The sequence below is a fragment of the Lactiplantibacillus sp. B652 genome (genome assembly GCF_023806745.1).
Classification (GTDB): domain Bacteria; phylum Bacillota; class Bacilli; order Lactobacillales; family Lactobacillaceae; genus Lactiplantibacillus; species Lactiplantibacillus pentosus.
In genome coordinates this window covers 1-57671 of sequence record NZ_JAMSKY010000001.1, presented here as the reverse complement: position 1 = coordinate 57671, position 57671 = coordinate 1, and the positions used below count along the sequence as shown (strand labels likewise).

42 protein-coding genes, 1 riboswitch and 1 other annotated feature are annotated in these 57671 nt (G+C 48.2%); of the genes, 36 read left to right on the top strand and 6 right to left on the bottom strand.

Annotated elements, in window-relative coordinates:
• The first annotated feature begins 323 nt into the window (after nt 1–323).
• The 4 genes from MZO40_RS00205 to MZO40_RS00190 all read left to right on the top strand — a co-directional run bounded on the left by MZO40_RS00205 (nt 324) and on the right by MZO40_RS00190 (nt 5043).
• Nucleotides 324–518 (top strand): hypothetical protein, encoded by a 195-nt coding sequence (locus MZO40_RS00205; RefSeq protein WP_050337725.1) that lies wholly within the window; start codon nt 324–326, stop codon nt 516–518.
• Between the two features lie 1559 nt (nt 519–2077).
• Nucleotides 2078–3358 (top strand): UDP-N-acetylglucosamine 1-carboxyvinyltransferase, encoded by a 1281-nt coding sequence (locus MZO40_RS00200; RefSeq protein WP_050337724.1) that lies wholly within the window; start codon nt 2078–2080, stop codon nt 3356–3358.
• Between the two features lie 29 nt (nt 3359–3387).
• Nucleotides 3388–4680 carry a transcription termination factor Rho gene (gene rho, locus MZO40_RS00195; RefSeq protein ID WP_050337723.1) on the top strand — a complete coding sequence of 431 codons (1293 nt, stop codon included), beginning with the start codon at nt 3388–3390 and terminating at the stop codon, nt 4678–4680.
• A 117-nt stretch (nt 4681–4797) separates the two neighbouring features.
• Nucleotides 4798–5043 carry a type B 50S ribosomal protein L31 gene (locus MZO40_RS00190; RefSeq protein WP_003637671.1) on the top strand — a complete coding sequence of 82 codons (246 nt, stop codon included), beginning with the start codon at nt 4798–4800 and terminating at the stop codon, nt 5041–5043.
• A gap of 1297 nt (nt 5044–6340) precedes the next feature.
• On the opposite strand, the gene MZO40_RS00185 is transcribed toward MZO40_RS00190, so the two are convergent.
• Nucleotides 6341–7477 carry a hypothetical protein gene (locus tag MZO40_RS00185; protein ID WP_050337720.1) on the bottom strand — a complete coding sequence of 379 codons (1137 nt, stop codon included), beginning with the start codon at nt 7475–7477 and terminating at the stop codon, nt 6341–6343.
• A gap of 428 nt (nt 7478–7905) precedes the next feature.
• Between MZO40_RS00185 and MZO40_RS00180 the strand changes: the two genes are divergently transcribed.
• The 14 genes from MZO40_RS00180 to MZO40_RS00120 all read left to right on the top strand — a co-directional run bounded on the left by MZO40_RS00180 (nt 7906) and on the right by MZO40_RS00120 (nt 23740).
• Nucleotides 7906–8610, top strand: coding sequence for a class A sortase (locus MZO40_RS00180; protein WP_003637673.1), 705 nt, complete (start codon nt 7906–7908; stop codon nt 8608–8610).
• 107 nt (nt 8611–8717) lie between these two features.
• Entirely contained in the window at nt 8718–9278 is a 561-nt protein-coding gene (locus tag MZO40_RS00175) for a LemA family protein (protein ID WP_003637674.1), read from the top strand.
• Between the two features lie 11 nt (nt 9279–9289).
• Nucleotides 9290–10189: a zinc metalloprotease HtpX gene (gene htpX / locus MZO40_RS00170; protein ID WP_003637675.1), complete on the top strand. Its 900-nt coding sequence runs from the start codon at nt 9290–9292 to the stop codon at nt 10187–10189.
• 60 nt (nt 10190–10249) lie between these two features.
• On the top strand, nt 10250–11038 hold the full coding sequence (locus MZO40_RS00165; RefSeq protein ID WP_050337716.1) for a hypothetical protein: 789 nt from the start codon (nt 10250–10252) through the stop codon (nt 11036–11038).
• A gap of 446 nt (nt 11039–11484) precedes the next feature.
• The gene (gene murF / locus MZO40_RS00160; RefSeq protein WP_101874079.1) at nt 11485–12873 is read left to right on the top strand and encodes a UDP-N-acetylmuramoyl-tripeptide--D-alanyl-D-alanine ligase; all 1389 of its coding nucleotides are present in this window, start codon (nt 11485–11487) and stop codon (nt 12871–12873) included.
• A 253-nt stretch (nt 12874–13126) separates the two neighbouring features.
• Nucleotides 13127–14707 carry a DEAD/DEAH box helicase gene (locus MZO40_RS00155; protein ID WP_003637678.1) on the top strand — a complete coding sequence of 527 codons (1581 nt, stop codon included), beginning with the start codon at nt 13127–13129 and terminating at the stop codon, nt 14705–14707.
• A gap of 529 nt (nt 14708–15236) precedes the next feature.
• Nucleotides 15237–15371 carry a hypothetical protein gene (locus MZO40_RS17330; RefSeq protein WP_260197764.1) on the top strand — a complete coding sequence of 45 codons (135 nt, stop codon included), beginning with the start codon at nt 15237–15239 and terminating at the stop codon, nt 15369–15371.
• 116 nt (nt 15372–15487) lie between these two features.
• Nucleotides 15488–15850 carry a holo-ACP synthase gene (gene acpS / locus MZO40_RS00150; RefSeq protein ID WP_003637679.1) on the top strand — a complete coding sequence of 121 codons (363 nt, stop codon included), beginning with the start codon at nt 15488–15490 and terminating at the stop codon, nt 15848–15850.
• The gene (gene alr, locus MZO40_RS00145) at nt 15850–16977 is read left to right on the top strand and encodes an alanine racemase (RefSeq protein ID WP_252133031.1); all 1128 of its coding nucleotides are present in this window, start codon (nt 15850–15852) and stop codon (nt 16975–16977) included. Before acpS ends, alr begins: the two co-directional genes overlap by 1 nt.
• Nucleotides 16978–17417: 440 nt before the next feature.
• Nucleotides 17418–17810, top strand: coding sequence for a type II toxin-antitoxin system PemK/MazF family toxin (locus MZO40_RS00140; RefSeq protein WP_003637688.1), 393 nt, complete (start codon nt 17418–17420; stop codon nt 17808–17810).
• 579 nt (nt 17811–18389) lie between these two features.
• Nucleotides 18390–20372 carry a KUP/HAK/KT family potassium transporter gene (locus MZO40_RS00135; protein ID WP_252133030.1) on the top strand — a complete coding sequence of 661 codons (1983 nt, stop codon included), beginning with the start codon at nt 18390–18392 and terminating at the stop codon, nt 20370–20372.
• Nucleotides 20373–20563: 191 nt separating this feature from the next.
• Nucleotides 20564–20810, top strand: a binding site (T-box leader).
• A 55-nt stretch (nt 20811–20865) separates the two neighbouring features.
• Nucleotides 20866–21918 (top strand): ABC transporter substrate-binding protein, encoded by a 1053-nt coding sequence (locus MZO40_RS00130; RefSeq protein ID WP_003637690.1) that lies wholly within the window; start codon nt 20866–20868, stop codon nt 21916–21918.
• A 20-nt stretch (nt 21919–21938) separates the two neighbouring features.
• On the top strand, nt 21939–22952 hold the full coding sequence (locus tag MZO40_RS00125) for an ABC transporter permease (protein WP_252133029.1): 1014 nt from the start codon (nt 21939–21941) through the stop codon (nt 22950–22952).
• Between the two features lie 17 nt (nt 22953–22969).
• Nucleotides 22970–23740 (top strand): ABC transporter ATP-binding protein, encoded by a 771-nt coding sequence (locus tag MZO40_RS00120; RefSeq protein ID WP_050337711.1) that lies wholly within the window; start codon nt 22970–22972, stop codon nt 23738–23740.
• Nucleotides 23741–24524: 784 nt separating this feature from the next.
• Here the strand turns inward: MZO40_RS00120 and carB are convergent.
• Nucleotides 24525–27587, bottom strand: a complete 3063-nt coding sequence (gene carB / locus MZO40_RS00115; protein ID WP_105961267.1) for a carbamoyl-phosphate synthase large subunit — start codon at nt 27585–27587, stop codon at nt 24525–24527.
• Nucleotides 27580–28650 (bottom strand): carbamoyl phosphate synthase small subunit, encoded by a 1071-nt coding sequence (locus MZO40_RS00110; RefSeq protein WP_056953130.1) that lies wholly within the window; start codon nt 28648–28650, stop codon nt 27580–27582. Before MZO40_RS00110 ends, carB begins: the two co-directional genes overlap by 8 nt.
• A gap of 268 nt (nt 28651–28918) precedes the next feature.
• Between MZO40_RS00110 and argC the strand changes: the two genes are divergently transcribed.
• The 6 genes from argC to MZO40_RS00080 all read left to right on the top strand — a co-directional run bounded on the left by argC (nt 28919) and on the right by MZO40_RS00080 (nt 34837).
• On the top strand, nt 28919–29944 hold the full coding sequence (argC, locus tag MZO40_RS00105; RefSeq protein WP_105961268.1) for an N-acetyl-gamma-glutamyl-phosphate reductase: 1026 nt from the start codon (nt 28919–28921) through the stop codon (nt 29942–29944).
• 122 nt (nt 29945–30066) lie between these two features.
• Nucleotides 30067–31275, top strand: a complete 1209-nt coding sequence (gene argJ / locus MZO40_RS00100) for a bifunctional glutamate N-acetyltransferase/amino-acid acetyltransferase ArgJ (protein WP_105961269.1) — start codon at nt 30067–30069, stop codon at nt 31273–31275.
• A gap of 18 nt (nt 31276–31293) precedes the next feature.
• Nucleotides 31294–32040 carry an acetylglutamate kinase gene (gene argB / locus MZO40_RS00095; RefSeq protein WP_050338336.1) on the top strand — a complete coding sequence of 249 codons (747 nt, stop codon included), beginning with the start codon at nt 31294–31296 and terminating at the stop codon, nt 32038–32040.
• On the top strand, nt 32037–33194 hold the full coding sequence (locus MZO40_RS00090; protein WP_105919893.1) for an acetylornithine transaminase: 1158 nt from the start codon (nt 32037–32039) through the stop codon (nt 33192–33194). The genes argB and MZO40_RS00090 overlap by 4 nt, the downstream gene beginning before the upstream one ends.
• A gap of 4 nt (nt 33195–33198) precedes the next feature.
• A complete protein-coding gene (gene argF / locus MZO40_RS00085; protein WP_105961270.1) occupies nt 33199–34221 on the top strand; it encodes an ornithine carbamoyltransferase in 1023 nt (340 codons plus the stop codon).
• Nucleotides 34222–34277: 56 nt separating this feature from the next.
• Nucleotides 34278–34322, top strand: a riboswitch (PreQ1 riboswitch).
• A gap of 8 nt (nt 34323–34330) precedes the next feature.
• Nucleotides 34331–34837 (top strand): QueT transporter family protein, encoded by a 507-nt coding sequence (locus tag MZO40_RS00080; RefSeq protein ID WP_003637700.1) that lies wholly within the window; start codon nt 34331–34333, stop codon nt 34835–34837.
• A gap of 1040 nt (nt 34838–35877) precedes the next feature.
• On the opposite strand, the gene cbpA is transcribed toward MZO40_RS00080, so the two are convergent.
• From cbpA to MZO40_RS00065, 3 genes are all read right to left on the bottom strand, one after another.
• The gene (gene cbpA, locus MZO40_RS00075; protein ID WP_003637701.1) at nt 35878–36516 is read right to left on the bottom strand and encodes a cyclic di-AMP binding protein CbpA; all 639 of its coding nucleotides are present in this window, start codon (nt 36514–36516) and stop codon (nt 35878–35880) included.
• A 154-nt stretch (nt 36517–36670) separates the two neighbouring features.
• A complete protein-coding gene (locus tag MZO40_RS00070) occupies nt 36671–38065 on the bottom strand; it encodes a L,D-transpeptidase family protein (protein ID WP_050337702.1) in 1395 nt (464 codons plus the stop codon).
• A 1232-nt stretch (nt 38066–39297) separates the two neighbouring features.
• On the bottom strand, nt 39298–40260 hold the full coding sequence (locus tag MZO40_RS00065) for an L-lactate dehydrogenase (protein WP_252133028.1): 963 nt from the start codon (nt 40258–40260) through the stop codon (nt 39298–39300).
• Nucleotides 40261–40574: 314 nt separating this feature from the next.
• Here MZO40_RS00065 and pth point away from each other — a divergent pair, with 314 nt between their 5' ends.
• The 12 genes from pth (at nt 40575) to lysS (ending at nt 57064) form a co-directional block, all read left to right on the top strand.
• Complete coding sequence (gene pth, locus MZO40_RS00060; RefSeq protein WP_003637705.1) at nt 40575–41132, top strand: aminoacyl-tRNA hydrolase; 558 nt, start codon at nt 40575–40577, stop codon at nt 41130–41132.
• Nucleotides 41133–41150: 18 nt separating this feature from the next.
• Nucleotides 41151–44678, top strand: a complete 3528-nt coding sequence (gene mfd / locus MZO40_RS00055; RefSeq protein WP_105961271.1) for a transcription-repair coupling factor — start codon at nt 41151–41153, stop codon at nt 44676–44678.
• Nucleotides 44679–44891: 213 nt separating this feature from the next.
• Nucleotides 44892–46496: a polysaccharide biosynthesis protein gene (locus MZO40_RS00050; RefSeq protein ID WP_050337697.1), complete on the top strand. Its 1605-nt coding sequence runs from the start codon at nt 44892–44894 to the stop codon at nt 46494–46496.
• A gap of 2 nt (nt 46497–46498) precedes the next feature.
• Complete coding sequence (locus tag MZO40_RS00045) at nt 46499–46780, top strand: RNA-binding S4 domain-containing protein (protein ID WP_031267632.1); 282 nt, start codon at nt 46499–46501, stop codon at nt 46778–46780.
• A gap of 120 nt (nt 46781–46900) precedes the next feature.
• Nucleotides 46901–47299 carry a septum formation initiator family protein gene (locus MZO40_RS00040; RefSeq protein WP_003637709.1) on the top strand — a complete coding sequence of 133 codons (399 nt, stop codon included), beginning with the start codon at nt 46901–46903 and terminating at the stop codon, nt 47297–47299.
• Between the two features lie 124 nt (nt 47300–47423).
• Complete coding sequence (locus MZO40_RS00035) at nt 47424–47966, top strand: S1 domain-containing RNA-binding protein (protein ID WP_050337695.1); 543 nt, start codon at nt 47424–47426, stop codon at nt 47964–47966.
• A gap of 1194 nt (nt 47967–49160) precedes the next feature.
• Nucleotides 49161–50507, top strand: a complete 1347-nt coding sequence (gene tilS, locus MZO40_RS00030; RefSeq protein WP_105961272.1) for a tRNA lysidine(34) synthetase TilS — start codon at nt 49161–49163, stop codon at nt 50505–50507.
• A gap of 19 nt (nt 50508–50526) precedes the next feature.
• Nucleotides 50527–51069, top strand: a complete 543-nt coding sequence (gene hpt / locus MZO40_RS00025) for a hypoxanthine phosphoribosyltransferase (RefSeq protein ID WP_003637712.1) — start codon at nt 50527–50529, stop codon at nt 51067–51069.
• An 80-nt stretch (nt 51070–51149) separates the two neighbouring features.
• Nucleotides 51150–53387 carry an ATP-dependent zinc metalloprotease FtsH gene (gene ftsH, locus MZO40_RS00020; RefSeq protein WP_105961273.1) on the top strand — a complete coding sequence of 746 codons (2238 nt, stop codon included), beginning with the start codon at nt 51150–51152 and terminating at the stop codon, nt 53385–53387.
• Nucleotides 53388–53567: 180 nt separating this feature from the next.
• Nucleotides 53568–54455 carry an Hsp33 family molecular chaperone HslO gene (gene hslO, locus MZO40_RS00015; protein ID WP_050337688.1) on the top strand — a complete coding sequence of 296 codons (888 nt, stop codon included), beginning with the start codon at nt 53568–53570 and terminating at the stop codon, nt 54453–54455.
• Entirely contained in the window at nt 54455–55462 is a 1008-nt protein-coding gene (gene dusB, locus MZO40_RS00010) for a tRNA dihydrouridine synthase DusB (RefSeq protein ID WP_105922529.1), read from the top strand. The genes hslO and dusB overlap by 1 nt, the downstream gene beginning before the upstream one ends.
• A 102-nt stretch (nt 55463–55564) precedes the next feature.
• On the top strand, nt 55565–57064 hold the full coding sequence (lysS, locus tag MZO40_RS00005; protein WP_082230173.1) for a lysine--tRNA ligase: 1500 nt from the start codon (nt 55565–55567) through the stop codon (nt 57062–57064).
• The last annotated feature ends 607 nt before the right edge of the window (nt 57065–57671 follow it).

The window sequence follows — 57671 nt, the reverse complement described above, 5'->3', positions numbered from 1 at the left end:
AAAATGCATCAGCTAACACGTTATATGTGGTATTGGTTGATGCATTTTAACTGATTTTTTTGAGTGGTGCTAGTTCATTTGGCATGAGCGATGACTAGAGCGTCTCAATTGTTTGGATTACGAGTCATCAGCTTGGTTATCAACTGATTATTATGATAATAAATCTCATGCATTTCTCATTAGTTGAAATCGAGTTGAAAGGCTGATGTATCGGGAACTAAGCCGATTTTTGGTCAGTTATAAAAGATTATCAAATTGTATCAGACGTCCTTAGCCAGCGTATTATGTGGTATTATGATGAATAAATAAATGGAGGTGATTCGATGCTGACACCGAACGAAATTCGACGCCGTTTACGACGTGATTTATTTACAATTGCCGAAGCTTATCAGATTGGTTTTGAGGATCGCTTGTATACGGAGACCGAGTATGAGCACTTAAAGCAGACGTTATTGCAATTGCGGGAACTGAATATGGCGCCGCAACATGTTGAACAGCTGCTCGCGATTAACGGCTAACATTGTGTAACTAATTAAATAAGGAAGTGATTTGACATGAATGCTGATAGTCCATCAGGTTCAATCCAGTCCAGAACGTGCTAATGCCAGTGAAACCCATCACCAGCATTAGCACTTTTTTAGTGTCTGTAACTCAGCATTCGGTAGTCAATGTTGAAGTGTGGGCAATGCCAGTCAACTACTAAATTGCAGCATGATACGCGTTGGGCTAGTTATTCTTAAGCATTAAGGATGATTAAATCATGCCAGTTGGAGGATTCCTGTTCGTCAGCCGATGCGCGCCTTATTCCGACTTCCAGGGCCGGCTGACAACGCTGGAACAGGGCGGACATCGATTTGAACTCACGCAGAAGCCCACTGCGCGATTTCAAATACGAGTCTTCTTCTAGCCCGGGAACCGCACCCGGACAAGAAGAACTTCGCCCTTGAGCATTGTCAGCCGGCCCCTCCAGTCGGGGAGCCGTTCGAATGGCAGATGAACGGCCACCTATCTTAGTGAAATTGACCAATGGATATTTAATTGCAGTGACTTCGAGCAAACTTTGAATCAGCATTACACTGATTTGTCGCGTTTAAATATTGCCCGACCATTTAGATGTTGGTAAAATGCCATGAAATTAATCGATAGTTCTGGCTTTCGCTTAGCATAAAGGCTTTGTCATCTCAAGCGAGTAGACAAAATCTATACAACCTTCAGTAATGCTGAAGGTTTGCAGAATTGAAATACAGCAAGATAACCTGGAAACTTGCCAGTCTTACAGCCGAATGTCAACATGGCGTGTACCAAATATCAACGACTAGTTCATTTAAAGTTGGGTCCGCAAATATCCGCCTTTCGAATAGGATCCCGGTTGGAAGGTATTCGGGGCAAGGCCAAGTGGTGAAAGACCAGCATTTAAGACGTGGGCTTCGGCTTAAATCTGTGTCCACCACGTCACGGCCATTGCCCAGAATGCCTGGAAGCCGGTGTAGGACGACGCCACGACTGCAAGTTTACGCTAAGTCGCACTTTTTCCAGCGGGTCTCAGCTGGCAGCACTTGAACATAGAAATTGTCATGATTTAACCATCTTTAAGGCTAAATCATAACTAGCACAACGCGTAAACAATCACTAAATTGCAGCATGAGGAATGCGAGCCAGCCGTTTGAATGAAACGGAAACATGTCAGTTGGGACTGGAATCAGGCCTGGTACGGTCATCTGGCGAGCTGTAGGATAATTGCATGTTATCGATCACAATACGACATAACGGCTCGTACAAGCGATTCTAAGCAGTAATACATAGACAGTCGCAGGGCACTAACGCTGTACTGGCAGAGTCTATCATAGACTAAACGGTGACCTAATGTTAGCAATCAAGTGCCAATCACAGTCTAAATGTGACTTAATTATGTATCCAAATCATCAATGAAAGCGTTTGAATTAGTTGTTCAGATGATTTTATTGCGTAAAAAGATTACAGTTTCCTGATATTGGTTGTATTTTGGGCGGACATTCTTTATTATGGTTAATGATTGTATGATACAGTGTGACACTTATTTAGCGAGGAAAGTTATGTTATGAAAAAAATGATTATCCATGGCGGAAAACGACTTTCTGGGGAATTAACGATCGGTGGCGCAAAAAATAGTACCGTCGCACTGATTCCTGCTGCGATTCTTGCAGACACTCCGGTCCAATTCGATACGGTTCCGCACATTTTAGACGTTCACAATTTACGACTGATTTTAGAGTCAATGAACGTCCATTCCACTTTTGAAAATGATGTTCTAACAATTGATCCAACAAATATTGAAGAATCTGAATTACCAAGTCATGCCATTAAAAGCTTGCGGGCGTCCTACTACTTTATGGGCGCTTTGCTAGGACGGTTCAACCGCGCAACGGTGACCTTCCCAGGTGGTGACAATATCGGGCCACGGCCAATTGACCAGCATATTAAGGGGTTCAAGGCCCTGGGTGCTAATGTGGTTGAAGAAAATGATTCTGTATTCATCTCGACGGGTACGGAAGGTCTTCACGGCGCGCGCATCTTTTTAGATGTGGTTTCGGTTGGTGCGACCATCAATATTATTTTGGCTGCGGTCAAAGCACATGGGACGACCACAATTGAAAATGCCGCCAAAGAACCTGAGATTATTGATTTAGCAACCTTCTTGAATAATATGGGTGCCAAGATTCGCGGCGCTGGTACGGATGTCATTCGGATTGAAGGCGTTCCAGCGTTACATTCGCGGGCGACCCACACGATTATTCCGGACCGCATCGAGACGGGGACTTATTTATCACTCGCCGCTTCGATTGGGGATGGCATCTTACTGAAGAATGTGATTCCAGAACATATGGAATCATTTACTGCTAAGCTGGTCGAGATGGGCGTTGATCTCCAAATCAATGAAGATAGTATTTACGTGCCACGTGCACAGGATCTAGATCCAATTCGGGTCAAAACGATGACCTATCCAGGCTTCGCAACTGACCTGCAGCAACCCATTACGCCGCTATTATTACGGGCGAACGGGAGTAGTGTGGTCATCGATACGATTTACCCACAACGGACTCAACACGTCGCCCAATTACGCAAAATGGGTGCGGATATTCGTGTTCAGGATAACCTGATCGTTGTCGGACATTCCGCACATTTACAGGGTGCACACGTTGAGGCTGGCGAGATTCGGTCTGGCGCAGCACTAATGATTGCTGGTTTGGCCGCAAGTGGCGTTACCGAAATCAGCCGTGCAGACAACATTCTGCGGGGGTATGACCGCGTCATTGATAAGTTGCATACCTTGGGTGCGGATGTTGAAATCGCTGCCGATGAAGAGGTTCCTGAAAAATAACGATAGTCAGTTAAGAAAGAACAGTGGTTATGGAAAAAATTTTAACAATGCACGATCTCGAGCAAATGACGTTAAAAGAAATTTATAATTATGCCCGTGAATACAAAATTTCTTATTATTCGCAGATGAATAAGAAGGAACTCTCACTAGCCGTTCTCCGTGAACAGGACAAAAAGCGCGGATTTGTGCAGATGGAAGGCGTCTTGGAAATTATCAGCCAAGAGGGCTATGGCTTTTTGCGGCCAATTAACTATGGGCCATCGCAGGAAGATATCTATATTTCCCAATCACAAATCCATCGTTTTGGCTTGCGTAATGGGGACTATGTGGCTGGTCAAGCTCGTCCACCACGCCCTAATGAACGTTATTATGGGTTGATGCGAGTGGGAAGTGTGAATGGTAAGGATCCAAATGAGGCCAAGCAACGGCCTCATTTTCCGGCTTTAACGCCCCTTTATCCAGAGACGCAAATCAAATTATCGACAACGGCGTCCGTACTGGCGACTCGGTTGATCGATACCTTTGTGCCAATTGGTTTTGGTCAACGGGGCTTGATCGTTGCACCGCCTAAAGCGGGGAAGACGACGTTACTGAAGAATATCGCCAATGGTATCGTGGCCAATTACCCCGACGCCAAGTTGATCATGTTGCTAATCGATGAACGGCCCGAAGAAGTGACCGATTTGGAACGGTCGATTAAAGGCGAGGTCGTCAGTTCGACGTTTGACCAACAGCCTCAAAACCACGTCCGAGTCGCAGAACTTGTCCTAGAACGGGCACGCCGACTAGTTGAGGATAAGCAGGATGTGATTATCCTACTTGATTCGATTACGCGGCTGACGCGGGCTTATAACTTGGTCATTCCATCGAGCGGGCGGACCTTATCGGGTGGGGTCGATCCCACGGCGTTCTATAAACCGAAACGTTTCTTTGGCTCTGCACGGAACATCGAAGAAGGCGGTAGTCTCACGATTTTAGGGACGGCCTTGGTCGATACCGGTAGCCGGATGGACGATATGATTTATGAAGAATTCAAAGGGACCGGGAACTCAGAATTACAATTATCCCGTGAACTCGCTGAACGGCGGGTCTTCCCAGCGCTAGATTTGAAACAATCTAGCACCCGGAAGGAAGAATTGCTCGTGAGTCGGAAGAATTTGGAACCAGTCTGGCAGATTCGGCGTTCAATGACCGGCAATGCGCTTGAATACACCGAACAACTCTTACAATTCTTGAAGAATACGAAGACGAATGCTGAATTTTTACGCGATTTATCGGGTTTGAAATTCACAGGGCAGTCAACCCGGCGGCCACGGCGCTAGTCCAGTCCTTTTAGTGGTTGACGGGGCCTAGTCATTCGTGATAACATGTTTATCGTTGGTTAAAACTATGATAATCTCTGTTTCAGCAAATGATTCAGGGCAAAGGAGCGAAATATAATGCAAAAAGGAATTCATCCAGATTACCACTTAGTTGTGTTCCAAGACTCAACTACTGGTTTTAAGTTCATCTCTGGTTCAACAGCTACTTCAGCAGAAACTGTTGAATGGGAAGATGGTAACACTTACCCATTGATCCGTGTTGAAATTACATCAGATTCACATCCATTCTACACTGGTAAGCAAAAGTTTACCAAGGCCGATGGTGCGGTCGATCGTTTCAACAAGAAATACGGTCTCAAATAAGCAAACAATTAATTGGCGTTCTGACTTCGGTTGGGGCGTCTTTTTTTGTTGCCTGAAATGGTTGGGGCTGGATAATATGACGATAAAGTGTCACAGAAAGTTAGCTGTTAGGTCGTGGCCCAATAATTGGTGTAGATACTCAGAGATATGGGAGAGCTGTTATGAACGCATTGTGCTGGTTATTCTTCAGCATTATAGATGATTAAATCGTGCTAGTTGGTGGATTCCTGTTCGTCAGCCGATGCGCGTCTTAGTCCGACTTCCGGGGCCGGCTGACAACGCTGGAACAGGGCGGACATCGATTTGAACTCACGCAGAAAATCACTGCGCAATTTCAAATACGAGTCTTCTTCTAGCCCGGGAAATTCACCCGGACAAGAAGAATTTCGCCCTTGAGCATTGTCAGCCAGCCCCTACAGTCGGGAAACCGCTCGAATGGCAGATGAACGACCACCTATCTTGGTGCAATTGACCACTGAATATTTAAGTGTCTGGTCCTTCAGACAAAGGCTTAATTTGTATCGTTGATGCCTGACGACGTTTTAGTACTGAGAAGATTACTGAATATGATTCACTAATTTCAATGACACTAAATTCAACGGACACTAGTCTTGAATTTAGACGATAAAATTACTTGCGTTGATAATTTGACATTCCACTATCTTAAATGGCTAGGGAAAGTTCTAACACATTCAGTGCAGCTACTAGTCAGAAGCTTTGAAGCATGAGAAAAAAGTTTGGCTATTGTTAGAACCAGTCTGACAGTTGAATATCAAAATGTCCGTGTATCAAGCAACCAACGACTAATCCAACAAAAAGTTGGGTCCACCCATGTCTGCCTTTCGAATGCATCCCGGCTGGAAGGTATTCGGGGCAAGGCCCAGTGGTGAAATTCCACTTAGCAAGCGTTTTGTGCTTGGTTAGTGGAAGACCAGTATTTAAGACGTGGGTGGTCGACTTAAATCTGTGTCCACCACGTCACGGCCATTGCCCAGAATGCCTGGAAGCCAGTGTAGGACGCGCCTACCACAGAAAGTTTACAGTAACTCGCCTTGTTTTCCAGCGATTCTAAGCTGGCTGTTTTTGAACTTGGAATAGCATGATTCATGACAAATTAACTATCACAATGAGCATTATGAAGATCAAAGTAAGATTGGTGGGTGATTCCGCAGTCCTAACCATTCCTAAAGTATTCAATATTGAAAAGGATGCAGAATTTGAAGCTGAATAACTCCAAATAACCCGCCCAAGTTCTCACAAACTTGGGCGGGTTATTTCAGCTTAATCGAACGTCAATTCAGTACCGCATGATGGCGAGAGCGGCAGTTTCGACGGGCATCCGGTCAGCTGGGATGATGCGAATCTGGCCATTCATTGCCATCACCACATCGACGAGGTCATCGATTAGATTATCCGGTGCGGCGACGGGGTCGGGCTGTTCGACGGTGGTTGTTGGCAGGCCACCAGCGACATTCGCGTCAGCTGCAACGATCAAGGTGTCGATGCGACCGCTGAGTGCGGGTTTGATCATGTCGAAGGGATCGTCAATGGCGAGTTGCCGTGATTGGGCCTGGTCGTAGCGCTCCATCATGATGTCGGCGAGCTGCGTATGCCACTTAGTCTGAACTGGTTCAGTGGCCGTTTGCATGGCACCTAACGTTAAGTTGCTTGGCGATTTATCAATCATCAAGTGTTGCGACAAGTACGGGTTCTTGTTGATTGCCCGAAAGACAGCTTGATTATGCGGCAAGCCCATCAAAATCAATGGTCGTTGTGTCCGTTGTGAGTAGGCTTGGACGTAGGTTGCAACTTGTTGGTAATAGTTGCGCTGGTCAATATCGCGCTCTTCGGCTTTGGCGTTGTGGCCGTGATAGTTCGCGCCGTGGACCGGACTCGCGTTGAAATTCAGGTCACCGCCGCGCTTTTCAGTACCCAGTGCTTCTGTCAAAGTTCGAGGGGCATCTGCGGGCAGCTCGATTTCAATGAAGCGACCGTCACGTTGTGCATAGAGTGCCATGCTATCTTCGTTAAGCGCTAACAAATCAAAATCGAATTGATGTTGACGGTCGGCGAGCACCGGACGAATCGCAGGCATACTATTGACGATAACTTGATTTTCGGTTGGGTATTGCAGGTCAAAGACGTGTAAATCGCGGCCGTTGGTAATAATCCCCGTTTGAGGCCCCGTATGTTGAAGCCAAAAGGCGTTATCATCGATCAGTTGGGTCAACTGTTGCTGATAAGGCGCAAAGTCTGTCTTGGGAAAGTGGTGGGCCATCTGGGTTTCAGCGTCGTTAATTAATTGTTTGAATTGTAAGCGGCGGCGGTTCAGGTCGTTCATGACAACGGCCGTATTGCCATAGATTGCAATGAAGGGGCCGTCGTCGCGCTGTTGCATCAGTTGTGTGAGATCGTTTTTAACCATCGTTTCCATAGGTCCAACCTGCTTTCTGTATTTGATAAGCCTAGCATACCAAGGATTGGATTATTAACGCAAATATTATGATTATAATAAGTTGAAACGCGAAATAAGGCGGCTCAGGTTGCATTGTCAGCTAACGGTTGGTCAACCAGTGTTCAACTACTTGCGATGAAGGTAGTTAGTGCACTGATGTCATTGCCGTTTAGCTGATTTCAGATTGATGGGTGGATTGTGTGCACAAGCGCGTACGGATAGGTGAATCGCACTGATTTAAGTGCAGTTTTGACCACGCGACCTAGTCTGATAACCCTGACGGAGGTGCAATTCCGTTTAAGTTGACGTAACTTAACGAATTCGGGGCTTTATTCTGTGCGGCAATTAAGGTATATTTACCCTAAGGCCTTTGATAAAGGGCGTAAACAAATTAGGAGGCGGGATTAATGAAGTCCAAGCAACATCCCGGGTTAAAGTGGTTAGGTCGGGGCGTCTTTGTCCTGCTAGTGTTAGTGTCGTTGGCGCTGATTTTTAATGAGCAGATCAAGAGTTGGTTGGTCAGTTCATATTCACCAACGGTCACGACTAAAACGGTCAAACAGAATGCCAAGAAAAAGAGTGATTTCAATTTTTCAAAAGTTAAATCGTTGGACTTTCAAACGGTCGCGAAAGCCCGCATGAATAAGAACGCCATCCACGTGATTGGCTCGATTGCGATTCCGTCCATTGATTTATACTTACCGATTGGAAATGGTGTCAGCAACGAGACGCTCGCCTTAGCCGCGGGAACGATGAAGGCTGATCAAAAGATGGGACAGGGGAACTACGCACTGGCCGGTCACCATATGATCAAGCACGGCGCTCTATTTAGCCCACTCTATTACAAGAGTAAGGTCGGTCAAATGATTTATGTCAGTGATGCGAAGAAAATTTACGCTTATAAGACGAGTCAACGGACCTTCATTAAGGCGACGGATGTCCAAGTGATCGATGACGTGCCCGGCAAAAAGCTGATTACGTTGATTACGTGTGACAAGACGGGGGCGGGCCGACTGATGATTCGCGGGACGTATGTCCAAAAATGGTCGTTCAAGTCGGCACCAGCTAAGGTTCAGAAGGCCTTTACAAGTCATTTTAACAACAAATATTAACAATTATTACAATTTAGGGGTATCGATACCGTCCGAGTGAATTTCACGGTACAATATAACTTAAGTTAATCTGTTTCAGGTTTATCTAATTTAGAGGGGGTCTATTGATGGTTGGTTTAATTATCGTGGCGGTCATTTTAGTCTTGATCGCAATCTACGTGGTTATTTATAACGGCTTAGTGAAGTCGCGGATGTATACGCAGGAAGCCTGGAGTCAAATCGACGTGCAACTCAAACGGCGGACGGATTTGATTCCTAATCTGGTCAATACGGTCAAGGGCTATGCCAAGCATGAAAAGAGCACTTTGGCTGAGGTCATTTCGTTACGGAACCAATTAACGCAAGTTCCAAGTGGCGATCACCAACAGGCCATGGCAGTTTCGGATCAATTAACAAATTCGTTGAAGAGTATCTTTGCTTTAGCTGAAAGTTATCCTGATTTGAAAGCGAACCAAGAATTTGGCAAGCTGATGGAAGAGTTAACGAATACTGAAAATAAGATTGCGTATTCACGGCAATTATTTAACTCGAGTGCCGCTAGTTATAACATGAAGTTACAACAATTCCCATCCAATATCATTGCGGGAATTCATCACTTTAAGGACGTTGAATTCTTAACGGTCCCTGAAGCTGAAAAAGCAGCACCAACTGTTTCATTTGAAGATTAGAGGTTACGCCCATGTTATTTGAGCAAATTGCCCGCAACAAGCGGCACACGGTATACGTGATGGCCGCTTTTGTCGTTTTACTGGCCGTCATCGGCCTCGCTGTGGGCTATGTCTTTTTCAACAGTTCGCTGGCTGGACTGATCATTGCCATGATTGCGGCCGGCTTTTATATGTTACTCATGATTAGTCAGTCGACGGACATCGTCATGAATATGAATCATGCGCGTGAGTTACATCATGCGGATGATGATCCTGAGTTGTGGCACATCGTTGAGGACATGGCACTGGTGGCCAAAGTACCGATGCCACGCGTGTTTATCATTGACGATGAGAGCCCCAATGCGTTTGCGACCGGTAATAATCCGGAACACGCTGCGGTCGCGGTCACTACTGGGATTCAGGCTCGGTTGAATCGTGAAGAGATGGAAGGCGTGATTGGCCACGAGATGAGTCACGTGCGTAATTACGATATTCGCTTACAGACGATTGCACTGGCCTTAACGGCGGCCATTAGCCTGTTAGTCAACTGGGGCATGAATGCCTTTTGGTGGGGCGGTGGTCGGCGCAGTCGTGATAATGATCGCGATAGTAACGGCGCCCAAGCCCTATTGATGGTGCTTGCCGTGGTCGTCATCATTCTGGCTCCGTTAGCCGCTAGTCTGGTGCAGATGGCCCTGTCTAGGAACCGCGAATACTTGGCGGACGCGGGTAGTGTTGAACTCACGCGTAATCCACTGGGCCTGATCAATGCGTTAGAAAAAATCGACGACAGTCAGCCGATGCAACAAGCGGATCCTAGCAGTGCCGCGTTGTATATCTCCGACCCGTTCAAGGCTAAGAAATCATGGACGCACCTCTTTGAGACGCACCCACCGATGGCTGACCGAATTGCCCGCCTAAAAAATATGTAATAAAAAAATGCGCTGAGGTTAATAACGGCTTATAATAAAACTAAATAGAAAGTTGAAAGAGTGAGACGGTTGCAACGCAAATATATTTACGCCAATTTGGAAAAACTGGATAATCTTGTCTTTGCCTATGGAATCGACCAGAGCGATTTTGTACACGGTATTAAGCGGCTCCCAGCGAACTTAGTTTCGTTAGTGGGCGTTGATGACAACGAACATGCGGTCAATGCCCATACCGGATTGAACGTCATTAATGATGAAAATGAAATTCGGCGTTACATGCTCCAAAGTCACTCGTTACCCGTTAAGTGGCTGGACTATGATGAGGTCGGTGACTTAGACTTTCTGACGGCCACCGAAATTGCCGAATTGCTCTATTTAGGCCACATGGATCGGCCAATTCGGTCGCCATTTAATTATAAGTTGCGCAATCGCTACGTTTTCTTGGAACAGCGCAACGGTGGTATCAAGCTATACTTCTATTATATTTCGGCGTTCAGCCATATTTTGAGTGCCGCAATCGTTCGCCACACGTTGGCTGCTTACCGCGGTCGGCGGATGTTCATGCGTTCGCTCAGCGTTCCTCGAGTTCCCGAAGCAATTTTAAAGCAGTTAGTCGCGTTGATGCCAGATGGACTGTTCATTTATTTTGATCAGTCGATGGTTCGCCAACGCCAATTGCTAGTGCCTGTGCATACGGAGACGACGGGGAATGAGATCGAAGTCTTTGACCCAGCGCGGGGCGGAGAGAATCGACGGACCCATAACGTGGCCACGCTCAAATTCAACTTGAACTCTGGCACCTGGGCGCTACAAGTTCATGATGAGACGGCCTTTGAGCCACACTTATAGTGATCAGTTAATTGGTAGCTGTGAAGCCTGGTCAGTGTGAGGCTAAGAGTTGCCAGCAGTACACCAGTATCGGTCGGGCGGATGCGCTATGACAGCTATTCGTAGGTCAGCGGGCCAACCACCAGCGACCACGCATACGCTATCGTGGCAACAAGTCGTCAGCGGCGGTCCAGGCAGCTCGTCTGGATGCTCGCAGATTAAAACAGTAATATGATTCAATTAAAAAGTTGATTATGAACGCCCTGCTAAGTCTTAGCGGGCGTTTTTGGGCTAGACGCTCAAACCGAATTGTCGCCTAATTCAGCCTGACCGTAGAGTACCCGTAGTCAAAGTGGTATAATTTTATTGCGCGTAGCTTGAATTGGGGCTACGATTCGAGCAAGTGGAACCTTAGTCAGAAGTTGGTGGCCGAACAGTGGTCACCATGAATGGAGAGTTTAATCGATATGAAGATGCAAGTTGCCGAAATTGCCAAGGCCGTTGAAGCGGTCAATGCCGAACAGGCTTGGCCCGACGTCAATGTAACGGGAGTGGCGTTTGATAGCCGGCACCTGCAAGCGGGGGATTTATTCATACCGCTGATGGGTGCCAATGATGGTCATCAATATATTCAAAGTGCAATCGAGCACGGGGCCGTTGCGACCTTATGGGCCAGCGACCACGCCGACAATGTTCCTGAAAGTATCCCGGTGATTATGGTCGCCGACACGTTGACCGCGTTACAACAACTGGGTCAGTATTACTTACAAAAAATCAATCCGAAGGTCGTCGCCGTGACGGGCAGTAATGGGAAGACTACGACCAAGGACATGATTGCCAGTGTGCTGAGTACGCAGTTTAACGTCACCAAAACGCATGCGAACTTCAATAACCAGATTGGGGTGCCGGTCACTTTACTTAGTATGGAACCCAACACCGAGGTCGTGGTGGTCGAAATGGGCATGGACCATTTTGGCGAGCTCGACTTTCTCAGCCGCTTAGTCCAACCAGATGTTGCGGTGATTACGATGATTGGTGAAGCGCACATTGAATTCTTCGGCACGCGTGACCGGATTGCGGATGCCAAGTTAGAAATCGTCCATGGACTCAAAGAAGATGGGACCTTCATCTTTAATGGTGATGAACCGCTATTACAAGAACGGGCCAAAGAAGTGAGTCAACATCAACGGACCTTTGGACTAGATGCGACGAACACCTTAGCGGGTAGTGAAATCACGACCAGTCGCGCTCAGACACAGTTCAAAGCGAGCTTGTGGCCGGATGCAACTTACACGATTCCAATGATGGGCGCCTACAACGTCAACAATGCCTTGGCTGCACTCTTAGTTGGTGATACGTTCCATATTCGACCAGCCGCTGCGCAACAAGCTATTGCGAGCTTCGTGCCAACTGAGAATCGGACGGAATGGCTGACGGGTGAACGTGGCGAAGCTATTTTGAGTGATGTTTATAATTCCAACCCAACTGCTGCGCGGCGTGTGTTGGCCGCATTTGCAGCCGTTCCGACCAAGGGCAAGCGCATCGCCGTTTTAGGAGACATGCTTGAATTGGGTGACCAATCGGACGCCTTACACATGAGTCTGGCAAGCGAATTAGATCCTGCCACGATTCAAAGTGTGTACTTGAATGGTGAACACATGCGGGCCTTGGCGGAAGTTTTGCAAGACAAGTACCCGGCTGGTAGTATCCACTACTACGCGACGGCTCAACAGCCGCAACTGATTGACGCCTTAACGGCAGCGGTTGAAGCTGATGATCAAGTCCTATTGAAGGGGAGTCACGGCATTCATCTCGAAAATGTCTTGGCTGCCTTGCAAGCCGCACCTGAAAAATAAAATTTTAACCATTTAAATTAAGAGGCCCTCGCGGTGACTAGGTAATGGTGACGCTAACATGAATTTTGACACGTCATTTCAACGCTTATCATTGCGGGGGCCTTGCTTGCTTATTTAGAATAACCGGTGTATGATAATTCAGTTGTACCATTTGAAAGTCAGACCGTTGGCTTACATGACAGCGTCTCACGGGAAACGGATTTTTTCCTAGCTGTCAGTAATCCCATGGTGTCATCCTTAGGAGGAAACATATTTGAAGTTTACAGAACTAGGCTTATCCGATAGCCTACTTAAAGCAGTTCAGCGGGCCGGCTACGAAGAAGCGACCCCGATTCAAGCCGAAACCATTCCAATGGTGCTAGAAGGCAAAGATGTGATTGGCCAAGCACAAACCGGTACTGGGAAGACCGCCGCGTTTGCATTGCCAATCTTACAACGCTTGGATTTTAACAACCATAACATTCAAGCTTTGGTGGTTTCACCAACGCGTGAATTAGCCATCCAAACTCAGGAAGAAATCTTCCGTTTAGGTAAAGACGAACGGGCCAAGGTCCAAGTCGTTTACGGTGGTGCTGATATTCGGCGCCAAATCAGAAATCTGAAACAAAATCCTCAAGTTATCGTAGGGACACCTGGTCGATTACTTGACCACATTCGTCGTGGAACGGTCAAATTAGACCACGTCAAGATGTTAGTTCTTGACGAAGCTGACGAAATGTTAAACATGGGTTTCTTGGAAGACATCGAATCAATCATCAAACAAGTGCCGGATGAACGTCAAACAATGCTGTTCTCCGCAACGATGCCACCAGAAATCAAACGGATTGGTGTGCAGTTCATGAAGGAACCGCACCACGTTAAGATCAAGTCGAAAGAAATGACTGCCGACACGGTCGATCAATATTACGTTAAGGCCAAAGAATTTGAAAAGTTCGACATCATGACTCGGTTATTCGATGTTCAGGCACCTGAACTCACCATCGTGTTTGGTCGGACCAAGCGCCGGGTCGACGAATTATCTAAGGGTCTTGAAGCACGTGGTTACAACGCTGCTGGGATTCATGGTGATTTAAGTCAACAACGGCGGACGCAAATCATGCGTCAATTCAAGGCTGGTAAGTTGGATATCTTAGTTGCGACTGACGTGGCTGCCCGGGGACTAGACGTTTCTGGTGTGACCCACGTGTACAACTATGATATTCCACAAGATCCTGACAGTTATGTTCACCGGATTGGCCGGACTGGCCGGGCCGGACATAAAGGGGTCTCATTGACCTTCGTCACACCAAACGAAATGGAATATTTGCGGGTCATCGAAAAGTTGACCAAGAAGCGGATGTTACCATTGAAGCCACCAACTGAATCCGAAGCTTTTGCTGGCCAATTGGCTGCTGCCGAAGCGGACGTTGATACGTTGGTTGCGAAGACTTCAACTGATAAGTACGCTACACAAGCTGCTGAACTCTTGCAGAAGTATGATGCGACTGACTTAGTTGCGGCCTTGTTAAATGATTTGACCAAGGACGATGCTTCCGCTGTTCCTGTTAAGATTACGCCAGAACGGCCATTACCTCGTCATAAGGGCGGCGGTAACAACCGTCGTGGTGGTTATCGTGGCGGTAACCGTGGTCGGAACAACAGCCATGGCAACGGCCGTGGTGGCTACTCACACAATGGTCGTAATCGCGATCGTGACCGCAATGGTCGTGGCGATCGTAAGAGCAACGGTTACAAGAGTCGTAGCCGTGACGACAACCGGAGCAACAACCGGAATCATGATGACGGTCGGAAGCAAAGCAGTAAGCGGAGCTACACGATTCGGACTAATGATTAAAGTCAACTCACAAATTAAATCGGCTTAATGTTCCGTTAAGCCCAAAGGTCGAGCGCAGGCTCGGCCTTTTTTGTTGGCATTAATGCTAAAATCGAGTGAGGGACGCAACGGTATTGGATATAGTGGCTGACTGCGATGACCGGCGTCTTCTAAATTTTAACCTGTAGACAACGATTACTCATGTTGACGTGAAAAGATTGCGTGCACTGCCCCTTTTATCCAACCGGTAGCTGTGGTAAATTGGAAACATCAACCTGAAGCGACGGAAAAGTTAGTTTGATTGTTGTTAATTGGAATTGCAAGAACGGGAAGTAGATGGCTTGTTCGTCAGCCGCTGAGGCGTCCTAATCCGACCTCCAGGGCTGGCTGACAACGCTGGAACAGGGCGGACATTGATTTGAACTCACGCAGAAAAGCACTGCGCAATTTCAAATACGAGTCTTCTCCTAGCCCGGGAAATTCACCCGGACAAGAAGAACTTTGCCCTTGAGCATTGTCAGCCAGCCCTTCCAGTCGGGAAGCCACTCGAATGGCGGATGAACGACCACTTATTTTGGTGCAATTGACCATCGATATTAGGCGACTGGTCTTTCAGGCAAACTTTGAAATAATATTTATGATGATTTATGATATTCGAATGTCGACAGGATTAGCTGAAGATTAGTGCCTAATTCAATGGAAGCTGGCCGCCTTTGACTTTAAGTATTGAAATAGAATTCAACTGGTGGATTGCCGTTGATACAATGAATCATGTTAATGAGTAAAAGAGGGGGGATCAGCGTGATTTATGGGACCGGGATCGATTTAACTGAGCTAAGTCGGATTCAGACGATTTTGGCGAAGGGATTGAAGCTACCTGAAAAGGTCCTCACTCCCGCTGAACAAGCGGTGTTTGCACGTTACCCGCTAAAACGGCAAATTGAATTTTTGGCAGGACGTTTTTCAGCCAAGGAAGCCTACAGTAAGGCGTACGGGACTGGCATTGGTGCTGCGGTTGGGTTTCAAGATATTGAAATTTTAGATAATCAGCATGGCAAACCTGAGATTACGCGGCATCCATTTGATGGGCCGGCCTGGGTCTCAATTTCGCATACGGATACGTTCGTCATGACACAAGTTATATTGGAAAGAGGCAATTTGTGATGGTTGTAATTGGGGAACACCGCCACACGCAAGTCACAGTTGATTTGCAGGCAATTAAGACAAATATTAGTGCAGAAATGGCGCAAAAGGATGAGCTAACGGAACTCTGGGCAGTTGTTAAAGCCAATGGTTACGGCCACGGCATCATCCAAGTGGCACAGGCAGCTAAGGAAGCCGGTGCGACTGGTTTTTGTGTCGCTATTTTGGATGAAGCACTGGCCTTGCGGGCTGCTGGGCTCACCGAACCCATCTTAGTGTTGGGCATTACAGAACCTGAATTTGCACCGCTAGCGGCAGAAAAAGACATCTCGCTCGCAGTGGGAACGCAGGAGTGGCTCAAAACAGCGGCCGCAATTTTGACGGCTAACGAGGTCGTCACACCGTTACACGTTCACCTGGCACTAGATACTGGTATGGGCCGCATCGGCTTTCAAACGCCTGCCGAATTAGCTCAGGCGATCGCAGCACTTCGCCAGTCGAAGTCACCCTTTGATTTTGAAGGTATCTTTACGCACTTTGCCACGGCGGACCAAGCCGATGACACGTACTTTACGCACCAATTGAACCAGTGGAAGAAGCTGATTGCGGCAGTGGATGAACTGCCAAAGTATGTGCATGTTTCGAATTCTGCGACGAGTTTGTGGCATCAGGCTTGCAACGGTAATATGGTTCGGTTTGGTGTTGCCTTATATGGACTGAACCCGTCTGGCCGGGAACTCAGCACCCCATACCCACTGCATCCAGCGCTGTCTCTGACCGCTCAGTTGACGTTTGTGAAGCGGCTTGCTCGCGGTAAATCAGTGAGTTATGGCGCCACGTATACGGCTGACCAGGATGAATGGATCGGGACGGTGCCAATTGGGTACGCTGACGGTTATGAACGCCGACTCCAAGGCTTTCACGTCTTAGTTGATGGCGAATTTTGTGAAATCGTTGGGCGGGTCTGCATGGACCAGTTAATGGTTCGGTTACCCCATGAGGTTCCTGTCGGTGCCAAGGTAACGCTAGTTGGGACGGATGGCGACAACACGATTACGTTACAAGATATTGCGGATTACTGTGGCACGATTCACTACGAAATTGCCTGTGGACTTGCCACACGGGTGCCACGCGTTTACATTGATTAGACTAACATTTAAGATATTAAAATCGAAATACCGCTGACAACTCAGTGAATATTGGTTTCAAAAAGTCGCGCTGACTTTTTGGAGCCTTTTTATTTTTAAATAATTAGGGAATCAGGATTATGGGTGACTATTCGGGCATCCTGTGCTGACTGCCAACGTTTGCAGAAATGCCTGGAAATCAGTGCAGGACGAACCAATCAGTGCAGGTTTATACTGACTTGCTCTGATTTTTGCGGGCTGTGTTTGACATTAAATCACTAGAAAAATCTACTTCGGTAACACCCTCTAGACATAAGGTGAGGCCATTTCTACCAATTAGTCTTTGGATTAAATTGGTAAACGGTTGCTAAAAGTGAATGATTCATGCTATCATGAGTAGCAAGATAGTTATATTGGGGCACTATCAGTTATCTGGGTATCGAATAAAGGGAGATGAGGCGATGGCTGCAGCTGACATTAAGCGTGGTGATATTTTCTATGCAGATTTATCACCAGTCGTGGGCTCCGAACAGGGGGGCATGCGCCCAGTGCTAATCGTACAAAATAATGTCGGTAACCATTACAGTCCCACGGTGATTGTTGCAGCAATTACTGCCAAGGTTCAAAAAGCGAAAATGCCCACCCACGTGAACATTAACGCTGCCCACACGGGGATTGAAAAAAATTCGGTTGTATTGTTAGAGCAAATTCGAACGATTGATAAGCAACGGCTTAAAGATCGGGTCACGCACTTGGATGACCAAACGATGCGCCGAGTTGATAATGCGTTACAAATTAGTATCGGGTTAGCTGACCGAACACGACGACGGCCACAACGCACGTTCCAATCATAGTCAATCGATGGGGATAAATTATTTACATAATTGAGCTATTTCGGTGCGATGACCGAGGTTAATAATGCGGACCACTGATTCAGAGTAATTGCTGAATCAGTGGCCTTTTTTGGCTAGCACTATAATTTTTGGCGTCGATGGGTCACTTGTTTTGAGACGCTTTTTTATGTTGGCGTGATAATAGTTGTTGGCAATCAAGTAAAAATCTTGGTCACTGACGGCGGCTACTTTCATTCTCCGTTGACTGTTGCTGGTAATCCGGTTTGGAACTACCGGTGTCTGTCGCATTTTGATAGTGAGGTCGGTTAAATCACGCCATCCAGTACACCAGTCACACTTGCAAATTTAACCGACGAATCAGCTTGAGCTCAAAAGGCCACTGACCAAACTAACAGCCAAATTAGTCATCATTCAGTCCCATCGCCGTAGCAACTGCCTACCGACTGCCAGCTAGCTACCAAGCCCTGAATAGCGATTGCGTTATGGTTGCCTTTTCACTAGGCGTTAGGTAAGCTAATTGGACCCAGAGTACGGAACCAATTAGTCACCCGCAGATGGTGTAGAAAGGATGGGCGAATCATGAGTAAGCAGACGCAGTTAAGTAAGCGCCGCGCCGCCGGTCTGTTAGTGGCGATGGGCGTGGTATATGGCGATATTGGGACGAGTCCCCTCTACGTGATGAAGGCAATCGTGACCGGTCAAGGCGGTCTTCAAGCCGTTGATGAAACTTTTATGTTAGGGGCGGTCTCGTTAGTGTTTTGGACGATGACGCTGCTAACAACGGTCAAATACGTGATGATTGCGCTCAATGCGGATAATCATGGTGAAGGTGGTATTTTCTCCCTATTCGCATTAGTTCGGCACCGGGCCCGCTGGTTGGTGGTACCGGCGATGATTGGTGGTGCCGCACTATTAGCCGATGGGGCATTGACCCCCGCGGTGACGGTGACGACGGCCATTGAAGGCTTGCGTGATGTGCCAGCTTACGTGCAACTCTTTGGGACGGGCCAGCAAGCCATCATTATTATCACGTTGGCGATTATTACGGGCTTGTTCATGTTGCAACGTTTCGGCACCAATACGATTGGTAAACTATTTGGACCCATCATGCTCGCGTGGTTCACTTTTCTAGGCCTGAGTGGGCTCCTGAACTTGACGCACGATTGGACGATTTTGCGGGCGCTCAATCCCTACTATGCCGACATGTTACTGATTAGTCCCGCCAATAAAGTCGGCATTTTGATCTTAGGGAGCGTCTTTCTGGCAACGACGGGGGCGGAGGCGTTGTATAGCGACCTTGGGCACGTCGGTAAGACCAATATTCGGTTGAGTTGGCCGTATGTCAAAATCTGCTTACTGTTGAGCTACTTCGGACAAGCCGCTTGGATTTTAGGCCCCGGACAGGCGCGGCAGGGTAACGTTAATCCGTTTTTTGCCATGTTACCAGCTAATTTAACGATGGCTGCCGTTATTTTTGCGACGGTCGCCGCGATTATTGCGTCGCAGTCACTGATCAGTGGGTCGTTTACCCTGGTCAGTGAGGCGATTCGGCTCAAGTTATTCCCACGACTGTTCACCACTTATCCCGGAAATGCGGTCGGTCAGATGTATCTGCCAGCCGTCAACTGGGGTCTCTGGGTCGTGACGAGTTCGCTCGTGCTGTTCTTTCAAACTAGTGAAAAGATGGAAGCCGCTTATGGATTAGCGATTACACTGACGATGCTCATGACCACGACGCTGATTTACGCCTATATGCGCCAAAAACGAGTGCCGATTCTCGGTGCCGGCAGTCTGACCGCTTTCTTTGCGGTGATCGAAGGCATCTTCTTAGTGGCTAGTGCCGCCAAATTTTGGCACGGGGGCTACGTGGCTGTCGGGCTGGCGCTACTGATTTTCTTAGTGATGGCCATCTGGTATCGCGGTGAACAACTGGTGAAGCAGCACAGCCAACCGCTCAGCCTGAGTCAGTACAAGCCGCAGCTGGCCCGTTTGCGTGATGACCAAACGATCGATAAGTTCCAAACCAATGTCGTCTTCTTAACGAGCCGTATGGACGGGGACCAATTGGAGCGGCAGGTCTTGTATTCGATTCTGGACAAGTGGCCAAAACGTGCGGATGTCTACTGGTTCGTCAACGTCACGATCACCGATGAGCCGTATACCGCTGAATACAAGGTCGATACACTCGCTACCGATTACGTGGTGATGGTTAAACTCTACCTGGGATTCCGCGTACGCCAGGATATCAACCGCTACCTGCGCACGATCGTCCGTGATTTGATGGCTTCAGGACGGTTAGCCTCACAGGAACAGACGTATTCCGTGACACCGGGACGTGACGTGGGCGATTTCCGCTTCGTCATCATTGAGGAAAAGTTGACGAATAGTAGCCGCTTATCCCGATTAGACCGGTGGGTGCTCGAAACTAAGTTGGCGATCAAGAAATACGCGACGACGCCTGCCAAATGGTTTGGCCTGGAATTTTCAGAAGTCACCGTGGAGACCGTCCCGATTTTGTTCAGTGAGATCCCCACACTGCCGATTACGGAGAAACAGGCTTAGATAAAACGCTCATTTTGTTTTAATTTAAACGGTGATTTTTACAGCTAAGCTAAGCTGCCCTTATCCCAGATAAGACAGCTTGTGTCAGTTGATAACTGAATGCTAGCGGCTTGACTGCATCTAAACTTTGATTTAAAAATTAGGTTGACAAGTGTGAACTTAAGACTATAATCTAATTATATTCTAATGATTCACATGCGGTGATGGGATAAGTAAGCTAGTTGGACGCAGCACAGAGAGCCGGGGCAGGTGCAAGCCGGTATGCGGACACAGTTGAAAATGGTCTTGGAGCATTCAGTGCCGAATGATTAAGTACTGACGGTGGTCCCCGATAGCGGACAAGGGTATCTCAATTCAGTGAGATTGACGTACCTGATGAGGACTATTTTGTGAGAAATAGTCGAATTAAAGGTGGTAACGCGAGTAATCGTCCTTCTGTCAACACGGCAGTGGGGGCGATTTTTTTATTTTATTTATTTGGGAGGTTTCGCATATGCGGAAAAAGGGACTTATTTTCGGGTTGTTGAGTTTTATTGCACTGGGAACGGTGTTAGCGGGTTGTGGGAGTAGCAGCGCCAGTACCAAGGGTGCTTCCAAGACTTATAAGTATGGGGAGATTACGATTCCTGCGAAGGATGGGTCGATTTGTAACGCTCCTAACTATATCGCCTATGAGAAGGGGTTCTTCAAGAAGAACGGCCTCAAGGCTAAGTTAGTCGCCAATCCGCGGGACATCAGTGACTTGGAAGCCGGCTTTGCGAGTGGCAAATACGATGCACAAAATGGTGATTTTCAGTACTTACCAGCGATTCAAAATGGCGCACAAATCAAAGCGGTCGGGGGGATTCACCAAGGCTGTATCAAATTATTAGTTCCGAAGAATTCCAAAATCAATAGTGTCAAGGACTTGAAGGGTAAGACGATTGGAATTCCGGCACAGGGGTCCACACCACAGTACGTGACGTCAATTGCCTTACAACATGCGGGCATCGACCCGAAGACGGGCGTGACGTGGAAGGTTTACAGTACTGATTTGCTCGCAAAAGCCGCTGAAAAGGGTCAGGTCGATGCGATTGGGACGGTCGATCCATATGCTTATCAAGCGCAACGCGAAGATGGCTTCAAGACGATCATCGACAATAACAACAATAGTGGCAATGCCAAGATGGCGGCCATGGGCATGAAATCAAAGGGTTCTTGCTGCTACCTCTACCTCTCAAGCAAGTTGATCAAGGAAAATCCTGCCAAGGCGAAGGCTATCGTTCGGTCATACAAACAAGCGGCTGCCTGGATCAACAAGCATCCAGAAGAAACGGCCAAGATTGAGTTGAACAAGGGTTACGTTTCAAAGACCAAGTTTATCAACGTCAAGAACGTCACTCAGATTTTGAAGGATGAACATTTTGAATTGAACTTGAAGACCGGTAAGGAAGACTTAAGCTACTACATCAAGCAATTGAAGCAAGCCGGTTACTTGAAGAAGAACACGAACAACAAACAGTTACTGAAGCAAGCTTACTGGTACCCAGACTTGTCAAAGGATTAAGTTGAAGGAGGTTGAATCACATGCAAATCACAGCAGTCCAATTGAGTCGTAAAAAGGCTGCGCAGGCCACCAAGACGACCGGGCGTTACTGGAAGCCGTGGCACCTGACCTGGAATATTATCAGCTTAATTGTTGTTGCCCTCGCGTATTTTGAAAATCAATGGGTGACGGCACAAGAATATGTTAATAATCAGACTTATCATTGGTTCTTAGGCCTGTACTTTGCCTACTTATTGCTGGTGACGATCATCGGGACGGTGACCCATGGCCGCATTCGCCGGTACAACGGCCATTTCGCGCAATTAAACGTCTCGTTAGGCGGTTTATTAATTGTTCAAGATTTATTGACACAGAAATTTGCGGTCTTGGAACAACCATTTTTCGTTAGTTTTGCCCAGATTTTAGACCAGATGCGTGAAAACGCGGCCTTGTTGTGGGCCTCGACACTCTCATCGCTGGGCTTGTGGTTAATCAGCTTTGTGATTGGGACGTTGCTGGGAATCTTGCTCGGTCTTGGGATGGGGCGTTATCGGCAGTTTAACTACTGGGCTTTCCCGTACCTAAAAGTTATTGGGATCATTCCGGCTGCAGCTTGGATGCCACTGACAATGGTGATTTTCCCGACCAGCTACATGGCAGAAGTCTTCTTGATTGCCTTTTCCGTCTGGTTCCCGGTAGCGTTTATGACGATTGGTGGGGTCCAAGGGATCAGCAAGGAATACTTTGAATCTGCCCGGACCTTGGGCTTTAGCGAGTGGCAAATCATCCGCAAAATCGTGTTACCAGGTGCCTTACCGAGTATTTTTACCGGCGTTTATACGGCGATGGGCCTATCCTTCACCATGCTAGTGATTTCTGAAATGATTGGCGCCAAAGTTGGGCTGGGTTGGTTTATCAACTGGGCCAAAGATACCGGTAACTATACCCAGGTCTACGCGGCCATCGTGATTATGGCGATTCTATTTTCAGTGCTATTTGCGGTGTTCACGAAGGTCCAAGATTACTGCTTGCGTTGGCGCGACAGTAGTCACTAGAAAGGAGCTTGGCAATTATGGGATTACTGACAGTACAACATGTCAATCAGCGATTGGCGGACAACACTGGTCGTTCAATTGACGTGTTAGACGATATTGATTTTACGGTCGATCCGGGTGAATTTATCGCCATTATCGGACCTTCAGGTTGTGGCAAGACCACGCTGTTGCGGCTCATTTCAGGATTGGACCAGCCTGCTAGTGGCCAGTTGAAAATCGACGACCAATTGATTACGCGCCCGGATTATTCGCGGGGCTACGTCTTCCAGCACGGCAGCCTCTTTCCGTGGGCGACCATCAAAGAGAACATTAGCGTTGGCTTGAAAGTGACTCGCGGCCGGCACTTCGACCACCAGTTAGTGACACATTATATTGACTTGATGGGACTGACGGGCTTTGAAAACGCATATCCGCACCAAGTCTCAGGTGGGATGGCGCAACGAGCGGCGTTGGCCCGGTCGATTATCATGAATCCGGAATTATTATTACTGGACGAACCGATGGGCGCACTCGACGCCTTCACCCGCGCGGATATTCAAAATGTTATTGAACGTGTTTGGCAACAGACCAAGACGACGATGATTTTAGTGACACATGACATCGATGAAGCCGTTTATTTGAGTGACCGCATCATTGTCATGACACCGCGCCCCGGACGCATCAAAGAAATCGTGACCAATCCGCTGCCGCATCCGCGCTCGCGCGTCAGTGCCGATTTTGCGGCTTTCCGTCATCAAATTCAAGATAAACTAAACTTCGGTGCCCGTGACGAACAAGCGGCCCGCTAATTAAAAATGCTGCTCAAGCGACTTAGCTAATGACTAAGCGCTTGAGCAGCATTTTTTTGCTTTGTGGAATTGATTCGCAATGAATCATGGTTAAAAGAGTTGGATTGCTGTTCGTCAGCCGTTGATCTCCTTAGTCCGACTTCCGGGGCCGGCTGACAACGCTGGAACAGGGCGGACATCGATTTGAACTCACGCAGAAAATCACTGCGCAATTTCAAATACGAGTCTTCTTCTAGCCCGGGAAGACCACCCGGACAAGAAGAACTTCGCCCTTGAGCATTGTCAGCCAGCCCCTTCAGTCGGGAAACCGCTCGAATGGCGGATGAACGGCCACCGAATTAGGTGCAATTGGCCACTGAATATTAAGTGGCTAGTCCTTCAGGCAAACTTTGAGTCAGTATCGAAAATGAGTTGTCGCATTCGAAGACTCAGGTTCTTGCTTGAGTATTATTCGTTCATTTCCAGTCGTTGCGCGTTCGGGACTTTTTTCATCTCGGGCGACTAGAGACGATGTGCCACATGTTCTGTAATGTTACTGACTCCTGAAAGTCAAACATGAGTATGCTGATTCAGCAATTATCAGAAACAAGTCTTACAGTTAATTATCAAAATAACTGGTTTCTGAGTATCAGCGACCAGTCCATCAAAAGTTGGGTCCACACATGCCTGCCTTTCGAATGCCTGGAGGCCGGTGTAGGGCGTCTCTACAACAGCAATTTTACGCAAACCTGCCCTGTTTCCAGCGGTCCTCAGCTGGCGGTTTTTGAACTTAATAACGTAACAACTAAGCCCGCACCGGCGCAGGTACGACGGTTAGGAGTGTCGCTAAAGTGTCGATGGCTGTGATGAGCGGTTGACCGTGGTTGAGCGCGGCTGTTGCCACGGGATTATGTGGTTGGTCGTCAAGCGTGAAGCCGATTGCAGTAGTGGTTGCATCCCAATCGCTAGCGTCGTGGATGGTCGTGACTGGTACGTCGTGAGTTTTCAACAAAGCTTGAACACCAGCATGCGTTAAGGTCGCATTGTCGGTGATAATGCCAGCGGATGGTTGCCAGTCATTGACTTGGTAACTATCGGCCATTGCTGCGTGCCAAGCGGCGCCAAAAGTCGGACCAACGCCCAGCGTTTCGCCCGTCGATTTCATTTCTGGACTCAGGACGACCGGCGTCTGGGGCAGCTTGTTGAACGAAAAGACGGGGGCTTTGATGGCGACTTGATTGGGCTGTGGCGTCAGTAATCCTGGCTGCAGTCCGAGGTCGGCGAACGTTTGACCCAGGATCAGTTGCGTCGCAAGTTGGGCAAGCGGCAAGTGCGTCACTTTACTCATGTATGGTACCGTCCGGCTGGCCCGTGGGTTGACGTCAATGACGTAGACCTTGTCGGTGACGACAAATTGGATATTCATCATGCCGATACAGTGTAGGTGTTGGGCGAGTTTGGTGGCAATGGTGACAATTTGGTCTTGGACCGTGGCCGACAAATGTTGGGGCGGATAGACCGTGATCGAATCACCAGAGTGCACACCAGCCCCTTCGATATGTTCCATGATTCCGGGAATGAAGCAGTGCGTGCCGTCAGAAAGCACGTCGACCTCACATTCGGTCCCGGCTAAGTACTGGTCCATCAAAATAGGGGCGCCATGACCCGCCGCGACTGCGGATTTAATGACCGGCGTGAGTTCCTGAGCATCATGCACGATGGCCATTGCCCGGCCGCCCAGCACGAAACTCGGACGTACGAGCAGTGGATAGCCGATGGTTTCGGCGGCTTTGAGTGCACCGTCAAAATCAGTGACGGTGGTGCCGGCAGCTTGAGCAATGTCTAATTGTTGCAAACAGGCCGCAAAGTCTTGCCGATTTTCGGTCAGGTCCGTCGCAGCAACACTCGTCCCGAGAACGTTAACGCCGCATTCCGTTAACTGTTGGGCGAGGTTGATGGCCGTTTGACCACCAAATTGAACGATGACACCAACTGGCTGTTCAAGTTCGATAATCGGCATTAACCGTTCGATGGTCAGCGGTTCGAAGTAGAGCTTATCCGAAGTCGAGAAGTCGGTCGAAACGGTCTCGGGATTGTTATTGACCACGATTGCGTGGTAACCCGCTTGCTGAATCGCCTTGATACAGTGGACGGTCGTGTAGTCGAATTCGATACCTTGCCCGATTCGAATCGGACCCGAGCCAAGTACGAGAATACTGTGGCCGAGTGCTTGACTCTCATTGGTTTGACCAAAGGCGGTGCTGTAAAAATACGGCGTGACGCTCGCAAATTCGCCGGCGCAGGTATCGACCATTTTGTAAACGAATGGTAAATCAGCAGTCAATTGCGCAACGGTGGCGAGCGGTTGGTGCGTGTAATGCGCAATGGTAGCCAAGCTCAAACCATATTTTTTAGCGGCTAATAGATGACTGGCTGTCGCACTGTGGGTTAAATCCTGGATAAGTGTCGTAATGTGTTGCAATTTGCTCAGGAAAAACGGGGTGATGCCGGTCAATTCGGCCAGTTTAGCGAGTGGCCAGCCCGCCTGGAACGCACCAAGCAGATAAAAGAGTCGCTGGTCGGTCGGATGCGTCAGCTGATCGATATATTCAGCAGTGGTGACGAGGTGATTCGGCTTTAAGGTCGTCTGAACAGTCGAGTCGGTTTCCAATGAGGCAATTGCTTTCAAGGTCGCTTCCTCAAGCGTCGACCCGATGGCCATCACTTCGCCGGTCGCTTTCATCTGGGTGCCTAAATGGGCGTCGGCCGTCGGAAATTTATCGAAAGCAAAACGGGGAATCTTGGCGACGACGTAATCGAGCGCTGGTTCGAAGGCAGCGTAGGTCGTTTGAGTGACTGGATTTTTGATTTCAGATAAATTCAGTCCGACCGCAATTTCCGCAGCGATTTTGGCGATTGGATAGCCAGTCGCCTTGGAAGCCAAAGCAGAAGAACGGCTGACCCGTGGATTGACTTCGATGACGTAGTACTGCTGACTGGCCGGGTCTTGGGCTAATTGGACGTTGCAGCCGCCCTTGATATCTAGGGCTTCGACAATCGTTAAAGCTGCGGTCCGCAATCGCTGATATTCAGTATCCGTCAGCGTTTGAACGGGAGCGTAGACGATAGAATCGCCCGTGTGAATGCCGACAGGGTCGAAGTTTTCCATTGAGCAGACGATGATTTTGTCACCCTGATTATCACGCATCACTTCGAATTCGATTTCTTTATAACCCGCAATACTCTGTTCAATCAGACATTCGTTGACCGGCGACATGGTGAGTCCCCGTTGTAACGTTTGTGTTAATTCGGTGGCGTTATTGGCGATCCCGCCACCAGAACCACCGAGCGTGAAGGCTGGCCGCACGATGACTGGATAGCCGATTTTTTCAGCAAACTTCAGCGCACTAGCCACGTGGTGAACCGTCGTACTAGCGGGAATCGGTTGCTGGAGTTGATTCATCAGCGCTTTGAAGGCGGCCCGGTCTTCAGCTTGATTGATGGTCGCCAGCGAAGTGCCTAAGAGTTGAATGTGTAACTCCGTCAGAACACCCGCCTGGTCGAGTGCCATCGCCAAGTTCAAGCCGGTTTGCCCGCCAAGTGTGGGAAGTAAGGCGTCGGGACGGGTCGCTTGTAAGATTTTGGTGACACTACTGAGCGTTAGTGGTTGTAAATAGACTTCATCGGCCGTCGTTGTGTCGGTCATAATGGTGGCCGGGTTCGAGTTGATGAGGATTACATGGTAGCCAGCCGCTTTGAGACTGAGACAAGCCTGAGTGCCAGCGTAGTCAAATTCGGCCGCTTGACCGATCTTGATTGGACCGGACCCGATGACGGCGATGGAATGGATTTTAGTGTTTTTAGGCATTAACGACGGCCTCCTTTTGAATCGTTAGTAAGAAATTATCGAAGAATTGACCCGCTTCTTTGGGCCCCGGATGGGCTTCGGGGTGAAATTGAACGGACATGACGGCTTGATGCGGCAGCCGTAGCCCCTCAATACTGCCGTCGTTCAGTTCGGTATGGGTGACCATCAGCGGGGTGGCTTTGATGGAAGCTGGGTCGACAGCGTAATCGTGATTTTGCGACGTCATCATGACGCTGCCATCAACGCAGGCTTGCACCGGATGATTCATCCCGTGGTGCCCAAATGGTAATTGGTAAGTCTGAGCGCCGTATGCGAGGGCAATCAATTGATGTCCCAGGCAAATGCCAGCGAGTGGATATTGGTGCGCTAACTGGCGAATCGTTGGCAGGCAAGCGGCGTAGTCAGTGGGGTCGCCGGGGCCGTTGGAGAGTAAGATACCGTCTGGATGGTAGGCGGCAATTGCCTTGAGACTAGTCATGGCGGGGAGTACAACGACGTCACAGCCCCGTTCCTGAAGCTCAGCCGTAATCGCGGCTTTCTCACCAAAATTGAGGATTGCGATCCGCGGCTTAGATGTTGATGCTGGTACGGCTGGTAGTGGCGCGGCGTTAAGATGATGGGCCGGTAGTGTGGCGAGTTTGGCATTAAAGTCGCTGACGGGTTGGTTACTTAAAATTGCCATCTGCGTGCCTGTCTGCCGAATATGAATCGTCAAATCGCGGGTGTCGATGCCTTCAATGCCCGCAACATGGTGGGTCGTTAAGAAGTTGGCCAGTGATTGACGGCTCGTATAATGATCCTCAAAAGTCGCAAGTTCATGAACGATAATCGCCTGTGCGCCCACGGTCGGTGCCTGGGCAACGGTCGGGTCGATGCCATAGTTACCAATTAAGGGGTAAGTAAAAGCAATCATTTGATTTAAGTAGGACGGATCAGTCAGCGTTTCTTGATAACCGGTCATCCCCGTATTGAAGACGACTTGTCCGGACGTCTCTAATTGGCAATCCCCAATCGCCGTTCCAATCCACTGTGTGCCATCCGCTAAAGTTAAGTATTTGTTCATCCCAATCGCACCCTTTCTGATGATTTGGTTAAAATTTCATTTTAGTTAATGGGATAAGTAAACAGCATTTTAAAACGAATGTCAATTAAAAATACAAAATAACTGTATAAATGGCTGAATAAAGTTAATTTTATGCAATATACTGAATTAATTTGAATATTTTTTCAAAAAAGCTTGCGTTTTAAAAATAATGAGAATATAGTGTGAAGCATACTCGTTGCATGAATATGCGATTTGAAAACTATTTTTGAATATTTGAGGTGATTATATGCAAGTCGCGCTAGTTGGCGTTACGGGATACAGTGGCATGGTGTTGTACCGACTCTTGAAGCAACACCCGCAAGTTGATGAGATCCACTTATACGGGCATGCGGATGCGGCGACCGTTCCATTAAAGACGGTTGCCACGATGTACCAGGAAGAAACGGCTGAGATTCGACCATTCGATGCAGCTACAATTATGCGCGACGATGCGGTCGTCTTCTTCGCCACTTCGGCGGGAATCACCCGGCAGCTCGCCTTACCATTAATTGAAGCACATTTTCCAGTCATCGATTTGTCTGGTGATTTTCGACTACATGACCCACAACAGTATCAACATTGGTATCATCGTGAGCCCGCTCCGGCCGCAGCGTTGGCGCAGGCGAGTTACGGTTTAGCAGATATACCGGCCACCCTGACGACCTACATTGCTAATCCGGGGTGTTACGCAACGGCGACGCTATTAGGATTAGCACCGCTCGTCCAGCATCAGTTGATTGATCCGACCTCGATCGTCGTCGATGCCAAGTCGGGGTTATCTGGGGCGGGCAAACGTGCGACGGATAGTAGTCACTACGTTGCCGTGAATGATAATTTGAGTTTATACAAATTAAACCAGCATCAGCACATTCCAGAAATCATGCAGCAATTGCAGCAATGGTGGTCAGCGGTTCCGGCCATCGAATTTACAACGACGCTGATTCCCGTGACACGTGGCATCATGGCCACAATTTACGCCAAGGCCCACCAACCACTGACGACGGCGCAACTTCAGGCCACGTTTAATGACAGCTATCAAGCGCAACCGTTCGTGCAAGTCTTACCAACTGGCATGCCGACCTTAAAAGACGTCGTTGGGTCGAACAACTGCGCGTTAGGGGTCGATTATAATCCGGTCACCAATACGATCGTGGTCGTCAGCGTCATCGACAATTTAATGAAGGGGGCAGCGGGTCAGGCGATTCAAAACTTCAATCGTTACTTTGAGTTACCCGTGACGGCAGGGCTACCGACATTACCCGTATTCCCTTAATTCGTCGCTTTATGACTCTAGTTTTATGACCCTAGTTTTAGGACTCTTGGATGCATGGACTCGTCGTTCTATGACCCGTAGTTTCCATGTCCGGTAGTTCCATAAGAGAGGAAGTTATTCAGATGCAAGTTTTAACGAATACGAAATTTGAAACGGTCGCTTTTCAGTGGCCGAATGGGTTTTACAGTGATGGCATTCATATTGGGCTGCGTCGGCACAAGAAAGATTTCGGCTGGTTGTTTTCAAAAGTGCCTGCCAGTGCGGCTGGAACGTATACCACGAACCAGTTTCAGGCGGCACCTACTAAGCTGACCAAGCAGATGATCGACCACAATCATCAGTTACAGGGCTTATTGTTGAACAGCGCCATCGCCAATTCCTGTACCGGTGCGCAGGGCTGGCAAAATGCCTTGCAAGAACAAACTTGGCTAGCCAATAAACTAGCCGTTGCCCCTGACTTGATTGGAGTGGCCTCGACCGGATTGATTGGTGCCCAGTTACCGATGGATAAAATACAAAATGGCTTACCACAGTTGACACCGACTAAGAGCGATGCCGTGACCTACGCCGTTTTGACGACCGACAAACATCCGAAAACCGTCTGTGTGCAGTGTGAATTGAGTGGCCATTTAGTGACGCTGACCGGATTTGCCAAGGGGTCCGGGATGATTCATCCGAAGATGGCCACGATGCTCGGCTTTGTCACGACCGATGCCCAGGTAGACGGCGACGTGCTCCAAAGCATGTTAAGTACCAACGTGGATTCGACCTTTAACCAAATCACGGTCGATGGCGATACCTCTACCAATGACATGGTCGTAACGATGGCCAACGGGTTAGCCGATAATCCCAGCTTAGAACCCGGGACCACCGACTATGACATTTTTAATCAAGCCTTGCACTATGTCTTAGGGCAACTCGCCAAACAAATTGCGGCGGACGGTGAAGGGGCGACCAAGTTAGTCGAATGTAACGTGACCCACGCGGCCTCGGATGAAGATGGTCAAAAGATTGCCAAGGCCATCGTGGGTTCCAACCTCGTGAAAGCCGCCATCTTTGGCGAAGACCCGAACTGGGGCCGGATCATCAGTACGATTGGCGCGACCGATGCGGACATTGACATCGACACGGTCGATATTGAAATGAATGGGATTCCACTAGTTCAGGACAGTTTAGCGGTCGATTTTGACCTAGCCGCCGTTCAAGGGACCTTGCATGACAGCCAAATCATGATTGACGTCGATTTACACCATGGCGCGGCCAGTGGACAGGCGTGGGGATGTGACCTGACTTACAACTATGTCAAAATCAACGCCAGCTACCATACTTAAACGGAGGTCTGTCACATGATGCAAAAGTTAATCGTAATTAAAATTGGCGGGCAGGCGATCCACCAACTACAACCGACGTTTTTTACCCAGTTACAGCACTGGCTCGACCAAGATTATCAACTACTGATCGTACACGGCGGCGGCCCAATGATCACGCAGCTGACGGATGAATTGGCCCTGCCAGTCAAAAAGGTCAACGGCTTGCGTGTCACGGATGCCGCTACCCTTAATTTGACCAAACTAGCGCTGTTAGGGGATGCGCAACCCGCATTGCTGAGTCAACTCAGTCAACATGGACTACCAGTACTCGGACTGAATGCTGCCGATAATCAATTGTTGACGGGGAAACTTGTCGATTACCAACAGTTGGGTTATGTTGGCCGCATCACGGCAGTCGACGACAATCAGCTCAGTCAACTGTTGGCTCACCACATTGGCGTTTTGGCACCTCTGGCCCTCACAGAAAATGGGCAGTGGTTGAATGTTAATGCCGATATGGCGGCGACGGTCCTAGCACAACAGTTACACGCAGAAAAATTAGTCTTGTTGACGGATGTTCCCGGCATCATGCACCATGGCAATTTGATGACGTCACTTTCGCCTCATCAGGCCCAGCGACTGATTCAAACGGCCGTTATCACGGCGGGCATGCAACCCAAAGTACGCGCGGCAATCGCCGCAATTCAGACCGGTGTCAAGCAGGCAGTCATTACGAATGCCATTGATCGTCCCGGTACAGCAATTATTCAGGAGGTGGCCGTATGACCATGCAACACGTTTTTCCAACTTACCAACGGTTCCCATTTGTGATTGAAGACGGTCAAGGCGTTCACTTGACGGACAATCACGGCAACACATACTTAGATTTCACGGCCGGTATCGGGGTCTGTAACTTTGGCTATCATCAACCCCAGATCCAACAAGCGGTCGCTGAGCAATTGACGCATATCTGGCATACGTCAAATCTCTATGAAAATGACTTGCAGGACCAAGTCGCCGGCTTATTGGCCCATGGTGAAGACCGGTTGGTGTATTTTGCCAATTCCGGGACCGAGGCCAACGAAGCGGCGCTCAAACTCGCCCGCAAATATACGGGGAAGACTAATATCTTAGCCTTCCAACATTCCTTTCACGGCCGGACTTATGGTGCAATGTCGATGACGGGCAATCCCCATATTCAAGCCGGTTACGCGCCATTGGTCCCAGGAATTAGTTTTGCCCCTTACAACGATGAGGCGGCGCTAGCACAAATCACTCCGGACTTAGCAGCGGTCATTCTAGAAGTCGTCCAAGGTGAGGGTGGCGTCTACGCGGGTGAACAAGCCTGGTTACAACACGTTAATGCGAAATGTCAGGCAACCGGCGTCTTACTGATCATCGATGAAGTTCAGACGGGCATCGGCCGGACCGGTTACCGGATGGCGTATGAAGGTTACGGCCTGGACCCCGACATTTATACGGTTGCGAAGGGGTTAGCAAACGGGATTCCGGTTGGCGCAATGGTTGGCCGCAAGCAATTCGCGAGCGCGTTTGGTCCGGGTAGCCATGGCTCGACTTTTGCGGGCAACGCCCTCGCAATGGCGGCCGCAAACAGTGTTTTGACGCAATTGACCCCCGAGTTGTTAGCGGAAGTTCGTGACCACGCCGCAACCTTGTGGCACGCGCTTGAGACTCAGGTGGCCCCATTACCAGTCGTCAAACAATTGACGGGTAAAGGTTTGATGGTCGGGATTCATTTGGACGAGCAGCTGCCCGTCAGCCAGGTCATCACCCAATTACAAGCAGCCGGGTTATTGACACTATCGGCTGGGGATAATACGTTACGCCTGCTGCCGCCAATCGTGATGCAACCCGACGACTTATTAGCCGGCGTTGCCACGATCACGCAAGTCTTATCAGCTTTAACGACGGAGGTTTAAACCCATGAATAATCATTTTCAAGGTCAGTCATTTTTAAAAGAAATCGACTTTACACCCGCAGAATTGACCTATCTGATCGATTTTGCGAGCCATTTAAAGGCGCTCAAAGCCCAACATATTCCGCATCCTTATTTACAAGGTAAGAATATCGCGTTGCTCTTTGAGAAGACTTCGACACGGACGCGCTCGGCCTTTACGGTCGCAGCCAATGACTTGGGCGCGCATCCTGAATTTCTCGGTAAAAACGATATTCAGTTTGGCACTAAGGAATCAGTCGTTGATACGGCCAAAGTGCTCGGCTCAATGTATGACGGCATCGAGTTTCGGGGCTTCAAACAGGCCACTGTCGAAGACTTAGCGCAATATAGTGGCGTACCGGTATGGAACGGTCTAACGGATGACTGGCATCCGACCCAGATTTTAGCCGACTTTTTAACGCTCAAAGAACACTTCGGACATTTAAAAGGGCTGACACTAGCGTACGTTGGTGACGGCCGCAATAATATGGCCAACAGTTTGTTAGTCGCTGGTGCCATGCTCGGTATCAATATGGCAATCGGCGCACCCGCAGCACTCCAGCCGGATGCCCACGTGACCGCGTTAGCACAACAGTATGCGCAAGCCGCCGGAAGCACCGTCGTGATCACGGCCGACCCGCAGCAGGCCGTGGCCCAAGCGGATGCCTTGTATACGGATGTCTGGGTCTCCATGGGTGAACAGGTCGATTATGGCGCACGAATCAAACAACTCTTGCCATTTCAAATTAACGCCGACCTGCTAGCGGCGACTAGCAAAGCAACGACCATCGTCATGCACTGTTTACCGGCACTCCATGACCATCAGACTGACCTCGGCGCCAAACTCGGTGAGCAGTACCAGCTGGCGGCGTTTGAAATCACCGACGACGTCTTCCAAAGCAAGCAATCGGTCGTCTTCGAGGAGGCCGCCAACCGAATGCCCGCAATCAAGGCAGTCATGGCCGCAACTTTGGGCGATCTATTTATTCCCGACAGCATTTTTGCCTAGCTGGCTTGCGGGAAAGCTGAGGGCGTGCTACGATAATATTCGCTTTGTTTCATAATCAATACGTGGTTCGTAACCATCCCACGTTAAAAAACTAGGAGGAATCAAGCGGATGACGCAATCCAAAATTCGACCATGGATCATTAATGCCCTGGTCGCTGCAATGTATGTCGTACTATGTCTCGGTCCCGCAGCCTTCAGTCTGGCCTCGGGTGCCATCCAATTTCGGGTCTCAGAAGGCCTGAATCATTTGGCAGTCTTCAATCGCAAGTATATTTGGGGCATCGTTGCCGGGGTGATTTTATTCGACGCCTTTGGCCCAGGTGCCAGCCTACTCAACGTCTTATTCGGTGGCGGCCAATCCTTACTGGCCTTACTGATTTTGACTTGGCTCGCGCCTAAGTTGAAGACGGTGTGGCAGCGGATGTTACTGAACATCTTCCTTTTCACCGTCTCGATGTTCATGATTGCCATCATGATTACCATGATGAGCAGTGGCGTCGCATTCTGGCCAACGTACCTTACGACCGCATTATCCGAATTAATTATCATGAGTATTACCGCACCAATTATGTATAGCTTAGATCGCATCTTACACTTTAGTGACCGGATCCAATAGGTTAACTCGTGTCTAGATGACCTAAAAGACCGTTACAATACCGATTCATGTCGGTGATTGTAACGGCCTTTTTGAGTTGGATTGAGGTTTGGAGCAAAGGCAACGTCGAAATCAAAGTCAAAAGCGGCCAGCTGTGACCCGCTGGAAACAGTGCGAGTTAGCGTAAACTTGCAGTGATGGTGACGTCCTAAGCCGACTTCCAGGCATTCTGGGCAATGGCCGTGACGTGGTGGGTACAGGTTTGAGCCGACAAACCACGTCTCAAACACTGACCTTCCACTAACCAAGCAAAGAACGCTTGCTAAGTGGAATTTCACCACTTGGCCTTGCCCCGAATGCCTTCCAGCCGGGATGGTATTCGAAAGGCGGACGTGTGCGGACTCAACTTTTTGTTGGATTAGTCGTTGATTCATAGTCCAAGGTCATTTTGACATTCAACTGTCAGACTGGTTTCTAATGATGGCTATGCTTCCTAACCCATGTTTTAACTTTTCGAATCAGCAGTTTCACTGAATTTGTCAGAACTTTCCTTAGTCGTTTGAGATAGTAAAGTCTCAAATTATAAACGAAGGTAATTTTATCGACTAAATTCAAGAATAATGTCCGTTGAATTTTGCGAATAAAATTCAACCGATTTTTCAGTGATTAAGTCTGATAAAGCATTATTGAGGCCAATTGAAAGTTTGCTTGAAGGACCAGTCACTTAATATTCAGTGGACAATTGTACCCAGATAGGTGGCCGTTCATCCGCCATTCGAGTGGGTTCCCGACTGGAGGGGCTGGCGGACAATGCTCAAGGGCGAAATTCTTCTTGTCCGGGCGAATTTCCCGGGCTAGAAGAAGACTCGTATTTGAAATTGCGCAGTGATCTTCTGCGTGAGTTCAAATCGATGTCCGCCCTGTTCCAGCGTTGTCAGCCAGCCCCGGAAGTCGGAATAAGGCGCCCATCGGCTGACGAACAGGACATCTGACCCAGCATTTCAGCACAAAAAAGCCGCATCAAGAATTCAATTCTTAATGCGGCTGCCAAAGCAGACTGACTATTCAGCTTGTAAGTCTTCAACTTCGATAACTTTGAATTGTTTGCGGTTCAAGTTATCGATGATACGTTTAAGTTTTTCACTGTCGACGTTTTCTGGCAGGGTGAAGAGGGTCCGGTAGCCCAAGGTGCCATTTTGAACGTCCAAGGTCAAACAGCCGGCGATTGACGTATATTTGGTGATGATTTTTGCCATGGCGGCTAAGTCACCACGTTCACCAACGGAGACAACGGTGAGGACATAGCTGCCAACGTTGACGTTCCAAGATTGTGACAGCATATCCAGCAAGCGTGTATGCGTTAAGATGCCATAAAAGTAGCCGTGTTCATCGAGAACGGCGATGTATGGCAAATCTTTGATAGAGAAGAAGATGTTGTAAAACGCTGAATCGACTTGAATCGTCTTAGTCGCGTTTTTCAGTAAGGTCGTGACGGGAAGTGACATGTCGCCACCCCGAGACTTGTGGCGGTAGATATGCATTTTATAAATGTTACCGCGGAAAATATGGCCAGTTTCGTCTAAGATTGGCACACAGCGGAAGCCGGAATCTTCCAAGACTTTTAAGGCGTCTTCTAAAGTTGCGTCAGCCGTGATCGTGACGAGGCGTTCTTTAGGCTTAACGAGTGTTTTTAATAGCATAGCAGTTGGTCCCCCAGATTTATTAGTTTGTTTTAATAAATAATACCATAAAACCGCCCCTAACTGGTATCATTCTGCAACCGCAGACCGTAATAATGGGCGTCAAAAGCCGGCCTGAACGTTGTCAGGCCGGCTTCTTTAAATTAAATTTAAATTAGAAAACAATCACAGGCGTACCTTCAGGAACAGCCGCGAAGACTTTCTTCATGACGGAAGGTGGGGTGTTCACACAACCGTGCGACCCGTGCTTCTTATACCAAGTGCCACCGTAATGGGTTTGCCAGGATGAATCATGAATGCCTTCACCAGTGTCATCAAATGGCATCCAGTAGGAGACGGGCTGTGAATAGCTTGAGCCATCATCATTGTCACCCTTCAACGTCGCGTTCTTTTCCTTGTTCCAAATATACCAGACACCAGTCGTTGTGGCGTGCTTGCCTGGTTTCCCAGTGACAACGTCGGTCGAAACTTTGAGCTTGCCGTCAACGTAGACGTACATATGCTGGTTGACTTTATCGACTTCGACGTACGTGTTCCCAATGTCGGTCCCATTGTTGTTATAGCCGGAACCGCTGGTAATTGGCGAGCGGGTGAAGTCTTTACCTTTCAAAATCTCAGCCGCTAATGCTTTGGCTTCGGACTCAGTTTTGATCGTCCAACCGTAGAAACCACCGCTGACCGTGACCGTGCCGCGGGCAGTACTCTTGAACTTTCGCGTGGTGTGATAGGTATGATACTTATCATTGAGTTTTTTGACGTAGGCCAAGACGGCGCTCTGGTCGAGGCTGACCTTGCCCTGTTTATCGACTTTGATCCAGCTAAGAATCAAGTCGTGCGGAATCGTGAACTTGTGACCATTGATATTATAGGTCGCCGTTTCACTCGCGTATTTAGCCGATTTGGTCTTGGCGGTTTTCAAACTGGCACTTGTGCTAGTTACCGTTGGCGTGACGTAGGCCTTTTTCAGGGCAATTTGGGACTGCCCATTACTGATAGCCTTGGTCACAACGGCCTTCAACTTGGCTTGGTCAAGCTCGGTCCCTTGCACTTCTTTTTGAATCACCACTTGGTTATTTTTATAAACTAACTTGGCGTTCTCAGTCTTGGTTCGTTTGGTTTGATTAGCAGTCGTCGTGATTTTTTGCAGGAGTGCGTTCAAATCACTGTGCTTGATCGTTAGTTGTCCGACCGCGGCTGAGTCAGCGGCTTGCGCTGATTGTAAGAGGGCGAGTGGCCAGCGCCAATAATTTTGCTTGGCGACCAGCTTGGTCAAATCTTTTTTGGTATTGATCGTGATGCCCGCAGACTTGCTTGTAAAGTGATATTGCGTTTTGCCATTTTCAATAATCCGATAGGTTCGGTGTTCTAAGGCTCGATTGACCTTGGGTGCGGCTTGTGCTGCGGTTTTACCGCTGACATCGACGCCGGCTACCGAAGTATTCGTGAGGAACGTTTGTTGGTGTTGCCAGACCAGACTGGTGACAACGTACCCGATGACTAAAAGACCGAGGATGCTGCCCCCGACGATTAGCCCGCGTTTATGTTTCATAATTAAGTTGGTCCTCCATCTATTTGTAATAAACTCACCTTATAACAGAAGTGGCGCGAGTGCAAACGTCAAGGCCGGGAATCGTGATAAGAAATTGTTAAATCCGTGGTACGCGCGTTAATATTTGCCTATTTAACGATTAACGGTCAGTCACGCGTTGAGCTATTCTTTAATATTAAGGATGATTAAATCGTGCCAGTTGATGGATTCCTGTTCGTCAGCCGATGCGCTTCCTAGTCCGACTTCCGGGGCCGGCTGACAACGCTGGAACAGGGCGGACATCGATTTGAACTCACGCAGAAACCCACTGCGCAATTTCAAATACGAGTCTTCTTCTAGCCCGGGAAACCCGCCTGGACAAGAAGAACTTCGCCCTTGAGCATTGTCAGCCAGCCCCTCCAGTCGGGAAGCCACTCGAATGGCGGATGAACGACCACCTATCTGGGTGCAATTGACCATTGAATGTTAAGTATCTAGTCCTTCAGGCAAACTTTTTGAATCAGCATGGATGATAATTTATGGCATCTAATCACTGAGAAGATGACCTGAATATTAATCACTTATCTCATATACCACAAATTTCAATGACAACAAATCTTAAAACTAGTCGATAAAATTGCCTGCGCTCAGGATTCAAGATCTTGTTGTTTCAGGTAACTCAAGAAAATTCCAGCAATTTCAGTGGAGCCGCGCGACCGAAGCATTAAATCATGGGTAAGGAAGTTTAGTGATTGTTAGAAACCGGTCTGACAGTTGAATATAAAAATGACCGTGTACCAAGGTACCAACGACTAGTCCAACGAAAAGTTGAGTCCGCACGTGTCCGCCTTTCGAATACCATCCCGGCTGGAAGGTATTCTGAGCAAGGCCCAGTGGTGAAATTTCACTTAGCAAGCGTTTTGTGCTTGGTTAGTGAAAGACCAGTATTTAAGACGTGGGCTGTCGGCTTAAATCTGTGTCCACCACGTTCCAGCCATTGCACAGAATGCCTGGAAGCCGGAATAGGACGCAGCTACAACAGAAAGTTTACGCGAACTCGCTTTGTTTCCAGCGGATCTCAGCTGGCAGCTCTTGAACTTAAGAACCGCACGCTTTAATCATGATTCATGACAAATTAACGCCCGCAACGCGTGACCAGTCATGTTCCAACTTGATGTGAGCAAATAAAAAGCGCACGCTCAGGCCAGCGAGTGGCCAGTTGAGCGTGCGCATGTAAGCTTAATTAATTCGGATTATTTGTTTTCTAATTCTGTTAAACCGTCGTTAAGCACTTTTTTCAAAGTAGCGGCAGAATCTTGCATCTTCTTCAGTTCATCAGCTGAAAGTGGGGATTCGATGATTTGCTTCAAACCAGTTCCACCGATGATTGCTGGTGTCCCGATGTAGATGTCATTCAAACCATATTGGCCGTCCATGTAGGCGCCAACTGGTAAGACGGCATTTTCATCACGTAAGATGGCCTTTGAGATCCGCATTAAAGCAGTCCCGATACCGTAGAAGGTTGCACCCTTTAAGTTGATGATGTCGTAAGCTTTGTTCCGAACGCCATCTTCCAACTTAGCTAAGTCGTCGTCAGAAACGCCTTGTTCCTTAGCAACGTCGCGTACAGGACGAGTCCCGATAGTGGCAGTTGAGTAAGCAGCGAATTCAGAGTCACCGTGTTCACCCATGATGTAAGCATCAACGGAGCGAGGGTCAACATTGAATTGCTTGCCTAACGCAACCCGTAGACGTGAAGAATCTAAGGAAGTCCCGGAACCAATGACGCGTTCCTTTGGGAAACCAGAGAATTTCCAAGTCGCGTAAGTCAGAATGTCAACTGGGTTAGCAGCAACTAAGAAGATGCCGTCGAAGCCGGAGTCGACCACTGGTTTTACGATTGATGATAAAATGTTCAAGTTCTTGTTAACTAAGTCTAAACGTGATTCGCCAGGCTTTTGTGGGGCACCAGCGGTAATCACAACTAAATCGGCGTCCTTGCAATCAGAATATTCGCCGGAGTAAATCTTCTTGGGAGCGGTGAAAGCTTGGGCGTCTTCAAGATCAAGGGCGTCACCCTTTGTCCGATCCTTAACAACATCGACAATTACAAATTCTTCAGCAATTCCTTGTTGTGCCATGGCAAAAGCGTAACTAGAACCAACAGCGCCGTCGCCGACTAACACAACTTTTTGATGATTTGGCATGCTTGACAAAATAAGTCATCCTCTCATAATGAAAATTTAGTTTTACGATTGTATTGTAACATATTTGCGCCAGGCAAGTGTGGAATTGAACATGCTTCTCATGTGATTGTTAGCAATCTTGCCGAAATCCTTTGACGGGCGTCAACAAGCGCTTTGTGGTATACTTACTGCACTTAATAAACGCTAACTTTTGAGCGCCGCCCCAGCTAAATTGGTGTGGTGTGCGTGTGACGAGCCTGGCTGGTCCACGCTAAGTTGCCGAATCGGTGGATAACCGGTTCGGCCTGTTTTGGTAGGCCAAGTAATGGGAGTAGATAAACGTAATGAAAATGATCGTTGGATTAGGTAATATCGGGCGCCAGTACGCCCAGACACGGCACAATGTCGGCTTTATGATAATTGATGAATTAGCGGCTAAGTTGAACGCTGATTTTCAGACGAGTAAGTTTGAAGCCCAAGTGGCGACTGCATTTCAGAATGGTGAGAAAATTTTGCTGGTCAAACCGTCGACTTATATGAACGATTCGGGTCGGGCGGTCGGTCCACTGATGAGTTACTACAATATCGAGCCGGCAGATCTGCTGGTGATTCACGACGACTTAGATCTGCCACTCGGTAAGGTCCGGTTGAAGCAAAAGGGCTCCGCGGGCGGTCACAATGGCATTAAGAGTATTATCAGCCATGTCGGTGACCAGCATTTCAAACGCGTCAAGGTCGGCATTGATCATCCACAAAAGATGTCGGTGGTCGATTACGTGCTCGGCAAGTTTAAACCGGCGGAAGTGGCCCAGTTTGAAGATGCGAAGACGACCGCTTTGGCGGCAATCGAAGCGTGGTTAGCAAACGATGATTTTGCGGCAGTTATGAATCAGTATAACTAGCCCGGGAGGAAACACAGTATGGATATTGAGACGATTGTTGAGCAAACGCCCGACTTTCAAACGATTTTAGCGGCAATCAGTCCGCACAGTCGTCAATTGATTACAGGATTAAACGGTTCGGCGAGAACGGTTTATTTGAGTGCGCTATTTCATCAATTAACGCATTCATTATTGATCGTGACTGACAACGGTTTTCATGCCAGTCAGTTAGTGGATGATTTGACCAGTCTATTAGATGAAGACCAAGTCTATCTGTTCCCGGCAGAAGAGATGATTGCGACCGAGGTGGCGACTAGTTCACCAGAATCACGGGCACAACGGGTCGAGGCACTCAACGCCTTACTCAGTCCGCAGCCGGCAGTAGTCGTCACCTCCGTTGCGGGTGTCCGCCGGTTTTTACCACCAGTCGAACAGTTCAAAGCAGCGACGTTATCCTTAGCAGTTGGCAAGGATATTGATCTAGAAGTGCTCCAACATCAATTACATGAGATGGGCTACGTCAAAGAAAAGCTGGTCGCACGGCCAGGTGACTATGCGGTCCGGGGCTCAATCGTGGACATCTACCCGCTCGACGCGGATTACCCATTGCGGTTAGACTTCTTCGATACTGAGATTGATACCTTGAAGTATTTTGACCCGGAGACCCAACGTTCAGTGGAATCACTCGATGCGTATACCGTCTTGCCAGCGACCGATTTTATTTTGACCGACGACATGATGACGGCCGGGGCTGAGCGGTTAAAGGCCGCGATGGCAACGGAGAGCAAGAAGCTCAAACCAGCTGATCGTCAGACATTAGCGGACAACTTGGCACAACCCTTGGCCGATATGCAAAAAGGAATTATCGGCAATGATTTGTTATTGTACGGTGATTATTTATATGACAGCAAGACCAGCATTTTAGACTACGTGGCTGAAAACGGGCTGGTGATTTTTGAAGAATACTCGCGACTCCTAGATAATGAACAACAACTTTTGACCCAAGAAGCTGACTGGGTCACCGACCAGCTTTCCCATCATCGGGTACTGGCAACGGCCAGTTACGGCAATGACATTCGGGATTTGTTGCGGGATGACGCCCATGCGCAATTACTGATCTCGCTCTTCCAAAAGGGCATCGGGAACGTTCGGTTGGCGCAAGTGACCAACGTGCGGACTCGACCGATGCAAGAATTCTTTGGGCAATTGCCGGCCTTGAAGACTGAATTGGACCGCTGGCATAAGTTACAGCAGACGGTCGTTTTGATGGTGTCGGAAGCCGAACGCCTGACCAAAGTCAGTGATACCCTCGATGATTTTGAAATCGAGGCGGTGATGACTAAGGCGACCAACTTGCAACCAGGGGAAGTCCAGATCGTTCAGGGCAGCCTGCAGAACGGGTTTGAATTCCCGGATGGCAAACTGGTGATCGTCACTGAACAGGAAATGTTCAAGAAAGTCGCTAAGAAGCGGCCGCGGCGCCAGACCTTGGCCAACGCGGAACGGCTGAAGAGTTATACCGACTTGAAGCCGGGAGACTATGTCGTCCACGTCAACCACGGGATTGGGAAGTACGTCGGCATGGAAACGCTGGAAGTTGACGGCGTGCATCAGGACTACATCACAATCGCGTACCAAAATAACGCCAAAATCTTTATTCCGGTCACACAACTGAACTTGGTCCAGAAGTACGTCTCATCTGAATCGAAGACGCCTAAGATCAACAAGTTAGGCGGAACCGAGTGGACGAAAGCCAAGCGTAAAGTTGCGGCTAAGATTGAGGATATTGCGGATGAACTCGTGGACTTGTATGCCAAACGTGAAGCGGAGAAGGGCTATGCCTTTCCGCCCGATGACAGTTACCAAGAAGACTTTGACAATGATTTTCCATATCCTGAAACCCCGGACCAATTGCGGAGTATCAACGAAATCAAGCATGATATGGAACGGCCGAAACCAATGGACCGTTTGCTAGTTGGTGACGTTGGTTATGGGAAGACGGAAGTTGCCTTGCGGGCGGCGTTTAAGGCGATTGAAGCCGGTAAACAAGTCGCCTTCCTAGTGCCGACCACGATTTTGGCCCAACAACATTACGAAACGATGCTTAATCGCTTTGAAGGTTATCCGATCAACGTTGGCATGCTGTCACGTTTCCGGACTTCCAAGGAAATGAAGGAGACGGTCCAACAACTCAAGAATGGTGAGTTAGACATCGTCGTCGGGACGCACCGTCTGTTATCAAAGGACGTCGCGTTTGCCGACCTCGGTCTACTGATTATTGATGAGGAGCAACGGTTTGGTGTGAAACATAAGGAACGGTTGAAATCATTGAAGGCCAGTGTCGATGTGCTGACATTGACCGCGACACCGATTCCACGAACGCTACACATGTCGATGCTGGGTGTCCGGGACTTGTCAGTGATTGAGACGCCACCAACGAACCGTTATCCGATTCAGACGTACGTCATGGCTCAGAATTTTGGCGTCATCAAGGAAGGCATCGAGCGTGAGATGCAGCGTAATGGTCAAGTCTTTTACTTGCATAATCGCGTGCATGATATTGACAAAGTCGTGGCGCAGATTAAGGATTTAGTGCCGGATGCCGCCGTGGCGCACATTGACGGCCAAATGCCCGAGTCACAGCTGGAAGGGATTCTCTACGACTTCATTCGTGGCGAATACGATGTGCTCGTGACGACGACCATCATCGAGACCGGGGTCGATATTCCAAATGTCAACACCTTGTTTGTGGAGAATGCGGACCGGATGGGCTTGTCACAGCTGTACCAATTGCGGGGACGAATCGGCCGTAGTAGTCGGGTCGCATATGCCTACTTCACCTATCAACAGGACAAAGTCTTGACGGAAGTTGGTGAAAAGCGGCTACAAGCCATCAAGGACTTCACGGAATTGGGTTCCGGTTTCAAAATCGCGATGCGCGACCTCTCGATTCGGGGTGCTGGGAACTTACTAGGTAAGCAACAGCACGGTTTCATCGACTCAGTCGGGTATGACCTCTATACGCAGATGCTGTCGGAAGCGGTGGCTAAGAAACGCGGGCAGGCTACGAAAGTCAAGACGGATGCGACCGTCGAATTGGGCATCGAAGCTTACTTGCCAACGTCCTATATTGAAGACGAACGGCAGAAGATTGAGATTTACAAGCGGATTCGGCAGTTGGAAAACAACGATCAGTACTTGGAAGTCCAGGATGATTTGATGGATCGCTTTGGCGACTATCCGGTTGAAGTAGCGGGACTGTTGGCAGTCGGTAAGCTGAAAATGTTAGCCGATGATGCGCTGATTGAAAAGATTCAACGTGAAGACAGCGACTTACAGTTGACGTTGTCGCAACAAGGTACTGCTAAGCTAGATACTAAAGATATTTTTAAGGCCTTAGCAAAAACCAAATTAAAAGCGACAGTTGGAATTGATGATGATAAAATGAAGGTTAAATTAGTCATTCAACCGAAGATGCAACAGGATGAATGGCTCGAACAGTTAACCCAGTTTGTCGAACAGCTCAGTTTGATCTTGGCAGAAGACGACGTGGCCAGTGCGTCCTAAGTCGCATGGCTTAAAGCACCTTTTAGCCGGTGGCCCGCAACGGATGGCTGGTTAAAAGTTGTCACTGACTGTTAAGATCGTGAGCAAATTCTGGCTTCCAGTGTGGCGCGTCGTACAACCGCGTCGTAGTCAGGCTGGTCGGCACACCTGACTGGGAAATTCAGTCAGTCTGTTAGATTAAAGCACCGAGTCGCTCGGTAGAAGGGATTGGTTATGCCAAAGGATCACTTGAACACCATGTTCAAAGGCGCACTCATCTTATCGATATCATCATTAGTTGCTAAGATACTGAGCGCGGTATACCGAATTCCGTTACAGAACATGGTTGGTAATACGGGATTTTACGTTTATCAACAAATTTACCCCTTGTACGGCATTGGCATGACCTTTGCGTTAAATGGGTTTCCAAATTTCATTTCAAAGTTAGTGGCGGAGCAGCCGGATGAGACCAGTAAGTCGCTGATTGCGCGGCGGGCCTTCCATATTTTGACAGGACTGTCGTTGATCGTCTTCTTTGGCCTTCAGCTAGGGGCGACTTGGATTGCGGTCCATATGGGCGATGCCAGTTTGGCGCCGATTATTAGTGCGGTCGCGTGGATGTTTATCTTCATGCCGTGGCTGGCGACAGGGCGTGGCTACTATCAAGGCAAGTTTTTGATGGGCCCGACCGCTGTCTCCCAGCTGATTGAGCAGGTCGTTCGGGTCGGCATCATTATTATGGCAGCCTACTTCAGTGTCCGGCTTGGTTGGGACAATTACCACATGGGCACGTGGGCGATGAGCTCTGCGCCGATTGCGGCAATTTGTTCCTCACTGATTTTTACGACTTTTGGGTTGAAATACTTGTTAGCACCCGCGCCCGCCGCAACACGGCCGTTGCCGAGCTATCGTAAGCTGACCAAACGGTTTATCGTCGAAGGTGGGACGCTGTGTCTGGTCGCGGCCGTCGTAATCTTGCTACAGCTCGTGGATTCGTTCACGGTGATGCGTGGACTCGTTCGTCAGGGCCAGTTACCAGACGTCGCCAAAGCCTTGAAAGGGGTCTATGACCGGGGCCAACCGTTAGTTCAACTCGGGTTGGTCGTGGCAACTGCCTTTTCGGCCACTTTATTACCGGCGCTGACGGATGCACTCGCTAAACGTCAACCCATTGAATTTAAACGGCAGACTCAGGCGATGGTCCACGTGAGTTTGGCCTTATCGATGGCGGCAACTGTCGGCTTAATTGCCTTGATGCCGCAAATCAACCGATTATTATTTGGCTCACTAGAAGGGACCACCGCGCTGAGAATTTATATTATTAGTATTTTGTTTGCCGCCCTCATCACGACGTATACGAGCGTTCTGCAAAGTTTGAACCAGTATACCGCCATGATTATTGGCATCATAGCTGGTCTGGCAACTAAGGTGCTCGCCAATTACGTCTTTGTCGTTCACTACGGCATTAACGGGGCCAGTGCGGTGACCGTGCTCAGCCTCGCCGTGATGTTTGCGGTGATGTGGCTCGGGTCACCCGAAGATTTACAGCAAGTGTTATTAGAGAGTGGTTATTTGATTAAACTACTCGCCATCAGTGCGGTGATGGGCATTGTGGTGATTCTCACCAGCCATCAGATGACCGCGCTCGTCAACCCGGTCCTCGCAAATACGCGTGGAATGGCGGGAATCGTGACGGTCGTCGGGGTCGTGCTCGGCGTGATCGTCTTCCTAGTCGGCGCAATCTACGCCCGATTATTCACGATTCGCGAGTGGTTAGTCTTACCATACGGAAAACGGCTAATTAAGGCCGTTGCAAAAGGAAAGGAACATCATTCATGAGTATGCGGTTAGATAAATTTTTAAAAGTATCACGGATTATTAAACGGCGTTCGGTCGCCAAAGAAATTGCGGATAAGGGCCGGATTCAAATCAACGGCAAAGTCGCCAAGTCATCCAGCAACGTCAGTGTTGGTGATGAATTAGTCATTAGCTTTGGTAATAAGACATTAACGGTCAAAGTGACGCAATTATTGGAAACGACCAAGAAAAATGACGCTGAATTAATGTATGATATTGTCAGTGAAGATTATAAAACGGATTATCGGCAACCATTCAGCGATTAATTGCGGGCATCCGTTCATTAAAATGGTCGTAAGCGTTGATTTAATCGTAATGATGTCGTTTACACCAGCCGGTGAAGTTGTTATAATTTAGGCAACCCAATTTGAAAGGACTGGACCAACATGACGAATGGGTCACGGGATAAAATCAAACAGTTAGATAATGATTACATCCGCCAAGTTGCAACTAATGAGCATGGGCAAGCCCAGCGAGTCTCACAGGTGCGACGGCGACGGTTTGTTTTGATTGTTGCGGTGTTCGGCGCGTTGATATTATTTTTAGGCTTTCAGTTAATTAATACGCGGTCTAATCTGCACCAGATGAACCGCCAAGTTGCGACCAGTCAAGTTAAATTAAAAAAGGTGCAGCAGCGAAATGACCAACTCGAAGGTCAAATCAAACAGCTGAATAATAAGGATTACTTACAAAAGTTATTACGTTCAAAGTATGATTATACGAAGAGTGGCGAAACGGTCTACAGTTTACCAAATGACAGCGCTGCGGATGTAACTGCCAACTAGTCGGGAATTTGGTCTACTTTATGTAGGTAGACCACTTTTTAATAATTGCTTAAATGTATAACTCAACATTTCACAAAGTATGCTATACTAAAACCATTATTTCATAGGAGGAACAACTTTTTTTATGGCAATTGAAGTAGGAACAAAAGTCACTGGTAAGGTATCTGGGATTACGAATTTTGGTGCATTTGTAAACTTGGGTAATAATCAAACGGGGCTGGTACACATCAGTGAAGTTTCCGATGGGTTCGTGAAGGACATCCATGACGTCTTGAGTGTTGGCGATGAAGTGACGGTCAAGGTCTTATCAGTCGGTGACGACGGTAAGATTGGCTTATCAATTCGTAAAGCTGTCGACAAGCCACAGGGTGAACATGAACATCATGGCAATCATCAAGGTGGTGGCCGTCCAAATAATAATCATCAAGGCAATAACCATGGCCGTGGCGAACGCCAATCCAATGGTAATCATCGTGAACACAGCAATAATTTTCATAGCCGCGGCGGCAATGGCGGTGGCCGTTACCAATCACGGCAACATGAACCTAAGAAGCAAGACTTTGACTCATTGATGTCTGGTTTCTTAAAAGACAGCGAGGATCGGTTAGCGACCTTAAAGCGTAATACGGAAGGTAAACGCGGTGGCCGTGGCGGTCGTCGTAGCTAAACTTAGTGACTTGCCATTAATCTAGTTAAATTGAGAAGCACGGTGCGACTAAAGTCAGACCGTGCTTTTTTTGTTCAAAACTTGGCGGCTGTTACTAATTCAAAGTCAACAGCAGGCCAGCTTAGGGGCGCTGGAAATAGGGCGAGTTAGTGTAAACTTGCAGTGGTAGATACGTCCTAGTCCGGCTTCCAGGCATTTCCGACAACGCTGGAACGCGATGGACGCAGATTTAAGCCGAAGACCACGTCTTAAATACTGGTCTTCCACGTTCCATGCAATATGGATGAAACGTGTTCGGGTCAGACTGGGACTTCCGGTTAGCTACGCCAGAACGCCAAGCGGAAATGCGCCGCTTAACGCTCTAGCTAGGCTAATCCTCAGTCCCAACCCGTCTGAACCTCACACTCTGAAAAGCGCTGAGCATTGTCAGAAACGCCTTCCAGCCGGGGATGGTATTCGAAAGACAGACATGTGCGGACCCAAATTTAAATAAACTGATCGCTAATTCTAGTAAAAATTGTTTTGACATTAAACTGTAAGGTTGGTTCCTGATAAAAGCTGTCATACTCATGCTTTAATCATCGGAATCAGCAACATTACTGAACATTGTCAGAACTTTCTCTAACCATCTAAGATAACAATGCTTTAAACACCAAACGAAGGGTAATTCTATTGATTGATCTTAAGGCCAATTCATTGAGATTAGTGAATGATTTTCAGGCCATCATCTCAGTATTTGAATCGGACAAGTATTTATTTTGAATAAATCCGTTGTTCAATAACTCATCATCGGTATCAATTCAGAGTTTGCTTGAAGAACCAGTCTCCCAATATTCAGTGGCCAATTACACCAAGATAGGTGGCCGTTCATCCGCCATTCGAACGGGTTCCCGACTGGAGGGGGTGGCGGACAATGCTCAGTAGCCAAATTATTCTTAGTCGGAAGTGGGTTGCTTCCGGCTTAGAATAAGACTCGTATTTGAAATTGCGCAGTGGGTTTCTGCATGAGTTCAAATCGATGTCGGCTTACGTTCCAGCAATTGTCAGCTACCCCCGGAGGTCGGACTAGGACGAACCTGATGCAGACGAACATGACCGCCTCACTTTGATTCGAGCGTACCTAAGCTGGTCGGTTTTGATTTTGAAATGTCAATATACAATGAAGAATGATGTTTTATAGATAGGAGGTGTCAAATGACCCCAATTCAAAAATTCAATCGACGGTTGGCAGCCGCAGGAGTTTTGTCGCCGCAAGTGACGGTCGTGGTGGCGGTGTCGACGGGAGTGGATTCGATGGTGTTGTTGCGGTTGTTGCAACAATTGCCGGTGACGGAGCGGCCACAGTTGGTCGTCGCGCATGTTAACCACCATTTGCGAGCACAAAGCCAGACGGAAGCGGTGTACTTGCAACGTTATTGTCAGAAACATCAATTGAACATAAAGCTGGCGGATTGGCAGGTGACGGACCATCCCGAACATGGCGTTGAAGCAGCTGGCCGCCAGTTTCGGTATCGTTTTTTCACCAAGGTGATGCAAGCAACGGGAGCTAAAGCCGTGTTGACGGCCCATCACGCGAATGACCAAGTTGAGACCTATTTAATGAAGCTAGCGCGTGGTGGCGACATCGCACAATTGACGGGAATCGCTGACAGTCGGCCGTTTGCGGGCGGACAATTAGTACGACCGCTACTGGATTGGTCGAAGGCGGAGCTAAGAGACTATGCGGCCCAACATGATGTTACCTACTTCGAAGATGCGACGAATCAAGATGTCCAGCTGACGCGTAATCGGATTCGGCAGCGCGTTGTGCCAGAATTGATGACGGTCAATCCGCGGTTACTGAGTCATGTTGCGGATTATCAGCAACAGTTGGCCGATTTGTTGGCGGCTAAGCAGCAGATGGTAGCGACGTTATTACCGACCGTAATGACGAAAACTGGGGGACTGATCGTGAGTCAGTGGCAACGAGTGCCGGACCAGTGGCAACTGCCAGTGTTCAAGGCGTGGTTGACTGAGCGGACGGGCGGCTTAGTGAGTGAGCTGAAGTTGAAGCCACTCGTTGCCTGGGCACGACCATCGTCCTCAGCGTCTCGAACCGTGGCGGTGAATGCGAGCTGGGAATTACAGCGCAGTGCCGATATCATTGAAGCTGCGCCAATCAAAAAAAGGGGTAAAAAGTTAATGCCCCAAGAAAAAATTATGGTAGACTTAAACCAATGGCAGAAAATCACGACAACCCAGACGGTTGGAATCTTTACACAAGCACCGACTGCTACTAGTCAACCATTTTGGTTAACGACCGCTGATTGGCCGCTAGTTTGGCGACCGTGGCGGTCTGGTGACCGAGTGGCCTTAAAGGGTGGCGGTCATCAGACGGTTCGCCGGCTACTGATCAATCAAAAAGTGCCGGCTGAACGGCGAGATCAGGTGCAAGTGTTAGTGAATGCTCAAGGGGAGGTCCTATGGGTCGTTGGTCATAAATATAGTTATCGAACGACTGGCACTCAGACCGTATTTTTAGCCTTAAAACACAAGAGTTGAAAGGAGTACATCTGAAACGATGAACAACGACATTGAACGAGTACTATATAGTCGCGAGGATATCCATCAGGTTGCACAAAAATTAGGAAAAGAACTGACAACCGCCTATGCTGGTAAGAACCCATTAATTATTTGCGTACTCAAGGGTGCCGTCTTATTTACCACTGATATTATTCGGGAGATGGATATTTATGCGGACCTTGATTTTATTAACTTATCAAGTTACGGTAATGAAACCATCTCGAGTGGTGAGGTTCAGCTGACTAAGGACTTAGACGCTGACGTTACGGGCCGCGATGTGCTAGTTATTGAAGATATCATTGATACCGGTCGGACCTTGAAGTTCCTGGTCGACCTGTTGAAACGCCGCGATGTGAACTCGGTAAAGGTCTGCACGCTTTTGGATAAACCAGCTGGTCGACTCGTTGATATTAAGGCGGATTATATCGGATTTGAAGTACCAAATGAGTTTGTGGTCGGCTACGGCTTGGACTACGCCGAACGGTATCGGAACTTACCGTACGTTGGGATTTTAAAACCTGCGATTTACGAGCATAAATAATTGGTCAATGATAGTCAAATGTGCTATTATTTAGACTATCGAAGTAACTGAATATAAAAGTTTCGATGAAGGAGGCACATATGAACAATCGACGCAATGGACTCTTTCGTAATAGCTTATTTTACATTTTGATGTTCTTGAGTTTGATGGGAATTATCTACTTTTTCTTTGGTGGAAATTCAAGCTCGCAGACGCAAAATATTCGTTATAGCGAATTTGTCAAACAATTAGATAAGAATAACGTTAAAAACGTTAGTATCCAGCCTAGTGGCGGCGTCTACAAGGTAACTGGTTCATACCGGAAAGCACGGACGACTTCTTCTGCTAACGCCCTTGGAATCAAGAGCGCGTCGACAAAGACCACGTCATTTTCAACAACCATGTTGGAAAACAACTCAACGGTTGACCAAGTCTCCAAGTTGGCGGCTAAGCATGACGTGAAGGTGACGGCGAAAGCCGAGGAATCTAGCGGCATCTGGGTCACGTTATTAATGTACATCGCGCCAGTCATCCTAATGTTGTTCCTCTTCTATATGATGATGGGACAAGCAGGACAAGGCGGCGGGAACAACCGGGTGATGAACTTTGGTAAGACGAAGGCCAAACCAGCTGATAGTAAGCAAAACAAAGTTCGTTTCTCAGACGTTGCCGGTGAAGAAGAAGAAAAACAAGAATTGGTCGAAGTTGTCGAATTCTTGAAGGATCCAAGGAAGTTCGTCTCCTTAGGTGCCCGGATTCCATCTGGGGTGCTTCTCGAGGGGCCTCCTGGTACTGGTAAAACCTTGCTTGCCAAGGCGGTTGCCGGTGAAGCCGGTGTGCCATTCTTCTCGATTTCTGGTTCTGATTTCGTCGAAATGTTCGTCGGGGTCGGTGCTAGCCGGGTTCGGGACTTATTCGAACAAGCGAAGAAGAATGCCCCATCAATTATCTTCATTGATGAAATTGATGCGGTTGGACGTCAACGTGGTAATGGTATGGGCGGCGGTCACGATGAACGTGAACAAACCTTGAACCAATTGCTGGTTGAAATGGATGGATTTACGGGTAATGAAGGGGTCATCGTCATGGCGGCGACGAACCGTTCTGATGTCCTAGACCCTGCCTTACTTCGTCCAGGTCGTTTCGACCGGAAGATCTTAGTTGGTCGTCCGGACGTCAAGGGCCGCGAAGCCATCTTGAAAGTCCATGCCAAGAACAAGCCTTTAGCAGCGGACGTTGACCTCAAGGAAATCGCCAAGCAAACACCTGGATTCGTGGGTGCCGATTTGGAAAACTTACTGAACGAAGCGGCCTTATTAGCGGCTCGTCGGAATAAGAAGCAAGTCGACGCAGCGGACCTAGATGAGGCTGAGGACCGGGTCATTGCCGGACCAGCTAAGCATGATCGCGTCGTGAACAAGCATGAACGGGAAACCGTTGCTTATCACGAAGCGGGTCATACGATCGTTGGGTTGGTCTTAAATGATGCGCGGGTCGTTCATAAGGTAACGATCGTGCCACGGGGTCGTGCTGGCGGATACGCCATCATGTTACCGCGTGAAGACCAGATGTTAATGTCGAAGCGTGATGCGAAGGAACAAATGGCTGGTTTGATGGGTGGTCGTGCAGCCGAAGAAATCATCTTTGGTGCACAATCATCCGGGGCTTCTAATGACTTCGAACAGGCAACCCAAATTGCCCGTGCGATGGTCACTCAATATGGGATGAGTGAAAAACTTGGCCCAGTTGAATTAGAAAATGCCAACCAGCAAGCCGCTTACCAACAAGGGATGGGCGCCAGTGCCTTCTCACAACATACGGCTCAGTTAATTGATGATGAAGTTCGTCGTTTGAGTCAAGAAGCACATCAAACGGCTACGGATATTATTCAATCACACCGTGAACAACACAAGTTGATTGCGGAAGCCTTGTTGAAGTACGAAACCTTGGACGAAAAGCAAATTCTCAGTTTATTCAAGACTGGGAAGATGCCTGAAAAGGATAGCAACCAATTCCCTAGTGAAAAGGCCGCAACCTTTGAAGAATCCAAGCGTGAATTGGAACGGCGCGAAGCTGAAAAGCACGCGCAACACCAAGGTACTGATGCTGACAGCACTGATTCTGAAGACACGGCCAAGACCAGTGTCGAAGAACCAACTTTCCCAAGTGAAGCGGAAGTTCGTTCTGAAGCAAGTGCAGACAGTCAGGCTAGTTCAGCAGATGCAACTTCTGCAACTAGTTCAGCGACGAGTGGTGCGACATCCACTTCAGAGACTGGCTTACCACATGCTGAAAGTGCGGCACCAACGTCACAGGATGATTCTAATTCTCAAGCGTAGGCGCAATTAAAATGGTTATTAAGGAGTTGGGACTTTGTCTCAGCTCCTTTTTTGCGTTATGATATTTCAGGCAAATACACTGGCGGTGGTCTAACCGCCTGGCAACCGTATTTGAGTGCAGTAATGAACCGTATGATCAAAAGTACAAGTAAATCTAATTAAAGATAGGAGTTTGATTGAATGTCAGATTATTTAGTCAAGAGCGTGGCCGGTAACGAAATGTTTCGGGCCTACGCGGTCGACGCGACCGGGGTCGTTGCAGAAGCACAGCAGCGCCATGATACTTGGAGTGCTGCTTCCGCCGCTTTAGGTCGTAGCTTAGTGGGGACGCTCTTGTTAGCGTCGTCCGTATTGAAGGGTGACGAACAGATGACCGTTAAAATCAACGGTAACGGCCCAGTCGGTGGCATCGTGATCGACGGCAATGCTAAGGGAACGGTCAAAGGTTACCTGCAGCATCCACACATCCACCTACCATTAAATGAACAACATAAGATTGATGTTAAGACGGCGGTCGGGACGGACGGTTTCTTGTCAGTCACCAAGGATCAGGGTGTCGGTGATCCGTTTACGGGGACGGTCGCCTTGGTTTCTGGTGAATTAGGCGAAGACTTCACTTACTACCTGGCCCAGTCAGAACAGATTCCGTCAGCGGTCGGTTTGTCGGTGTTTGTGAATGATGATAACTCGATTGGTGTGGCCGGGGGCTTTTTAGTCCAAGTATTGCCGAACGCTACTGATGAGGCGATTAGTAGTTTGGAAGCCAAGCTCAAAGATTTACCACTCGTTTCACAACTGATGCGCGAGGGTAAGACCCCCGAAGATATTTTGGACTTGCTATTTGATGGTGATGTCAAAGTATTAGACAAGATGCCCGTCAAGTTTGAATGTGATTGTTCTAAGGAACGGTTTGCCGAAGCCTTAATGGCCTTACCAAAGCATGAAGTTCGGGCCATGATCGATGAAGACCATGGTGCGACGGCGGTTTGTCATTTCTGTGGGTCGCAATACCAGTTCAGTGAGGCCGAACTTGAAGCAGTCCTCTCACGGTCTAAGGGTGCTGAATAATGACGAGTGCTTGGCAGATTGGTGACGTGACGATTCCCAACCGGGTCGTGGTTGCACCGATGGCCGGGGTGACTAACGCCGCATTTCGGGTCATCTGTAAAGATTTTGGTGCGGGACTGGTGGTTTGCGAGATGATTTCCGACCGGGGCATCATGTACCATAATCGCAAAACGCTCGAAATGATGTTTGTCGACCCGAAGGAACATCCGATGAGCATTCAAATCTTTGGTGGCAGTCAGGAAACCTTAGTACAGGCGGCTGAATTTGTTGACCAGCAGACGAATGCGGATATTATTGATATTAATATGGGATGTCCGGTCAATAAGGTCGTTAAGACGGATGCGGGCGCTAAGTGGCTACTGGACCCTAACAAAGTCTATGAGATGGTCGCAGCGGTAACGGCCGCGGTCAATAAACCAGTGACAGTCAAAATGCGGACTGGTTGGGATGCAGAACATGTCTATGCAGTCGAAAATGCACGGGCAGCTGAACGCGCCGGGGCCGCTGCAATTGCGATGCACGGTCGGACTCGTAAGCAGATGTATCAGGGACACGCTGACTGGGACGTGTTAAAACGCGTTGCGGATGCCGTCACGATTCCGTTTATGGGAAATGGCGATGTCCAAACACCCCAGGATGCCGCTCGGATGTTAACAGAAGTCGGTGCTGACGCGGTCATGATTGGTCGCGCAGTCGAAGGCAACCCCTGGATGCTGACGCAAACCGTTCATTATTTGGAAACGGGGGAACTGTTAACGCCGCCGTCACCGATGGCCAAGATGCAAACGGCCATCGAACATTTAGAACGGTTGGTGGCATTGAAGGGTGAACGTGGTGGCTGTCACGAATTCCGTGAACAGGCCCCGTACTATTTAAAGGGCATCCCACGGTCAGCTCGGACAAAGGTGGCCCTGATGGAAGCAGACTCGTTGGCGGCGATGAAGTCGATTTTGACGGATTTTCAAGCGCAATTAGCGACTTATTTAGCCGACCATGTGGTAAAGTGAATAATTAACTTGCATTTTGACGGCGTGATTGTCAAAATTAACATGTAGTGATTGTTTAGGTATGGAGTAATCTATACGCTAACTAGAAATGGAGGAACACTAGTGGCACGACAAGAACAGACGATGAACGACCAATTAAAGGTTCGTCGCGAAAAAATGGATGAACTGCGTGAAGAAGGCATCGATCCTTTTGGTCACCGGTTTGAACGGACTGATTTAGCCCAAGACTTGCAAGACAAGTATGGCGAGATGGATAAGGACGAGTTGGATGCTAAGCAAGTTACAGCAACGATTGCTGGGCGGATGCTTGCTAAGCGTGGTAAAGGTAAAGTAGGCTTTGCTGATATCTGGGATCGCTCAGGTAAGATGCAACTCTACGTACGTAAAGACGTGGTCGGCGAAGACACTTATCATATTTTCAAACGTTCCGATATCGGTGATTTCTTAGGGATCACTGGTCAAGTCTTCAAGACGGACTTCGGTGAATTGACGATCAAAGTGACGGGCTTAACATTCCTATCGAAGGCATTACGCCCATTACCAGACAAGTTCCATGGCTTACAGAATGTGGAACAGATTTACCGTCAACGTTACTTGGACCTGATTTCGAATCGGGATAGTTTCGATCGTTTCTTGAAGCGGACGAAGATTATTTCTGCGATTCGGCATCACTTGGACGGTCAGGGCTTCACTGAAGTTGAGACGCCAATGTTGCATAATCAGGCGGGTGGTGCTGCTGCACGACCATTTATCACGCATCACAACGCTTTGAACATCGACTTATACCTACGAATCGCCTTAGAATTACATCTAAAGCGTTTGATCGTTGGTGGGATGGAAAAAGTCTACGAAATCGGCCGGGTCTTCCGGAATGAAGGAATGGACCGCGAACACAATCCTGAATTTACAATGATGGAAACGTACGTGGCTTACTATGACTTCCACGATGTCATGGCCGAGACTGAGGGTATCTTTAAAGCTGCGGCTAATGCCGTGACTGAAGATGGCATCGTGACTTACCATGACCAAAAAGTTGATTTCAACCAACCATTTAAGCAAATTCACATGGTTGATGCCATCAAAGAAAAGACGGGTATCGATTTCTGGCAACCAATGTCAGTAGAAGATGCGCAAAAATTAGCGGATGAACATCACGTTAAATATGAACCATACTGGAAGGTTGGTCATATTATCAACGCGTTCTTTGAAGAATTCGTTGAAGATACCTTGAACGAACCGACCTTTGTTTATGGTCATCCAGTTGAAATTTCACCATTAGCTAAGAAGAATGAAGACGACCCTCGGTTTACCGACCGGTTCGAATTATTTATCTTAGGTAATGAATATGCCAATGCCTTTAGTGAATTGAATGATCCAATTGATCAACGGCAACGGTTCGAAGCTCAAGCGGCTGAACGGACTGCTGGTAATGATGAAGCGGAACATATCGATGAAGACTTTGTCGAGGCGTTGGAATACGGGATGCCGCCTACTGGTGGATTAGGAATTGGGATCGACCGGTTGGTTATGTTGATGACGGATGCGGATTCAATTCGCGACGTTTTACTTTTCCCAACCATGCGTCCAGAAGAAGATAAGTAATATTTTAACGGTATTTAGCTCAGTTGACCTGAGTTAGATGCCGTTTTTTAGTGCCGCTTAACTTTAGAAAGCGTTTTGATTGAAAAAAGTTCAAAAATTTTTAACCGAACATTGTTGCGAGATGAGTTGGATAAAATTAAGGAAAACCGAATTTTTGAGTGACAAACTGGGTCGATTACGAGTGAAAAGCGGCGGCTCGAAAATTAATACCGTACATTCGAATGCTGGATTAATTAACATGATATTATTGACTGGTTATTTTTACGTTTTAGGGGTTGCAATTCATCTGGATAATTGGTAAATTAGTATACGTTGTTGAGGCGCACAAAGCGGTTAGCCGCTTGCTTCCAACGAAAAATTAATTATAAAAAGTTGTTGACAAGATGTTGATAACTTGATATGATGATTAAGTTGCGTTGAGGTAATCAACGAACGATTTAGACCTTTGAAAACTGAACAAAGTTTCGACGAATCAAATGTGTAGGGTCTTTTGATTTTGAATCAAGAGCAAAACATTTGCGAAGTCAATTCGCTAGCAAATAAATTTTAGTACAACATTAAATGAGCTTTTTAGAACTCATCATTAATTTGAGAGTTTGATCCTGGC

Bases quoted from the DNA above. Each gene is read 5' to 3' on its own strand.
- dusB (WP_105922529.1), top strand. From the start codon at position 54,455: ATGACGAGTGCTTGGCAGATTGGTGACGTGACGATTCCCAACCGGGTC.
- MZO40_RS00135 (WP_252133030.1), top strand. From the start codon at position 18,390: ATGAGTAAGCAGACGCAGTTAAGTAAGCGCCGCGCCGCCGGTCTGTTA.
- MZO40_RS00110 (WP_056953130.1), bottom strand. From the start codon at position 28,650: ATGAACAAATACTTAACTTTAGCGGATGGCACACAGTGGATTGGAACG.
- MZO40_RS00035 (WP_050337695.1), top strand. From the start codon at position 47,424: ATGGCAATTGAAGTAGGAACAAAAGTCACTGGTAAGGTATCTGGGATT.
- hpt (WP_003637712.1), top strand. From the start codon at position 50,527: ATGAACAACGACATTGAACGAGTACTATATAGTCGCGAGGATATCCAT.
- argJ (WP_105961269.1), top strand. From the start codon at position 30,067: ATGCAAGTTTTAACGAATACGAAATTTGAAACGGTCGCTTTTCAGTGG.
- MZO40_RS00185 (WP_050337720.1), bottom strand. From the start codon at position 7,477: ATGGAAACGATGGTTAAAAACGATCTCACACAACTGATGCAACAGCGC.
- MZO40_RS00120 (WP_050337711.1), top strand. From the start codon at position 22,970: ATGGGATTACTGACAGTACAACATGTCAATCAGCGATTGGCGGACAAC.
- alr (WP_252133031.1), top strand. From the start codon at position 15,850: ATGGTTGTAATTGGGGAACACCGCCACACGCAAGTCACAGTTGATTTG.
- argB (WP_050338336.1), top strand. From the start codon at position 31,294: ATGCAAAAGTTAATCGTAATTAAAATTGGCGGGCAGGCGATCCACCAA.
- MZO40_RS00080 (WP_003637700.1), top strand. From the start codon at position 34,331: ATGACGCAATCCAAAATTCGACCATGGATCATTAATGCCCTGGTCGCT.
- MZO40_RS00125 (WP_252133029.1), top strand. From the start codon at position 21,939: ATGCAAATCACAGCAGTCCAATTGAGTCGTAAAAAGGCTGCGCAGGCC.
- carB (WP_105961267.1), bottom strand. From the start codon at position 27,587: ATGCCTAAAAACACTAAAATCCATTCCATCGCCGTCATCGGGTCCGGT.
- MZO40_RS00040 (WP_003637709.1), top strand. From the start codon at position 46,901: ATGACGAATGGGTCACGGGATAAAATCAAACAGTTAGATAATGATTAC.
- MZO40_RS00130 (WP_003637690.1), top strand. From the start codon at position 20,866: ATGCGGAAAAAGGGACTTATTTTCGGGTTGTTGAGTTTTATTGCACTG.
- MZO40_RS00175 (WP_003637674.1), top strand. From the start codon at position 8,718: ATGGTTGGTTTAATTATCGTGGCGGTCATTTTAGTCTTGATCGCAATC.
- MZO40_RS00140 (WP_003637688.1), top strand. From the start codon at position 17,418: ATGGCTGCAGCTGACATTAAGCGTGGTGATATTTTCTATGCAGATTTA.
- MZO40_RS17330 (WP_260197764.1), top strand. From the start codon at position 15,237: ATGGCGGATGAACGACCACTTATTTTGGTGCAATTGACCATCGATATT.
- argC (WP_105961268.1), top strand. From the start codon at position 28,919: ATGCAAGTCGCGCTAGTTGGCGTTACGGGATACAGTGGCATGGTGTTG.
- MZO40_RS00205 (WP_050337725.1), top strand. From the start codon at position 324: ATGCTGACACCGAACGAAATTCGACGCCGTTTACGACGTGATTTATTT.
- MZO40_RS00180 (WP_003637673.1), top strand. From the start codon at position 7,906: ATGAAGTCCAAGCAACATCCCGGGTTAAAGTGGTTAGGTCGGGGCGTC.
- MZO40_RS00045 (WP_031267632.1), top strand. From the start codon at position 46,499: ATGCGGTTAGATAAATTTTTAAAAGTATCACGGATTATTAAACGGCGT.
- murF (WP_101874079.1), top strand. From the start codon at position 11,485: ATGAAGATGCAAGTTGCCGAAATTGCCAAGGCCGTTGAAGCGGTCAAT.
- cbpA (WP_003637701.1), bottom strand. From the start codon at position 36,516: ATGCTATTAAAAACACTCGTTAAGCCTAAAGAACGCCTCGTCACGATC.
- MZO40_RS00050 (WP_050337697.1), top strand. From the start codon at position 44,892: ATGCCAAAGGATCACTTGAACACCATGTTCAAAGGCGCACTCATCTTA.
- mfd (WP_105961271.1), top strand. From the start codon at position 41,151: ATGGATATTGAGACGATTGTTGAGCAAACGCCCGACTTTCAAACGATT.
- pth (WP_003637705.1), top strand. From the start codon at position 40,575: ATGAAAATGATCGTTGGATTAGGTAATATCGGGCGCCAGTACGCCCAG.
- rho (WP_050337723.1), top strand. From the start codon at position 3,388: ATGGAAAAAATTTTAACAATGCACGATCTCGAGCAAATGACGTTAAAA.
- tilS (WP_105961272.1), top strand. From the start codon at position 49,161: ATGACCCCAATTCAAAAATTCAATCGACGGTTGGCAGCCGCAGGAGTT.
- htpX (WP_003637675.1), top strand. From the start codon at position 9,290: ATGTTATTTGAGCAAATTGCCCGCAACAAGCGGCACACGGTATACGTG.
- hslO (WP_050337688.1), top strand. From the start codon at position 53,568: ATGTCAGATTATTTAGTCAAGAGCGTGGCCGGTAACGAAATGTTTCGG.
- argF (WP_105961270.1), top strand. From the start codon at position 33,199: ATGAATAATCATTTTCAAGGTCAGTCATTTTTAAAAGAAATCGACTTT.
- MZO40_RS00200 (WP_050337724.1), top strand. From the start codon at position 2,078: ATGAAAAAAATGATTATCCATGGCGGAAAACGACTTTCTGGGGAATTA.
- MZO40_RS00190 (WP_003637671.1), top strand. From the start codon at position 4,798: ATGCAAAAAGGAATTCATCCAGATTACCACTTAGTTGTGTTCCAAGAC.
- MZO40_RS00090 (WP_105919893.1), top strand. From the start codon at position 32,037: ATGACCATGCAACACGTTTTTCCAACTTACCAACGGTTCCCATTTGTG.
- MZO40_RS00070 (WP_050337702.1), bottom strand. From the start codon at position 38,065: ATGAAACATAAACGCGGGCTAATCGTCGGGGGCAGCATCCTCGGTCTT.
- ftsH (WP_105961273.1), top strand. From the start codon at position 51,150: ATGAACAATCGACGCAATGGACTCTTTCGTAATAGCTTATTTTACATT.